The sequence below is a fragment of the Sphingomonas crusticola genome (genome assembly GCF_003391115.1).
Lineage (GTDB): Bacteria > Pseudomonadota > Alphaproteobacteria > Sphingomonadales > Sphingomonadaceae > Sphingomonas_I > Sphingomonas_I crusticola.
The window spans coordinates 506821-564491 of the sequence record NZ_QTJP01000001.1 but is presented as its reverse complement, the minus strand read 5'-3'; the positions used below and the strand labels follow the sequence as shown (position 1 = coordinate 564491).

47 protein-coding genes, 1 tRNA gene and 1 pseudogene (2 of these 49 only partly in view) are annotated in these 57671 nt (G+C 65.0%); 33 read left to right on the top strand and 16 right to left on the bottom strand.

The window, feature by feature from the left end:
* The 3 genes and pseudogenes from DX905_RS02685 to purM all read right to left on the bottom strand — a co-directional run.
* Window positions 1-219: the start of a hypothetical protein gene (locus DX905_RS02685; RefSeq protein ID WP_116089952.1), read on the bottom strand. 414 nt of this gene lie to the left of the window's left edge; only the first 219 of its 633 coding nucleotides appear in the window; its start codon is at window positions 217-219; its stop codon lies off the left edge, out of view.
* A pseudogene (gene purN / locus DX905_RS16205) lies at window positions 216-1165 on the bottom strand (phosphoribosylglycinamide formyltransferase). Before purN ends, DX905_RS02685 begins: the two are co-directional and overlap by 4 nt.
* Window positions 1158-2249: a phosphoribosylformylglycinamidine cyclo-ligase gene (gene purM, locus DX905_RS02670; protein ID WP_116089949.1), complete on the bottom strand. Its 1092-nt coding sequence runs from the start codon at window positions 2247-2249 to the stop codon at window positions 1158-1160. The pseudogene purN and the gene purM overlap by 8 nt, the downstream one beginning before the upstream one ends.
* A gap of 60 nt (window positions 2250-2309) precedes the next feature.
* Here purM and DX905_RS02665 point away from each other — a divergent pair, with 60 nt between their 5' ends.
* The 5 genes from DX905_RS02665 (at window position 2310) to DX905_RS02645 (ending at window position 9861) form a co-directional block, all read left to right on the top strand.
* Window positions 2310-3512, top strand: a complete 1203-nt coding sequence (locus tag DX905_RS02665; protein ID WP_240320690.1) for a heavy-metal-associated domain-containing protein — start codon at window positions 2310-2312, stop codon at window positions 3510-3512.
* Entirely contained in the window at window positions 3509-4129 is a 621-nt protein-coding gene (locus DX905_RS02660; protein ID WP_116089947.1) for an HdaA/DnaA family protein, read from the top strand. The genes DX905_RS02665 and DX905_RS02660 overlap by 4 nt, the downstream gene beginning before the upstream one ends.
* A gap of 9 nt (window positions 4130-4138) precedes the next feature.
* Window positions 4139-6307, top strand: a complete 2169-nt coding sequence (locus DX905_RS02655; protein WP_116089946.1) for an RNA degradosome polyphosphate kinase — start codon at window positions 4139-4141, stop codon at window positions 6305-6307.
* A gap of 185 nt (window positions 6308-6492) precedes the next feature.
* Entirely contained in the window at window positions 6493-8268 is a 1776-nt protein-coding gene (locus DX905_RS02650) for a DEAD/DEAH box helicase (RefSeq protein WP_116089945.1), read from the top strand.
* Window positions 8269-8373: 105 nt separating this feature from the next.
* Complete coding sequence (locus DX905_RS02645; RefSeq protein ID WP_116089944.1) at window positions 8374-9861, top strand: Ppx/GppA family phosphatase; 1488 nt, start codon at window positions 8374-8376, stop codon at window positions 9859-9861.
* A gap of 3 nt (window positions 9862-9864) precedes the next feature.
* Here the strand turns inward: DX905_RS02645 and DX905_RS02640 are convergent, their stop codons facing one another.
* The gene (locus DX905_RS02640; protein WP_116089943.1) at window positions 9865-10356 is read right to left on the bottom strand and encodes a hypothetical protein; all 492 of its coding nucleotides are present in this window, start codon (window positions 10354-10356) and stop codon (window positions 9865-9867) included.
* Entirely contained in the window at window positions 10353-11519 is a 1167-nt protein-coding gene (rnd, locus tag DX905_RS02635; protein WP_116089942.1) for a ribonuclease D, read from the bottom strand. The genes DX905_RS02640 and rnd overlap by 4 nt, the downstream gene beginning before the upstream one ends.
* A 173-nt stretch (window positions 11520-11692) precedes the next feature.
* Here rnd and aspS point away from each other — a divergent pair, with 173 nt between their 5' ends.
* Together aspS and DX905_RS02625 are read left to right on the top strand one after the other, a co-directional pair.
* Window positions 11693-13516: an aspartate--tRNA ligase gene (aspS, locus tag DX905_RS02630; RefSeq protein ID WP_116089941.1), complete on the top strand. Its 1824-nt coding sequence runs from the start codon at window positions 11693-11695 to the stop codon at window positions 13514-13516.
* Window positions 13517-13657: 141 nt separating this feature from the next.
* Complete coding sequence (locus tag DX905_RS02625; RefSeq protein WP_116089940.1) at window positions 13658-14347, top strand: EAL domain-containing protein; 690 nt, start codon at window positions 13658-13660, stop codon at window positions 14345-14347.
* Here DX905_RS02625 and DX905_RS02620 read toward each other — a convergent pair.
* The 3 genes from DX905_RS02620 to DX905_RS02610 all read right to left on the bottom strand — a co-directional run bounded on the left by DX905_RS02620 (window position 14344) and on the right by DX905_RS02610 (window position 19835).
* Window positions 14344-17202, bottom strand: a complete 2859-nt coding sequence (locus DX905_RS02620) for a M16 family metallopeptidase (RefSeq protein ID WP_116089939.1) — start codon at window positions 17200-17202, stop codon at window positions 14344-14346. The genes DX905_RS02625 and DX905_RS02620 overlap by 4 nt on opposite strands.
* Window positions 17203-17270: 68 nt before the next feature.
* On the bottom strand, window positions 17271-17747 hold the full coding sequence (locus tag DX905_RS02615) for a GreA/GreB family elongation factor (RefSeq protein ID WP_116089938.1): 477 nt from the start codon (window positions 17745-17747) through the stop codon (window positions 17271-17273).
* 18 nt (window positions 17748-17765) lie between these two features.
* A complete protein-coding gene (locus DX905_RS02610; protein WP_116089937.1) occupies window positions 17766-19835 on the bottom strand; it encodes a lytic transglycosylase domain-containing protein in 2070 nt (689 codons plus the stop codon).
* Window positions 19836-19880: 45 nt separating this feature from the next.
* Here DX905_RS02610 and dapA point away from each other — a divergent pair, with 45 nt between their 5' ends.
* The gene (gene dapA / locus DX905_RS02605; RefSeq protein ID WP_116092274.1) at window positions 19881-20756 is read left to right on the top strand and encodes a 4-hydroxy-tetrahydrodipicolinate synthase; all 876 of its coding nucleotides are present in this window, start codon (window positions 19881-19883) and stop codon (window positions 20754-20756) included.
* A 38-nt stretch (window positions 20757-20794) separates the two neighbouring features.
* On the opposite strand, the gene DX905_RS02600 is transcribed toward dapA, so the two are convergent.
* The gene (locus DX905_RS02600) at window positions 20795-22168 is read right to left on the bottom strand and encodes a cryptochrome/photolyase family protein (protein ID WP_116089936.1); all 1374 of its coding nucleotides are present in this window, start codon (window positions 22166-22168) and stop codon (window positions 20795-20797) included.
* 164 nt (window positions 22169-22332) lie between these two features.
* On the opposite strand from DX905_RS02600, the gene DX905_RS02595 reads away from it, so the two are divergent.
* From DX905_RS02595 to alaS, 15 genes are all read left to right on the top strand, one after another.
* The gene (locus DX905_RS02595; RefSeq protein ID WP_116089935.1) at window positions 22333-23199 is read left to right on the top strand and encodes an AraC family transcriptional regulator; all 867 of its coding nucleotides are present in this window, start codon (window positions 22333-22335) and stop codon (window positions 23197-23199) included.
* A 74-nt stretch (window positions 23200-23273) separates the two neighbouring features.
* Window positions 23274-25160 carry an amidohydrolase family protein gene (locus DX905_RS02590; RefSeq protein WP_116089934.1) on the top strand — a complete coding sequence of 629 codons (1887 nt, stop codon included), beginning with the start codon at window positions 23274-23276 and terminating at the stop codon, window positions 25158-25160.
* 67 nt (window positions 25161-25227) lie between these two features.
* Window positions 25228-26544: a hypothetical protein gene (locus DX905_RS02585; protein ID WP_116089933.1), complete on the top strand. Its 1317-nt coding sequence runs from the start codon at window positions 25228-25230 to the stop codon at window positions 26542-26544.
* Between the two features lie 48 nt (window positions 26545-26592).
* Window positions 26593-27681 carry a serine hydrolase domain-containing protein gene (locus tag DX905_RS02580; RefSeq protein WP_116089932.1) on the top strand — a complete coding sequence of 363 codons (1089 nt, stop codon included), beginning with the start codon at window positions 26593-26595 and terminating at the stop codon, window positions 27679-27681.
* 63 nt (window positions 27682-27744) lie between these two features.
* Window positions 27745-28962, top strand: a complete 1218-nt coding sequence (locus tag DX905_RS02575) for a hypothetical protein (RefSeq protein WP_116089931.1) — start codon at window positions 27745-27747, stop codon at window positions 28960-28962.
* A gap of 308 nt (window positions 28963-29270) precedes the next feature.
* A complete protein-coding gene (locus DX905_RS02570) occupies window positions 29271-30203 on the top strand; it encodes an ATP-grasp fold amidoligase family protein (RefSeq protein WP_240320689.1) in 933 nt (310 codons plus the stop codon).
* Window positions 30204-30359: 156 nt separating this feature from the next.
* Entirely contained in the window at window positions 30360-30842 is a 483-nt protein-coding gene (smpB, locus tag DX905_RS02565) for an SsrA-binding protein SmpB (protein ID WP_116089929.1), read from the top strand.
* A gap of 292 nt (window positions 30843-31134) precedes the next feature.
* Entirely contained in the window at window positions 31135-33222 is a 2088-nt protein-coding gene (locus DX905_RS02560; RefSeq protein WP_240320688.1) for a M13 family metallopeptidase, read from the top strand.
* 100 nt (window positions 33223-33322) lie between these two features.
* Window positions 33323-33685, top strand: coding sequence for a response regulator (locus DX905_RS02555; RefSeq protein ID WP_116092272.1), 363 nt, complete (start codon window positions 33323-33325; stop codon window positions 33683-33685).
* A 113-nt stretch (window positions 33686-33798) separates the two neighbouring features.
* Entirely contained in the window at window positions 33799-34869 is a 1071-nt protein-coding gene (recA, locus tag DX905_RS02550; protein WP_116089928.1) for a recombinase RecA, read from the top strand.
* A gap of 158 nt (window positions 34870-35027) precedes the next feature.
* Window positions 35028-35423, top strand: coding sequence for a hypothetical protein (locus tag DX905_RS02545; RefSeq protein ID WP_116089927.1), 396 nt, complete (start codon window positions 35028-35030; stop codon window positions 35421-35423).
* Complete coding sequence (locus tag DX905_RS02540; protein ID WP_116089926.1) at window positions 35420-35611, top strand: helix-turn-helix transcriptional regulator; 192 nt, start codon at window positions 35420-35422, stop codon at window positions 35609-35611. The genes DX905_RS02545 and DX905_RS02540 overlap by 4 nt, the downstream gene beginning before the upstream one ends.
* A gap of 15 nt (window positions 35612-35626) precedes the next feature.
* A complete protein-coding gene (locus DX905_RS02535; RefSeq protein ID WP_205412180.1) occupies window positions 35627-36556 on the top strand; it encodes an alpha/beta fold hydrolase in 930 nt (309 codons plus the stop codon).
* A 107-nt stretch (window positions 36557-36663) separates the two neighbouring features.
* The gene (locus DX905_RS02530) at window positions 36664-37890 is read left to right on the top strand and encodes a M24 family metallopeptidase (RefSeq protein WP_240320920.1); all 1227 of its coding nucleotides are present in this window, start codon (window positions 36664-36666) and stop codon (window positions 37888-37890) included.
* Window positions 37891-37970: 80 nt separating this feature from the next.
* On the top strand, window positions 37971-40637 hold the full coding sequence (gene alaS / locus DX905_RS02525) for an alanine--tRNA ligase (protein ID WP_116089925.1): 2667 nt from the start codon (window positions 37971-37973) through the stop codon (window positions 40635-40637).
* 11 nt (window positions 40638-40648) lie between these two features.
* Here the strand turns inward: alaS and DX905_RS02520 are convergent, their stop codons facing one another.
* Window positions 40649-41674 (bottom strand): hypothetical protein, encoded by a 1026-nt coding sequence (locus DX905_RS02520; RefSeq protein ID WP_116089924.1) that lies wholly within the window; start codon window positions 41672-41674, stop codon window positions 40649-40651.
* 87 nt (window positions 41675-41761) lie between these two features.
* Here DX905_RS02520 and DX905_RS02515 point away from each other — a divergent pair, with 87 nt between their 5' ends.
* From DX905_RS02515 to DX905_RS02505, 3 genes are all read left to right on the top strand, one after another.
* The gene (locus tag DX905_RS02515; protein ID WP_116089923.1) at window positions 41762-42493 is read left to right on the top strand and encodes a 2OG-Fe(II) oxygenase; all 732 of its coding nucleotides are present in this window, start codon (window positions 41762-41764) and stop codon (window positions 42491-42493) included.
* Window positions 42494-42567: 74 nt separating this feature from the next.
* Window positions 42568-43263 (top strand): serine O-acetyltransferase EpsC, encoded by a 696-nt coding sequence (gene epsC, locus DX905_RS02510; protein WP_116089922.1) that lies wholly within the window; start codon window positions 42568-42570, stop codon window positions 43261-43263.
* A complete protein-coding gene (locus DX905_RS02505) occupies window positions 43263-43601 on the top strand; it encodes a DUF2794 domain-containing protein (protein ID WP_116089921.1) in 339 nt (112 codons plus the stop codon). Before epsC ends, DX905_RS02505 begins: the two co-directional genes overlap by 1 nt.
* Window positions 43602-43639: 38 nt before the next feature.
* On the opposite strand, the gene DX905_RS02500 is transcribed toward DX905_RS02505, so the two are convergent.
* The 5 genes from DX905_RS02500 to gph form a co-directional block, all read right to left on the bottom strand.
* Window positions 43640-44752, bottom strand: coding sequence for a hypothetical protein (locus tag DX905_RS02500; RefSeq protein WP_116089920.1), 1113 nt, complete (start codon window positions 44750-44752; stop codon window positions 43640-43642).
* 63 nt (window positions 44753-44815) lie between these two features.
* On the bottom strand, window positions 44816-45514 hold the full coding sequence (phoB, locus tag DX905_RS02495) for a phosphate regulon transcriptional regulator PhoB (RefSeq protein WP_116089919.1): 699 nt from the start codon (window positions 45512-45514) through the stop codon (window positions 44816-44818).
* 4 nt (window positions 45515-45518) lie between these two features.
* Window positions 45519-46220 (bottom strand): phosphate signaling complex protein PhoU, encoded by a 702-nt coding sequence (phoU, locus tag DX905_RS02490; RefSeq protein ID WP_116089918.1) that lies wholly within the window; start codon window positions 46218-46220, stop codon window positions 45519-45521.
* A gap of 42 nt (window positions 46221-46262) precedes the next feature.
* Entirely contained in the window at window positions 46263-47321 is a 1059-nt protein-coding gene (locus DX905_RS02485) for a sensor histidine kinase (protein WP_116089917.1), read from the bottom strand.
* Window position 47322: 1 nt separating this feature from the next.
* A complete protein-coding gene (gph, locus tag DX905_RS02480; RefSeq protein WP_240320687.1) occupies window positions 47323-48006 on the bottom strand; it encodes a phosphoglycolate phosphatase in 684 nt (227 codons plus the stop codon).
* A gap of 42 nt (window positions 48007-48048) precedes the next feature.
* Here gph and glmU point away from each other — a divergent pair, with 42 nt between their 5' ends.
* The 7 genes from glmU to DX905_RS02445 all read left to right on the top strand — a co-directional run bounded on the left by glmU (window position 48049) and on the right by DX905_RS02445 (window position 56724).
* A complete protein-coding gene (gene glmU, locus DX905_RS02475; RefSeq protein ID WP_116092269.1) occupies window positions 48049-49389 on the top strand; it encodes a bifunctional UDP-N-acetylglucosamine diphosphorylase/glucosamine-1-phosphate N-acetyltransferase GlmU in 1341 nt (446 codons plus the stop codon).
* Window positions 49390-49461: 72 nt separating this feature from the next.
* Window positions 49462-51285, top strand: coding sequence for a glutamine--fructose-6-phosphate transaminase (isomerizing) (gene glmS, locus DX905_RS02470; RefSeq protein ID WP_116089915.1), 1824 nt, complete (start codon window positions 49462-49464; stop codon window positions 51283-51285).
* A gap of 215 nt (window positions 51286-51500) precedes the next feature.
* Window positions 51501-52481, top strand: coding sequence for a retropepsin-like aspartic protease (locus DX905_RS02465; protein ID WP_162875422.1), 981 nt, complete (start codon window positions 51501-51503; stop codon window positions 52479-52481).
* Window positions 52482-52546: 65 nt separating this feature from the next.
* Window positions 52547-54958, top strand: a complete 2412-nt coding sequence (gene lon, locus DX905_RS02460; RefSeq protein WP_116089913.1) for an endopeptidase La — start codon at window positions 52547-52549, stop codon at window positions 54956-54958.
* A 45-nt stretch (window positions 54959-55003) separates the two neighbouring features.
* Window positions 55004-55324 (top strand): HU family DNA-binding protein, encoded by a 321-nt coding sequence (locus DX905_RS02455; protein ID WP_162875421.1) that lies wholly within the window; start codon window positions 55004-55006, stop codon window positions 55322-55324.
* A gap of 55 nt (window positions 55325-55379) precedes the next feature.
* Window positions 55380-55454, top strand: a tRNA-Val gene (locus tag DX905_RS02450).
* Window positions 55455-55548: 94 nt separating this feature from the next.
* Entirely contained in the window at window positions 55549-56724 is a 1176-nt protein-coding gene (locus DX905_RS02445; RefSeq protein ID WP_116089911.1) for a CaiB/BaiF CoA transferase family protein, read from the top strand.
* A gap of 77 nt (window positions 56725-56801) precedes the next feature.
* Here the strand turns inward: DX905_RS02445 and xylA are convergent, their stop codons facing one another.
* A protein-coding gene (gene xylA / locus DX905_RS02440) for a xylose isomerase (RefSeq protein ID WP_116089910.1) crosses the window boundary here: on the bottom strand, window positions 56802-57671 show its 3' portion. It continues 450 nt past the right edge of the window; the window shows 870 of its 1320 coding nt (coding positions 451-1320); the start codon falls outside the window, past its right edge; it ends in the stop codon at window positions 56802-56804.

Genomic DNA, 57671 nt, shown 5'->3' with positions numbered 1-57671 from the left:
CTTATCGGGCGTCGCCTTGAGGATCATCAGCGTCGCTTTCTTAGCCGACTGCGCGGTTTCGGCCGCGTGCTGCGCCTCGGCGTTGGTGCGTTCGCGATAGCTGTTCCAGAAGGTCAGCCCCGAGATCGCGACCGCCAGGATCGCAATCACCTCGCCCAGGTTCAGCAGGCGGCGGCGGACGCGTGCGGCTTCCGCGCGTTCGGTCGGGGTCTCGGTCATGGTTTACGCTCCTCCAGCACTTTGCGCGGTGCGACCATCCGCCAGCTCGTCTCGACGCGGTCGGCGATATGGTCCCAGTCCACATCGGGCTTGTCCACCCGCACGCCGATCCAGCCGGCATGACCGAAATAAGCGGGACGGAAATAGGTTTCGGCATCGGCCTCGATCAGCATGTCCTGCTCTTCCGCCCCGCTCGTCTTGACCAAGACCGCGCTCGTGCCGTCGCCATGATGATCGTGCGTGTACCAGGCAAAGGTCTTGCCCTTGTCGATGAAGAAGCAGGGCATGCCGTGCGACAGCTTTTCCGCGGCGCGTGGCAGCGCGAATGCGATCGCCCGTAGGCGCGCAATATCGCCCTCGGGGTCGGGGCTCATCCACGCACCAGTTTCGCTAATGCCGCAGGGTAGAGCTTATGCTCCTCGACCAAGACACGCTGCGCGAGCGTTTCGGCGTCGTCGCCCTCGAGGATCGGCACCTCGGCCTGCGCCAGGATCGGCCCATCGTCGAGCTCGGCCGTCACCAGGTGCACGGTGCAGCCGTGCCTGACGTCGCCGGCATCGAGTGCGCGCTGATGCGTGTCGAGGCCTTTATAGGCCGGCAGCAGGGAAGGGTGGATGTTGACCATGCGGCCTGCCCATTTCTCGACGAAGCCTGGGGACAGCAGGCGCATATAGCCCGCGAGCGCGACATATTCGACGCCCGCGCCGCGCAATGCTCGATCGATTAGGGCGTCGAAGTCCGCCCGTTTCATGCCGACATGGCTGAGGGCGAACGTCGCGATGCCGTTGGCTCTGGCGTAATCGAGACCCGGCGCATCAGGCACGTTCGAGGCCACCAATGCTACTTCATAGGGACAATCCGGCGCGCGCGCGGCTTCGACCAGCGCTGCCATATTGGATCCTCGTCCTGAGATGAGCACACCGATCTTGGCGCGCCTCTCAGCCATTGTGCGTGGCCGACCAATCCGACCGCGCGCTCCAGCTTCCCGCCGAACCGTGGACGGTGCAGCCGCGCGGGCCGGTCGCGATCGCGCCGATCTCGAACACTGTCTCACCGGCAGCTTGAAGCGCGGCGGTAACCTCGCCGACGTCCGTCGCGCGCATGGCTGCGACCATGCCGATTCCGCAATTGAACGTCCGCGCCATTTCCTCGGGCTCGATCGCACCTTGCGCCTGCAGGAAAGCCATTAGCCGCGGCTGGGGCCAGCGATCGGCGTCAACGGTGGCGTGGAGGTCTTCGGGCAAGACGCGCGGGATATTCTCGAGCAGGCCGCCGCCGGTAATGTGCGCGAGTGCACTGATCTTGCCGGCACGGACCAGGGGCAGCAGCGAACGGACATAGATTCGCGTCGGCTCCATCAATATATCGATCAGCAGCCGGTCCTGGTCGAACAAAGCCGGGCGATCCAGCCTCCAGCCCTTGTCCGCCGCCAAGCGCCGCACCAGCGAATAGCCGTTCGAGTGAACCCCCGACGAAGCCAGGCCGAGCAGGACGTCTCCGGCTTCCACCCTCGTGCCGGTCAGCGCCTGCGCGCGCTCGACCGCACCGACCGAGAAGCCGGCGAGATCATAATCGCCCTCGGCATACATGCCCGGCATTTCCGCGGTTTCGCCGCCGATCAGTGCGCAACCGGCGATCTGGCAGCCCTTGGCGATGCCTGCGATTACCTGCTCCGCCACGCCGGTATCGAGCTTGCCGGTCGCAAAATAATCCAGGAAAAATAATGGTTCGGCGCCCTGTACGATGAGATCGTTGACGCACATCGCGACCAGATCGATCCCGACCGTGTCGTGACGGCCGCTGTCGATTGCGAGCTTGAGCTTGGTGCCGACGCCGTCATTCGCCGCCACCAGCAAGGGATCGTCATAGCCGGCGGCCTTGAGATCGAAGAAGCCACCGAAGCCGCCGATCTCGGCGTCGGCTCCGGGGCGCCTGGTGGCGCGCACCAATGGTTTGATCGCATTGACCAGCGCATTGCCCGCCGCGATCGAGACGCCGGCCTTGGCGTAGCTGTAGGATTCCCCGCTCATGGTCCGCGCCTATCCACATCGCGCTTGGAAATCCACGGGGCTTTCGCCACAAGGCCAACCGTGACGCCCGTTCGCCGCATTTCCCTGATCGTCGGAGCCATGGCCGTGCTGGGCCTGGGCGGGCTCGCGCTGGCGCAGATTGAGGGCAATGATCGCGGCGTCAGGCCGATCGACAATAGCGCCAATTATGAAATCGCCGACGTCGCGGTCGACGTCTCGGCCAAAACCGCACAGGAGGCGCGCAACTTCGGCTGGCGCCTCGCGCAGCGCCGTGCGTGGAAATTACTGTGGGCACGGGTCAACAACCAGCCGGTCGAGGCGGCTCCCAATCTCTCGGACGGTGCGCTCGATTCGATCGTCGCGGGCATTTCGGTCGGCGACGAGCAGATCGGCGCACACCGCTACATTGCCCGGCTCGGCGTATTGTTCGACCGCAGCCGCTCGGCCCAACTGCTCGGCCGGGCTGAAGCCGGCGCGCGCTCGCCGCCAATGCTCGTTATCCCGGTGATGTGGTCGGGCGGCGCGCCGCAAAGCTTCGAACACCGCACCGAATGGCAGAAGGCATGGGCACGCTTCCGTTCGGGCGGCAGTCCGATCGATTATGTGCGCCCGGTCGGCACCGGCCTCGATCCACTGCTGCTCAACGTGGCACAGACCGGTCGGCCGGGGCGCGCTCTGTGGCGCAACCTGCTCGATCAATATGGCGCGTCCGACATCGTCGTCCCGATTGTCCAACTCGTTCGTCATTATCCCGGTGGGCCGGTGTTGGCGCATTTCACGGCATTGCACGGGCCGGATGGCGAGGTGATCACGCGTTTCGATCTGACCGCCGCTGATGGAGATCAGCTCGCCCGGATGCTGGACGAGGGTGTGCGGCGGATCGACGAGGCTTATGGGCAAGCGTTACGCGAAGGGCGGCTGCAGACCGACAGCTCGCTGGTGATCGAGCCGGTGGCAGTGCCCGATCTGCCGGAAGAGGCGGCAGTGGAAAGCGAATCGGCGCTGGCGTTGCCGGGTGCAGCCTCGACCTTCCTCGTCCAGGTCGACACGCCTGACGATCCCGCTTTGGTCCAGGCGCAGGCAAGTTTGCGCGCGCTCCCCGGCGTCCGGTCGATAACGACCGACAGCGTCGCGCTCGGCGGCGTCTCGATCATACGCGTGGCCTATGACGGCGATCCGCAGGTCTTCCGCATCGCGCTCACCGGTGCCGGCTATACCGTGCAGGACACCGGCGGGGGCCTGCGGATCACCAGGCCGCGATGAGCCAGATCGCCCTGCCGCTCGATTGGCCGGCAGGCGACACCGAGCAGGATTATCTCGTGTCCGCGGCTAACCAGCCGCTGATCCGTCATTTCGAACATTGGTCGCTGTGGCCGGTCATGGCCACGATCCTGACTGGTCCGCGTAAGTCGGGACGCTCGCTGTTGGGGCGGATCTTCGCCGCCAAGAGCGGCGGCGAACTGATCGACAATGCCGAGGCCGCCAACGAGGAAGCGATCTTTCACGCCTGGAATCGCGCGCAGGAGCGGCGGCGCCCGCTTATCCTGATCGTGGACGCACCGCCGCCGACCTGGCGGGTGAAGCTGCCCGATCTGCGCTCCCGCCTGTCGGCGACACCGGTGGTCCGGATCGAGGAGCCCGACGATGTGCTCGCCGCTCAGCTGATCGAGAAACTGTGCCACGCGCGCGGTCTGGCCGCGCCGCCGGAGCTGATCCGCTATCTAGTCCCCCGTATCGAGCGCTCCTATCTCGGCGTCCACCGTGCGATCGACGCGCTCGACGAGCTTGCTTACGCCCAGCGTCAGCGCCTGACCGTCCCATTGGCCCGCCGTGCGCTCACGGCACTCGGAGTCATCGACGAGTCACAAATGGGGGCGTAAGCTTTCCCGATGGACCAACCGAGCCCAGCCCCCCAATCGGACGATGAACTCGTCGAAAGCACGGTCGAACGGATCGCGCCGGCCGATCGTTATTTCAATCGCGAGCTGAGCTGGATCGCCTTCAACCAGCGTGTGCTCGACGAAGCCTGCAATCCCGCGCACCCCTTGCTGGAGCGGGTCCGCTTCCTGTCCATCTCGGGCAACAACCTCGATGAATTCTTCATGGTGCGCGTCGCCGGCCTCAAGGGCCAGCAATTGCAGGCGATCGAGGATCGCTCGCCGGACGGGCTAACCACCGGCCAGCAACTCACCGCCATCGCCCAGCGCGCGGACGAGCTGACCGACGTCCAGCAAAAGGTGTGGTTGGTCCTGCGCGAGCAGCTCGCGAAAGCCGGCATCGCAATATTGGATGGCGACGAGATTCAGGGCGATGTCGCACAATGGTGCGAGGAGCATTTCCGTCAGCAGATCTTCCCGGTCCTGACTCCGCAGGCACTCGATCCCGCGCATCCCTTCCCGTTCATCCCGAACAAGGGCTTCACGCTCCTGTTCGATCTCAAGCGCCTGTCGGACGGCGAGCCGACGCAGGAGTTGGTGATGTTGCCGGCGACGCTCAAGCGGTTCGTGCGGCTGCCCGGTACGCGTGCACGCTACGTCTCGATCGAAACGCTGATCCGGCGTTTTACCGGCGTGTTGTTTCCAGGCTATGAGGTACTCAGCGATACCGCCTTTCGCGTTATCCGCGACAGCGACATTGAGATTGAGGAAGAGGCCGAGGATCTCGTCCGCTTCTTCCGCTCGGCGATCAAACGCCGCCGCAAGGGGCGCATCATCCGACTCGAGCCCACTCCCAACATGCCGAAGGCGCTCGCGCGCCTGGTCAAGGAGGAGATTGGCGGATCGGAAGATGTGATCGTCGACACGCAGGAATTCCTTGCGGTCAACGATCTCGCCGAACTGGTCGACGAGGACCGTCCCGATCTCAAGTTCACGCCCTTTACGGCACGCTTTCCGGAACGGATCCGCGAACATGGCGGCGATTGCTTCGCCGCCATCCGTTCCAAGGACATCGTCGTCCACCACCCGTATGAATCGTTCGACGTGGTGCTCGCCTTCCTCAAGCAGGCGGCGGCGGATCCCGATGTGGTCGCGATCAAGCAGACGCTCTATCGCGCCGGCAAGCAATCCGCCGTCATCCGTGCGCTGATCGACGCGGCCGACGCCGGCAAATCGGTCACCGCCGTGATCGAGCTCAAGGCGCGCTTCGACGAGGAGCAGAATATCAACTGGGCGGCCGAGCTCGAGCGCGCCGGCGTCCAGGTCGTCTACGGCTTCATCGACTGGAAGACCCACGCCAAGGTTTCGATGGTCGTGCGGCGCGAGGGCGATGCGTTTCGCAGCTACTGCCATTTCGGAACGGGCAATTATCACCCGATCACGGCGCGTATCTATACCGACCTCAGCTTCTTCACGGCCGATCCCCGCGCCGGGCGCGATGCCGCGAAATTGTTCAATTATATTACCGGCTATGTCGAACCGGCCGATTTGGAACTGCTGGCATTGTCGCCGCTCGGCCTGCGTGAGAAATTGGGCGACCTGATCGATGGCGAGATCGATCATGCCCGGGCCGGACGTCCCGCCTCGATCTGGGCCAAGGTCAACAGCCTCGTCGACCCCGCGATCATCGAGAAGCTTTATCGCGCCAGCGCCGCCGGCGTGGAGATCGATCTGGTGGTACGCGGCATCTGCTGCCTGCGGCCCGGCGTGGTAGGCCTGTCCGAAAACATCCGCGTGAAATCCATCGTCGGCCGCTTTCTCGAGCACAGCCGTATCATCGCGTTCGGCAATGGCGAGGAATTACCGGGCCCCAACGCGAAGGTCTTCATCTCCTCCGCCGACTGGATGACACGCAATTTCGATCGCCGCGTCGAATATCTCATGCCGATCGAAAATCCGACCGTGCACGCTCAGATCCTCAACCAGGTTATGGTCGCCAATCTGATCGACGACGAGCAGAGCTGGCGCCTGCTGCCGGACGGAAATTATGAGCGGCTGGCGCCCGGCAAACGCCCGTTCAATCTCCATCGTTACTTCATGACCAACCCGTCGCTGTCCGGCCGCGGCGCCGCGCTCAAGGGCGCCGGCTCGGTCCCACGGCTGACTTTCAAGCGCGGGTAACGGCCTGACCGCACGGGCCTGGATTGCTTCGCTACGCTCGCAATGACAGATAAGAGAAATGGGTCATTGCGAGGCGCGCAGCGGCGAAGCAATCCAGGCCGGTGCGGCGGTTCGCAGACGGTGATCGAGATGGCGTCCGGCTGTTTTTCGCTTGCGGTCAAGCGCGGAACGACCATTTAGGGTTCATGCCTTTTAGTAGATTACCCGCGCCCCTCGTCGAGGCGTTGACCGAGCGCGGCTATGCCACGCCCACCGCCGTCCAGGCCGCGATGCTGGAAGACAACGCCGACGGCCGCGACCTGATCGTCTCCGCCCAGACCGGATCGGGCAAGACGGTCGCCTTCGGCATGACGATGGCCCCGCAATTGTTCGAAGGCGATCGCCTGCCGCAGCCCGGGCTGCCCAAGGCGCTGGTGATCGCACCCACGCGCGAATTGGCGCTGCAGGTCGCACGCGAATTGCAATGGCTTTACGGCAAGGCCGGTGCGCGCGTGACGCCGTGCGTCGGCGGCATGGATCCATCGCGCGAACGCCGCGCCTTGTCCTATGGCACGCATATCGTCGTCGGCACGCCGGGGCGCTTGCGCGACCATCTCGAGCGCGGCGCGCTCGATCTCTCGGGCCTCGCGACGGTAGTCCTCGATGAAGCCGACGAGATGCTCGACATGGGCTTCCGCGAGGAGCTCGAGGAAATTCTCGATGCGACGCCGCAGGGCCGCCGTACCTTGTTGTTCTCGGCGACGATGCCGAAGCCGATCCTTGCGCTGGCCCGCCGCTATCAGCGCGATGCCTTTACCATCTCCACGCTAGGTGCCGATCGCGGCCATGGCGATATTTCTTATCAGGCATTGGCGGTCGCGCCGTCCGATATCGAAAATGCGACCGTCAACCTCCTGCGCCTGCACGAGCCCGACACGGCGATGCTATTCTGCGCGACGCGTGACGCCGTGCGCCGGCTTCACGCGAGCCTGGTCGAGCGCGGCTTCGCCGCCGTCGCTCTGTCCGGCGAGCATAGCCAGAGCGAGCGCAACCATGCGCTGCAGGCATTGCGCGACCGTCGTGCCCGCGTCTGCGTCGCCACCGACGTCGCCGCACGCGGCATCGATCTGCCATCGCTGTCGCTGGTGGTTCACGTCGAACTGCCGCGCGACGCGGAGGCGTTGCAGCATCGCTCTGGGCGTACCGGCCGCGCCGGCAAGAAGGGTGTCGCCGTCCTGATCGTGCCTTATCAACGCCGCCGCCGCGTCGAGGGCATGCTGCGCGACGCGCGCATCCAGGTCGAATGGATTCCGATGCCGACCGCAGCTGCGATCGCCACCGCCGATCGCGCGCGCCTGCTCGCGGTCCTGGCCGAGCCGACCGAGATCGATGACGAGGATCGCGCGATCGGGGCGGACCTGCTCGAAACCCGCGAGCCGCTCGAAATCGCCGCCATGCTGGTACGCGCGCACCGCGCCAAGCTTCCCGCCGCCGAGGAGCTGCTGGAAGGCGGCGCGTCCACCGGACCGCGCGAGCGGCTCGAAGGGCCGCGCGATCGCCAGGAAGGTCCGCGCCCCGGTTTCGAGGACACGATCTGGTTCCGCGTCAATATCGGTCGCCGCCACAATGCCGATCCGCGCTGGCTGCTGCCCTTGCTGTGCCGCCGTGGCCACATCACCAAGCAGGATGTCGGCGCGATCCGCATTCAGCAGGACGAGACCCGTTTTGAGATACCGCGCACCGCTGCCGGCAAGTTCATCGCCTCGATCAAGCGCACCTCCGCCGACGATGCCGACGGGGAAGTGCGGATCGAACAGGCTGACGGCCCGCCCCAGGGCGGCGGCGGCGCTCATCGCGGTCCCCCGCGTGGCCCCGGCGGTCCAGGTGGGCCGCGCGGCCCGCGCGGAGCCAATGGGCCGGGCGGCCCACGCGCCGGTGGGCCCCGCTTTCAGCCACGCCCGACCAACCGTCCGCAGCGATAATAAAGCAACAGGATCGACCCGACTGTCCGCGGTGAGCGCGGACGCGGGCAGCAGGCGTTAAGCGCCATTGGCGCGCGCCGACTTCCCCGCTAAACGCCTCCCTGCATGGGCGCGCTTCTCACTCCGAACCGCTCGTCGTCCGGCGTGCCGGTCGCCATTATCGATATCGGGTCTAACTCGATCCGCCTCGTCATCTACGAAGGCGAGGGGCGCATTCCTTCGATCCTGTTCAACGAAAAGATCATGGCCGGGCTCGGCAAGGGGCTCGGCAAGACCGGTCAGCTGGATAAGGAAGCGGTCGCGCGGACGATTTCCGCGCTCGCGCGCTTCCGCCGCCTCGCTCAGGACATGGGAGTAGCTAAACTGCGGACGGTCGCGACCGCCGCGGTGCGAGATGCCAGCAACGGTCCCGACTTCATCGCCCAGCTGGCCGCGATCGGCCTTCCCGTGGAATTGCTCCCCGGGAAAGCGGAAGCGTCGCTCGCCGGGCACGGTGTGCTCGCCGCGATTCCCGACGCCGATGGAATTGTGGGTGATCTCGGCGGCGGCAGCCTAGAACTGGTCGGTGTCGCGGCAGGCGAGGTGGGCGAGGGTGTCTCCGTCCCATTCGGCGTGTTGCGTGTCGCCCAGATGAAACTGGATTCCGCCCGCGCGCTCGATCGCGCATTGACCAAGGCGCTCACGAAGGCCGGATGGAGCGGGACCGCCGACGGCAAGCCCTTCTACATGGTTGGTGGATCCTGGCGTGCGCTCGCTCGCCTGCACCAGGCATTGACCTATTATCCGCTGCCGATCGTCCATCAATATCGGGTGGCGCCATCGGAGGCGCAGCGCCTGGTGCGCGCGCTCGGCCAGCTCGATGCCAAGCGGATCAAGAGCATTGCCGGCATCACGTCGTCGCGCATCGCATCCTTGGGCGAGGCGGCCATGCTGCTCGCGGCGCTGGTGCGGCTGCTCAAGCCGTCGGCGTTGATCGTGTCCGCCTATGGTCTGCGCGAAGGCCTGCTTCACAGCAGCTTGCCCGCCAACGTGCGTGCGATCGACCCGTTGATCGAGGCGGCCCGGGAGGAGGGCGTCCGGCAGGGGCGTTTCCCGGAGCATGGCGACCTGCTCGATCGCTGGATCGCGCCTTTATTCGCGAGCGAGCCGGCCCAACTGGCCCGGCTGCGTCACGCCGCCTGCCTGCTGGCCGATGTCGGCTGGCGAGCGCATCCCGAATTCCGCGCCGAACGCGGTCTCGATGTCGCGCTTCACGGCAATTGGGTAGGGATCGACGCGGCGGGTCGGGGCATGTTGGGGCAGGCTTTGTTCACCCATTTCGGCGGCGACGGGGTCTGTCCGATCGTCAACCGGCTGATCGGCTACGACGCTGCCGCCAAGGCGATGCAATGGGGGCTGGCAATGCGGCTGGGCCAGCGTTTGTCGGGCGGCGTGTCGGAGCCGCTGGAGTCGAGCGCTATGACCATCGACAATGGTGCACTCCTGATGACGTTGCGGGGCGAGGATCGCGCCCTCTACGGAGAAGCGGTCGAGCGACGCCACAAGCTGCTCGCAAGCGCGCTGGGATTGAAGGCGCTGGCGCGCACCGCCTGACGACTAGGGCTTGGGGGTGGGCGCTTCCACAAGCGGCTGCTGGCGCGCGAGATCCTGGTCCAGCGCCATCGCGGTCAGACGCGGCCGCCATGCCTCTTCCAGCATCCGCGTCATGCTGCGCGCCATCGCCACATCGACCACGACACGCCCATCCTGCGTGATCCGCATCAAGTGGGCGCGATAGTCGCGCTCGATATCGGCGCAGCGGCCGAACGCACCGTCGATCAACGTGCCCGGCCCCTGATGGAGGGGCGCCCATCGGGACAGCGCGTCGGTTACGCACAATTTCCAGTTGTTGAGCGCCAGATCGGCAGCCGCGCCTTCGACATTGCCGACCGCATCTTTCTGGCGCGCTGCCATATCCTCGGCCGAAAAAGGCGGGGCTTCCTGCAATTCGCTGAACAGCGCGACGGTGCGCGCCGTCTTCGCGTCCGGGGCCGCTGCCTCGGCGCATGCAGCGATGCCAAGCAACAGCCAGCGGGCGTAACGGATCACCCGAGTTCGCTCATCACCATCTTGCCGCCCTTGACGCTGAAGCCCATCCGCCCTTCGATCAGCGCGAGCGCGTCCTTGCCGAACACGTCGTAGCGCCATCCTTCGAGCATCTGCAGGCCGTCGCGGCGGCCGGCCGCGAGCGCGTCAATCTCGTCGGTCCGCGCGATCAGGCGCGGAGCGACGTCGGACTCTTTCGAACGAACCTTGAGCAATAGCTTGAGCAGGTCGGCCACCAACGCGCCGTCCTTGCCAAGGCCAGGGCGGCGATCGTCGCGCGCCGGCATTTCATCGTCTGGCAGCGACCCTGCGCTTTCCAGCGCGCCCATGAGCCGGGCGCCGATCTCGTTACCCGCCCAGCTCGCCGCCAGGCCGCGAACCTTGGCGAGATCGGCCTGCGAACGCGGCGGATGGACCGCAATGTCGGCAAGCGTCTCGTCCTTGACGAGCCGGCCGCGCGGGAGGTTCTTGCGCTGCGCCTCGCGCTCGCGGAACGCCGCGATCGCCTTGAGGCGGCCGAGGACTTCCGGCTTGCGGCTTGGCACCTTGATCCGTTGCCACGACAGTTCGGGATCGTTGACGTAATTGGCGGCGTCGGCGATCCGCTCCATCTCGTCGTCCAGCCACGCCCCCCGTCCGGTCGCGCGCAGCTTGTCCAGCATCCGCGGGAAAATCTGGATCAGATAGGTGACGTCACCGATCGCATAATCGATCTGGCGTTTGTCGAGCGGACGGCGGCTCCAGTCGGTGAAGCGGGCGCCCTTGTCCAGCTTCACGCCGGTCATGCTCTCTACCAGGTTCGAATAGCCGACCTGCTCGCCCATGCCGAGCGCCATCGCCGCGATCTGCGTATCGAACAAGGGATGGGGGGTGCGCTGCGTCAGATTATGGACGATTTCGATATCCTGCGCGCCGGCATGGACGACCTTGAGCACATCCTCATTGTCGACCAGCAGGTCGAGCAGGGGGGTCAGGTCGATATCGGGCGCGAGCGGGTCGATCGCCGCCGCTTCATGTGCGTCCGCGATCTGCACCAGGCACAATTCGGGCCAATAGGTATTCTCGCGCATGAACTCGGTATCGACCGCGACGTAGGGGCTCTTGGCGAGCCGGGCGCAGAGATCGGTAAGGGTGGCGGTGTCGGTGATCAGGGGATGAATAAGCATTGGGGGTGGCCATAGCCGCGCGCGGGCGGGTTGACAAAGAGGGTCGTGGAATCAATGCGCAGCCCTCGCGATTTAATCGTCACCCCGGCGAAAGCTGGGGTCTCCCGAGGCAAGGGACATTCCGCCTTACGAGATGCCAGCGTTCGCTGGCATGAGGATAGTTAGGAAAAGACATGCACGCCTATCGTACCCACACCTGCGCCGGCCTGTCGGCTGCGAATGTCGGCGAGACCGTCCGCCTGTCCGGCTGGGTCCATCGCCGGCGCGATCACGGCGGCGTGCTGTTCGTGGATCTGCGCGACCATTATGGCCTCACCCAGATCGTAGCCGACAGCGACAGCCCCGCGCTGCCGATTCTCGAGCGGCTGCGCGTCGAATCGGTCGTGACCATCGACGGCCTGGTCAAGGCGCGGGCCGAAGGCACCACCAACGCCAACCTCGCCACCGGCGAGATCGAGGTGTTCGCCCAGAACGTCACCGTCCAGTCCGAAGCGCAGGAGCTGCCGCTGCCGGTTGCGGGCGAGGCGGATTATCCGGAGGATATCCGGCTACGTTATCGCTTCCTCGATCTGCGGCGCGAGCGGCTCCACAAGAATATCATGCTGCGCTCCAACGTGATCGCGTCATTGCGTCGCCGCATGATCGGCCAGGGCTTTGCCGAATTCCAGACGCCCATCCTGACCGCCTCCTCGCCCGAAGGCGCGCGCGACTTCCTTGTGCCGTCGCGCATCCATCCAGGCAAATTCTACGCGCTCCCGCAGGCGCCGCAAATGTTCAAGCAGCTGCTGATGGTCGCGGGCTTTGATCGCTACTTCCAGATCGCGCCCTGCTTCCGCGACGAGGATGCGCGCGCCGACCGTAGCCCGGGCGAATTCTACCAGCTCGATTTCGAGATGAGCTTCGTCACGCAGGAGGACGTGTTCGCCGCGATCGAACCGGTGCTGCACGGCGTGTTCGAGGAATTCGCCAATGGCCGCACCGTCAGCCCGTGTCCATTCCCGCGCATCGCCTACAAGGATGCGATGCTGAAATATGGTTCGGACAAGCCCGATCTGCGCAACCCGATCGAGATCGTGGACGTCACCGATCATTTCCACGGCTCCGGCTTCGGCCTGTTCGCGCGCATGGTTGAAGGCGGCAATGTCGTGCGCGCCATTCCCGCGCCGGGGGCAGGCGCCAGGAGCCGCAAATTCTTCGACGACATGAACGAATGGGCGCGCGCGCAGGGTTATGCGGGCCTCGGTTACATCAATATCAAGGATGGCGAGCCCGGCGGCCCGATCGCCAAAAATCACGGCGAGGAAGGCACCGCCAAGCTTATCGAGGCGCTCGGCCTCGGCCCCAATGACGGCGTCTTCTTCGCCGCCGGCAAGGAAGGGCAGGCGGCCAAGCTCGCCGGTCTGGCGCGTACCCGCACCGCCGAGGAGCTTGGTCTGATCGAGCAGGGCGTCTTCCAGTTTTGCTGGATCGTCGATTTCCCGATGTTCGAATATGACGAAGAGGCCAAGAAGGTCGACTTCAGCCACAACCCCTTCTCGATGCCGCAGGGCGAGCTGGAAGCGCTGGAGACGAAGGATCCGCTCGATATCCTGGCCTACCAATATGACATCGTGTGCAACGGCATCGAATTGTCGTCGGGCGCGATCCGCAATCACAAGCTCGACGTGATGTACAAGGCGTTCGCGATTGCCGGCTATACGCAGGAGGAGGTCGACGCCAATTTCCCCGGCATGGTCGGTGCGTTCAAGTTCGGCGCGCCGCCCCACGGTGGCTCCGCGCCGGGCGTCGATCGCATCGTCATGCTGCTGGCCGACGAGCCCAATATCCGCGAGGTCGTGCTCTTTCCGATGAACCAGAAGGCGGAGGACCTGATGATGAACGCGCCGTCGCCCGTGACGTCGAAGCAGCTGCGCGAGCTCAACATCCGCGTGGTCGAGCAGCCCGGCGCCAAACCGGCGCAGCCGGTCGCGGCAGCGGTGGCGCCCGACGCTGGCTAATTATGGGCGGCCATTGTTTCGATCTAAGTGGATGGAGACGGTGGACATTTGTCGCGCCGAGATCATTGTCTCGGTGTGAACGTACCCGCAAATCCTTGTTCAGGCTGTCGTGACGGGGAAACGTTCGGAATTCCGTTTTCGATGGCCTTCCAGCCTATCGTCGACATGCAGTCCGGCCGCCCCTTTGCCTATGAGGCGCTCGTGCGAGGCCCCAATGGCGAGGGAGCGGCCACGATCCTGAGCCGCGTCACGCCCGAAAATCGTTACGCATTTGATCAGGCGTGCCGGGTGAAGGCGATCGAAACCGCGATGGCAGCAGGCATCATTGCGACTGGCGCCAGGCTTTCTATCAATTTCCTGCCCAATGCCGTCTATTCGCCCATGGCCTGCATCCAGCTGACGTTACGCACCGCGGAACGATCCGGTTTTCCGCTCGACCGGCTGATCTTCGAATTCACTGAAAATGAGCATATGGCATCGCCCGATCACGTAGGCTCGATCATCGATACTTACCGCCGTATCGGTTTCGCGGTCGCGATCGACGATTTCGGCGCCGGCCACGCCGGGCTCGATCTGTTCGCCCGTTTCACACCAGACATGGTCAAACTCGACATGGAGTTGGTGCGCGACATCGACGCCGATCCGCGCCGTCGGGCGATCGTGCGCGCCATGGTCATGCTCTGCGCCGAGCTGGATACGATCCTGATCGCCGAAGGGATCGAAACGGAGGGTGAGGCAGCGGCGCTGCGTGCTCTGGGCGTTCGCTACTTCCAGGGCTATCTGCTCGCCCGCGCGGAATTCGAGCGGCTTCCGGAAATTTGTCTCGCCTAAGGCGCGCGCGGGGGAGCACCTTTGACGATGACGCGAAGTGCGGGGTCACGTGCCAGCCAGCGTTGCGCCGCCGTCCGCACCGCTTCAGCAGTGACCTGCTGATAGCCGGTCACCCCGGTGCGGATCAGCTCGACATAGCGGGGATCGTCGAGGTCGCCCTGCAGCATCTGGGCCCAATACATGTTCAGCTTGCGTTGGCGGTCGTTACCGCTCGCGATTGGCGCGATGGCGCGGGCAAGCTCGTCTGCACTCGGGCCGTCCTTGGCCAAAGCCTGGGTAATCTCGCGCGTCGCACGCTCGAAATCAGCCTGGCGCTCGGCCTTGATCTGGCTGTTGACGATCAACACGCCATAATCGGGAAAGGTCTCCGATTGGTTGCTGCCGACGCCCGGCGTGTAGGTGCCGCCCTCGCTCTCGCGGAAGCGGTCATACAGCCGGGTCTGGATGATTTGCGCGGCCACGTTGAGCGCGCGCATCTGCGGCAGGTCCTTGAGCGATCCGGTTGTCGGCCAGACATTGGCGATCAGCAGCTGGTCGGGATCGCCGCGGTGCGTGAAGCTGATCGGCGTTGCCAGCCGCGCCGGCGGCTTAAGTGCGAGATGCGAAGGGGGTTGCCTGAGCGCAGGCTTGGTCACCGCCGCGCCGAACGTCTGTCGCGCCGCTTCGATCGCGGCGCTCTTGTCGATATCGCCGATGATCAGGACCTTGCGCGCCCCGCTCGCGAACAAGGGCTGCCAGAAGGCGCGGTAGGCGTCGGGCGTCACGGCCGCCACTTGGGCACGGGTCGGCATGGCGAACCGCGGATCGCCATTATGGATCGGCTGGCTGGCGAAGGCATTGAACACCGATCCCGGATTATTGAAGATCGTGTCGTAATTCTGCACGAAGCCGTCGCGCACCCGCTGGAAGGCGTTGCTGTCGAAGCGCGGCTCGCGGATCGCCGCGTCGAGCAGGCGAAGCTGCTCGACCAGCTGGGCGGCGGTCGTGCCGCCCGACCAGGAGAAACTGCGCTCGCTGGCGCCGAATTGCAGACCGATCCGCTTGCCCGCCGTCGCTCGCTCCAGGCCTCCGAAGTCGAGCGGCCCTACGCCGCCTTGTACGATTGCCGGCGCCGTCCACAGCAGGGAGGGTTTCGTGGGATCGAGCGCGGTCAGGCCGTCGCCCGCTTGTGCCACAACGATGACGCCGGCCTGCTCGAAGCCGGTGCGCTTGAGGTCGAGCTCGACGCCATTGTCGAACTTGACGCGCGTCACGTCCAGATCGGGGATCACCTTGGTCCACAGGATCTTGCCGGGTGCGCCGGGCCGGCCGAGATCGTCGAGACTGACGCGCTTCTCTTCGGCACGTGCCGCCGCCTTGGTCGCGCGTGCCTCCACCAGGGCGGCGGCGAACGCCGCATTGCCGCCCTCGACCGGTCGCGGGCTCAGCAATAGCGCGCGGGCGTTGGACTGGATCAGCGTCCGCATCGCCGCGCCGACATTTTCCGGCGTCAGATTCTTGCGCTGGCTGTCGAACAATTTCAGCATGAAGCTGGGTTCGGCGACGACTTCGCCGGTATCGACCGCGCCGACGAGTTGGTTGGCGAGGGGGGCCGATTGGACGGTTGCTCCGCCGGCGGCCGCGGCCTGGAGACCGGCTTCGATCGTGGCGGCAACCTGGTCGATCTCGTCCGGGCTGGGTAAGGTGGCGACCGCATCGGCAAGAATGCCATAGGTTTCGGAGAGCGCCTGCCGCCATTGGCCGGCCTTCGGTGCGGTCACGACGAGCATATTGTCGGAGACGTGGCGCTGTTCGGAATAACCCGCGCCGCCCGACAAGAAGCTCCCGCCGTCGCGTGCCTTGCGCGCGATCCGCTGCGACAGCACCTGTACCGCAACCAGGCGCGTCAGGTCGGATGCCTCGTCCGCCAGCGTGTCGGGCCGCTCGTCATGCTGCGATACCCAGTTCAGCATGAGCTGGCTGGGTGCTTGCGGGTCCGCGATCACGGCGGAGGTGGCCTTGGGCGTTTCGGGCTTGCCGTAATTGGGCTCGGTCGGCGCCGGGCCGCGCCCGACCCAATCGCCGAAATGGCGTCGGATCGCGGCTTCCAGCGTCGCAGGGTCGGCATCGCCGACGATCACCACCGTTGCGCGTTCCGGACGGTACCAAAGGTTGTAGAAAGCACGCAGCCGCTCGGCACTCGCGGCATTGAGCGTCGCGTCGGTGCCGGCAATGTCCGCCGCAGCGGCACGCGTGCCGGCGAGCAGCACCGCCTTCGAAACGTCCTGCACGCGCTTGGCGAACGGCGTCTGGCGCAGCGCGCGTTCCGCCGTGACGACCTGGCGCTCGATCTCTACCAGCTTGGGATCGAGATTGGCGCTGGTCACCATTTCCGACAGCAAAGTCAGCGCGGTGTCCAGCGAGGCGGGATCGTTCTTGGGAAGATCGAGCTGGTAGAGTGTCTGGCTGAGCGTGGTAAAGGCGTTGGTGTCGGTCCCGAATTGCGCTCCTAGCCGCTGCCAGGTGCGGATGCCTTCGCCGTCGGGCACGCTCTTGGTCCCGCGGAAGGTCATATGTTCGATCAGATGGGCATAGCCTTTTTCGTCTTCGCGCTCCATCAGCGCGCCCGCATCGATCCGCACGCGGATCGCCAATGTGCCCGCCGGATATTTGTTCTGCCGCACCGCATAGCGTAAACCGCTGGCCAGCGTGCCGAACCGCCACGCGGTGTTGACCGGAATATCGCTGCCCACGAACAGCCACGGCAGCGCCGCGGCAGACGGGGCTGTCGGCGCCGTCGGCGCCTGCGCAACCGCGGGTACGATCAAAGCGGACATGGCGACGGCAGACAGGAAACGCGTAACGGCTTGCTTCATCTGGAAATCCTTCGTGGCGCTCCTAGCGCGCCGATCTTGTGCTGGCGACGCGATTTCCGCGCGTCGGATCAACCGCCATATTCGATCGCGATGATCTCATAATCGCGCGTGCCGCCGGGCAGCTCCACGGTGCGCATGTCGCCGACGGACGCGCCGCGCAGCGCGCGGGCAAAGGGCGAGCGCCAGCTGATCCGGCCTGCGCCCGCATCCGCCTCGTCCTCGCCGACCAACGTGACCACCCGTTCCAGCTCGGCATCGTCGGTCACGGTGATGGTGGCGCCGAACCAGGCGCGTGCCCGGTCGGGCTGCGCGGCCGGATCGATCACCTTCACCGCTTTCATCCGCCGTGAGAGGTGCGACAGCTCGCGATCGATCTCGCGCAGCCGCTTGCGCCCGTAAATATAATCGCCATTCTCCGAACGGTCGCCATTGCCTGCGGCCCACGAGATCGTCTCGACCAGTTTCGGCCGTTCCTGAAACAATTCCTCGTAGCGGACGCGGAGCGCGGCAAATCCTGCCGGAGTGATCGGCTGCTCGTCAGCCATGATTGTTTTTATTGCCCCTCAACCCGCGCTCTTCTTGCCGAGGTAATAAGACAGGCGGTCTTTCTCCGGGGTGCGCGCACGCGCCGGGTTGAACAAGTCGTACACCACCGCGTTCTCCAGCACCTTCTGCACATAGGAGCGCGTCTCGGTGAGCGGGATCGCCTCGACCCAGTCGACCACGTCGACGCCGGGCTGGCGTGGGTCGCCATTGGCGCGGATGAATTTGTTCACATTGCCGGGCCCGGCATTGTAGCTCGCCACCGCCAGCACATAGCTGCCGGAATAATAAGTCAGCATGCGATCGAAGAAGCTCGATCCGATCATGACATTATAGCCGATATCCTTGGTCAGCCGGCTCGGGTCCCACGGCAGGCCGAGCTTGCCGGCCTGCTCGCGCGCCGTGGCCGGCATCAGCTGGGTCAGCCCGCGCGCACCCGCCGGGCTCAGCGCCTCGCGGTCAAACTGGCTTTCCTGGCGCGCGATGGCGTGGATCATCGTCCAGTGCGATTCCATCGTCGGCGGCACCGGCACGGTGGGGAAGCCGATCCGGATCGGATCGCGCGCGCCGGATTTGCGCGCGTTGCGCGACACGATCACGCCCAGGTCCGGCCGCTGGATCGACCGCGCCAGTTCGGCGGCGAGCGCATGATCGCTATCCGTCTCGGCATCTGCCGCGATCTTGCGGACGAAGGCCGTCTGCGTCTGCCAGTCACGTTGCTCGCCGAGCAGACGCACCGCGCGCACGACCTCGCGATTGGCAAAGGCGGTCCGCACCTCGGGCGCGATTGCCAGCGGCGGCGGATCGGCCGGAACGGCGATGGTCCGCCCCAGCCGTTCGGTCGCCAGCTGCCCGTAATATTGGTCGACATTCGCCGCCGCCGCCGCGAAATGGAGGTTCGCCGCAGGTACATCGCCGGCAGCCTGCGCCGCGCGGCCTGCCCAATAATCGCCCTTGGCCTGGCTGCCCGGCGTCTGCGAGGCCTGGCGGTAGCGGGCGAACATCGCCTCGGCGTCGCGCGGCCGGTTAAGCTGCTTGAGCGCCGCGGTCCCCGCCAGCCAGGCCAGGCTGGTATAGGGATCGCGCTCGGTCAGGTCGCGCGCGCGGATGTCGGCGCCATTCGGGAAGGCATGGTCCAGATTGGCAGCGATGCCGTAGGCAAGGCTCCATTGCTTGTCGTGCGCGGCGGCGCTGGCGAAGGTCAGCAATGTCGCGAGATAGGCCTGGGGATCAAACGCCGGCGCCGCCAGCGTCTCTGCCCGCGCCAGATAGGTGCGCGCATCGATCTCGCGCGCGCTGTTGCGCAGCCACAAAGCGCGGTCGATGATATAGCCCGCGTCATGCTCGGCATCGGGGCCGAGCGCCACGCCTTGGGCATCCGCATCCGGCGCCTGCGTCTGATAAGCCAGCCGCGCGGCATAGATCGGGCGTCGCTGCGCCGAGACCAATGCCAGCTGGCGCCGGGCCGAACCGCTCGCGCGGTCCCACAGCAACACTTCCATCCGCTGATCCTGTTCGGATGGGGTGAATTGGCCACCGAACCGGGCGATCAGCCGCGCCTCGTCGTCGGCCGACACCGCGCTCATCGTCCAGGCGGCGGCGGCGGCATCGCGCGCCTTGGCGGTCTGGCCGGTCGCCGCCAGCGCCTCGGCGTAGCGCACGCGTCCGGCGCCCGTCAGCGGGGGGTAGAGCGTGAAATATTGCACGACCAAGGCCGCATCGCTCTGGTCCGGCGCGATCTGCCGTTCGGCGGCGCGGCGCATGGCGGGCTCGCCAGGCCATGCGCGGTGCGCGATCAGGAAGCGCGCATAGTCGGCGAACGGCAGCCGGTCGCTCTGGCGGAGCCGCGTCCATTCGTCGATTACCGGCCACAGCGCATCGGTCCGCGCCGGACGCCAGTTCGCGTCGGCCGATGCCGCCCTGTCGCTCTGTATCCCGGCCGGCTGCTCCGTCTGGATCGTCAGGACGGCTGCGCCCGCTGCGACCGAGACCAGCAGCAAAGCTGCCGGTCCGAAGCGCGCGATGCTGGACAGGCGGGCAGGGGCATCACTATCAGACGCGCGACGCTTACGATTACCGATTGGCTTCATACGCCCGATATGGCGCCGCGGACGCGGAAATTGAAGGGACTATGGATGTTTAGCGGGTCGATTCCTGCCCTGGTTACGCCGATCCGCAACGGCGCCATCGACGAAGCCGCCTTCCGCGCGCTGGTCGACTGGCAGATCGAATCCGGCTCGTCCGCGCTCGTGCCGTGCGGCACCACCGGCGAAAGCGCGACCATGACGATCGAGGAGCATGACCGCGTCGTGCGGGTCTGCGTCGAGCAGGCCGCCGGCCGGGTGCCGGTCATCGCCGGCTGCGGCTCGAACGATACCGGGGTCGCGCTTCACCACATGCAATCGGCCAAGGCCGCCGGCGCCGACGCCGCTCTGCTGGTGCCGCCTTATTATAACCGTCCCAATCAGGAAGGCGTGCTCGCTCATTTCCGCGCGCTCGCCGCCGGCTGCGACCTGCCGATCATGCTCTATAATGTCCCGGCGCGCACCGTCGTCGACATCGCGGTCGAGACCATGGCCGAACTCGCCCGATTGCCGACCGTGATCGGGGTGAAGGACGCCACCGGCAACGCCGCCCGCGTTTCCGCCCAACGGCTCGCCTGCGGCACCGACTTCTGCCAGCTGTCGGGCAATGACGACATGGCGCTCGGCTTCATGGCCATGGGCGGGGCAGGGTGCATCTCGGTGACCGCCAACGTCGCGCCAAAAGAGTGCGCGGCATTTCAGCGGGCGTGCCGGGAGGGACGGTGGGCCGATGCCTTGGCCTTGCAGGACCGGCTCTATCCGCTCCACGCCGCCTTGTTCACGGATGCATCCCCCGGGCCGGTGAAATATGCCCTCGGCAAGGTCCGGCAGGACTTCCCCACCGAACTGCGCCTGCCGATGACGCCGCCCGGCGCCGCCAGCCGCGCCGCGGTGGATGCCGCGTTGGAGCGTGCGCGCCTTAGCTGAGCAGCAACTTGCGAGACCGACCGGTCTGAAGTGCGTTTCTAATCGTCGCTTGTGCCGGTTGGCGTGCGCAGCCTGCGCGCCGCCTCCAGCGCACGTTCCCGCCCCTCGCGATGGCCGATGATCTTGGCAGGATAGCCATTCACCGGCCCGGGATCGTGGATCTTCCCATCCGCAATGTCGGCCAATTCCGGCACCCAGCGGCGAATATAGTCGCCCGCGCCGAACTTCTCGCTCTGGACCAGCGGCGCCATGATGCGGCTGAACATGTTGGCGCCGACGCCCGTGCCCGCAATCCATTGCCAGTTGACGCTGTTATTGCCGTAATCGGCGTCGACCAACGTGTCCCAATACCAGTCCCAGCCACGCCGCCAGTCGATCAGCAAATGTTTCACGAGAAACGATGCGGTGATCATCCGCACGCGGCTGTGCATCCATCCGGTGGCCCACAATTGGCGCATGCCGGCATCGACGATCGGATAGCCGGTGCGCCCTTTCTGCCATGCGCGCAGATCCGCTTCGGCGGCCTTGCCCGTGCGCCACGGCAGCCGATCATATTTGCGATTGCCGTTGACCGCCGCATAGTCCGGCAGGGCGAGGATCACCCCTTGGGTGAAGTCGCGCCAGGCCAGCTCCTTGCGGAATTTCTCCGATGCGGCATGGCCGGCCACTCCATGCCACACCATCGCCGGCGAGATTTCACCGAAATGCAGGTGCGGCGACAGGCGCGACGTGCCCTCCTCGGCAGGCAGATTGCGGGCAGTCTCATAATCGTCGACCCGATCTGCGAAATCGGCCAGCTGTCGCGCGGCTTCGGCTTCCCCCGGCGTCATGTCGAAGCTCGCCGCCCAATCGGGCCGCGTCGGCAGCAATTTCCAGTCGCTCAATCGGTCAGAGGCCGGCCAGCATTCGGGCGGCGGCAATATTTTCGGGGCAGGCAGCGGGGCGGGAGGGGGCAAGTGGGTCTGCAGGGCCCGCCAGAAGGCGGAATAGATGCGGAACGGCTGGCCGCCGCCGGTCAGGACCTCGCGTGACGGCACCAGCACATTGCCGTCGTGCAGGACCAGCCGATCGCCCAGCTCGGCCTCGGCCTTGCGCCACCACGGCTCGGCGTGGCGCAGCGCGTGGATTTGCGTGGCGCCGGTTTCCGCGAGCAGCCGCCCTAACACCACGTCGGACCGTCCTCGCCGCAGCACCAGCCGCGATCCTGCCGCCTCGAGGTCGGCCGCCAGCCGCGTCAGCGACCCATGCAGCCACCAGCGCTGCGCCGCGCCGATCCGATAGCGCGGTTCCGGAATCTCGTCGTCGAGCACATAGACGGGAATTATCGCGCCGGCGGCCGCGGCCGCGATGATGGCGGGCTGATCGGTCAGGCGAAGGTCCTGGCGCAGCCAGACAAGGGCGACTTGGGTCAAGGGCGGTTCCTGTTACGCACGGGTGCGCTGCACAACGCATGAATCCCGATGTGGCACCGAGGGGGAGGAAGCTGCTCAGGCGAGCCGCCGAACATCATGCCCCGGCCGCCGCCACTTGATAACGCGGCGTCTCCTTCTACACCTCGCATCGTGGGGGAAGGCCGATGAAGGTAGCCTATGCGGAGTTGAGCGGGGAACTTAGCGGGCGCTCCATCGAAGACGACGCGACGCAACGCGCCTGGGTCATCCGTTCCAATATTCTGCATGGACATGCGGTCGGCCCGCAATGGCATGGCCTGACATTGCGCTACGTCGGGCGCGGGACCGAGCATTACCGGATCGGCGGGCGCCATTATCGGGTCGGTGACGATCAGTTCATGATCGCCCCGCAGCAGATGGGATCCGAGGCCGAGATCCGCAGGAGCGAGTTGAAGGGTACGCTTGGCCTTTGCATCTTCCTGCCCACCGGGGATGGCGCGGCCGACCTACTTGTCGATGCGCCCGTAATATTGCCGGCGAGCTGCATGCTCGGCACCGCGCTCAGAAATGCACTTCAGCGGTTGAGCCTGCCCGCGCCGGCGATCGACGAACCCTGGCGGGTAGCGGCGGAGGCGAAGAGGCTGGCGGCGGAAACGCTGCTCGCGCTCGACGATCAGGTCGAGGCGGTCGCGGGGCTGAAACGGCGGACACGTTTCGAGGCCGTCCGGCGGATGAATTCTGCTCGCGCCTATCTGCATTCGGTAACGAGCCGGCCGGTCCCGCTCGACGAACTTGCACTGGAGGTCGCGGTCTCACCCTTCCAACTGCTGCGCAGCTTCCGCGACTGCTTTGGGGAAACGCCCGCATCCTATCATCGGCGCCTGCGCCTCAATCTGGCGCGTCACGCGGTGGAAGGAGACGGTCATTCCTATGCGTTCGTCGCCGATCGCTTCGGCTTCGCCGACGGGAGCAGCTTCAGCCATGCTTATAAGAGGACATTTGGCGAGCCGCCGGTTCGCCGGTTGCGGCCGGGCGAGGCCGCCCACGCCTGAACCGCTCAATTCGCAACTTCCGTCAACTCGCCTGCCTCACCGCCCGCTAGGCTCGCGCGGTCGAGAGGGGGGCTATGGTCAAGCGGCTGCTGATGGCATCGATCGTCCCCGCGCTGCTGGGTTCGGCTGTCGCGGCGGCACCGCCCGTATCGGCGCCGCCGGTCGCGCACGGGCTCGCGGTCACCGGGGCCGATATTGTGACCCTGTCCGGCGGGGCGATCCTTCGCAATTTCACAATACTCGTCGCAGATGGGCGGATCGTGCGCGTCGGGCCGGCCAGCCGGATCCGGCCACCCGCGGGATATAGGATCATCGACGCCCGGGGCGAGACGCTGCTGCCCGGGCTGGTCTACATGCATGTTCATCTCGCCAACACGGCCGGCGCCGACGGCGATGCGGCGCAACGCGCGCTCGCGGTGATGCTGTCTTACGGGGTCACCACCGTCCGCAGCATGGCGGGCGGCGTCAACCACATCGCGTTGCGCGACGCGGTCGAGCGGGGGCGGATCCCGGGGCCGCGCATCTATGCCGCCTCGCCGGCGCTGCATGATGGCAACACCACCACCCCGCAACAGGCGATAGCCGCCGTCGATCGCGCGCGGACCGCCGGCTTCGACCTGATCAAATCGCATAACCTCCCCGATCTCGTCGTCTGGCAGGCCGTCCAGGACGAGGCCCGCAAGGTCGGGCTGCCGGTTGCCGGTCACGTCACCAACGAAGTCGGATTGTCCCGGGCGCTGGCGGCCGGTGAGGAGGTGGAGCATCTTGATAGCGCGCTGGCGGAGCTTCTGCCGCCGGGCTCGCGCGTGGGCTACGAGCAGGTGCCGCCGCCCGCCATTCTCCAGCAATTGGACCAGATCGGCGATGCGGCACTCACCGCCCTTGCCGCGCGCGTGAAGGCCGCCGGCAGCGTGCAGGACCCGACGCTCGCCATCTTCGAGCGGCTGGCCGACATGGACACGCCGGTCGGCGTACTGAGCGCTCGGCCGACCATGCGCTACGTTCCGCCGGCGGTGCTCCGGCAATGGGCGGACCAGCATCGCCAATTCGCCGCAGAAGGCGGCCTGAGCGGGGTCGATGCCGACCGGCTGGTCCGCATCCGGCGGCGGATCGTGGCTGCCTATCACAAGGCCGGCGTGCCGATCATGGCAGGCTCGGATACCGCCCAGTCGTTCCAGGTCTGGGGCGACGGAATGATTGCGGAGATCGAGGCGCTGGCCCGCGCCGGGCTCGGCGCCGAAGCCGCGTTGCGCGCCGCGACGATCGTGCCACGCAATTACCTGCGCGGGTTGGTCAATGGAGGATCGAGCTTGCACTGGAAGGCCGATTTCGGAGCGATCGAGGTCGGCGCGCGCGCGGACCTCATCCTCGTCAAGGGAAGTCCGCTCGAAAATCTGGCGGTGCTGCGGGAGCCGGATTGGGTCATCGCCGGGGGGCGACCCTATGACCGCGCCACGCTTGTCGCGCTGCGCGACCGGGCGGCCGCCGACGCTGCGGCGAGCGCGCCGGCGGCGCCGCCGCCGGACCCCGCTGTCCCGGCGGCGCAGGCACCGGCGGCTAATGGCGATGTGGCGTCCGCGGAGGCCATCATAGCCGCGCTCTATGCCGTGATTTCGGGCAAGGCGGGCGAGAAACGGAACTGGGACCGGTTTCGCAGCCTGTTCTATCCGGGTGCGAGGATGATCGCGATCCATCGCGATGCCCAGGGCCAGGCCCGCGCCAGGATAATGACCCCCGACGACTATATCGCGCGGAGCCAGCCGCTGCTCTACAAAATGGGTTTCTTCGAGCGCGAGACGCGGTCGCGTCGCGAAACCTTCGGGGATCTCATATTCGTTCAGTCGGACTATGAATCGAGGCATCAGCCGAACGACGCCCTTGCCTTTTCGTCGGGCACGAACAGCATCCACCTCCTGTTCGACGGCACGCGCTGGTGGATTATCACGGTCGCATGGTCGTGAGCGCGTGCATGTCGGGCAGGGGGCGCGCCCGCGAGCCATTGGCCGATATTATCGGCTCGGGGGCCCCATGAGTCTCTCGACGTTGCTGATCGCCGGCCTTGTCGCCGCCCAGCCGCCTGCCGCTGTCGACCGCTGGCGTCAGGATGTGGCGGTCGCCCGCACGGACTTCCTGCGGCAGGACCGAAGCTTCACGCCCGAACGGCGGGCGCTGGCCGATGAACGCCTTGCCCGCCTGGCGGAGGCGATCCCGGCACTGACCGGCCAGCAGATCGTCGCCGAGCTGGCGCGCGTCGCCGCCCTTGCCGATAACGGCCACACGCGCGCTTATCTGCTGCGCAACCGTGGCTGGTGGCGGCGCTATCCGATCCGCATCTGGAAGTTCAGCGACGGGTGGCGGATCATCGCTACGCGGCCGGAACAGCAGGCCCTGCTGGGTGCGCGGATAACCGGCATTGCGGGCAAATCCATGCATCGTGCCGAAGCCGCCGTGCGCCCGCTTTATGCGGGGCCACCGACCTGGGCCGGCTATATGGCCACCTATTCGCTGACCAGTCCCGACGCGCTCCTGGGGACGGGCGTGATCCGGGGGGATGGCCGCGTGCGGCTGGGACTGGAGAAGGACGGCCGGCGCTTCGCGGCGAGCGTGGCTCCCAGCGACGAGCCGCGGCGTACGGTTCCGGAGGAGAGCTGGTGGTTCCTGTCGCCCGCGCATCCCGCCGCGCGGGGCTGGGTGCAAGTGCTCGCCGGCCGCGCGCTGCCGGCTTACCTCGAGCAGCCGGGAACATGGTACGATCTCAGGCGGTGCGGCGCGGGCCTGCTCTATTTCGCCTTCAATCGCGCCGAGGATCAGCCGGGCCGCCCCACGCTTGCGGAATTCGGCGAGCGCGTGCTGGCGGAGATTGCGCGCGCCCCCCGGGCACGCCTGATCGTTGACCTGCGCTTCAATACCGGCGGCAATCTCCAGAAGACTCAAGGCTTGTTCGAACAGATCGCGCACAGCCCGCTGGCGCAGGAGCGGGGGCGGCTGTTCGTCATCCTCGGACCGAGTACTTTTTCCGCCGGTATCACTCCGGCCGCCATCCTCGCACAGGACGGCAAGCCCGTGTTCGTCGGCAGCGCGCCCGGCGACCGGCTGTTCTTCTGGGCAGAGGGCGGCAACGTCCTCCTGCCCAATTCGGGCATCAACCTTCATTATGCCGATCGCGCCCACATCTATGCGCCCGGCGGCCCGGCTGTTCCCGCCGACCTGGTCTATCTTCGGCTCAACGCGCGAAGCCTGACGCCCAGCCTGCCCGCGTCCTTGAGCTTTGCCGATTATGTGCGCGGGCGCGATCCCGCCGCCGAGCGTATCGCGCCCACGGGACTACGATGCGATGCCGATTGACGCCGGGCGCGCGGCGGAAGCCCAGCACGAAGCGAGGAGACGGCCATCATGGTCGAATTGAGCCGACGCGCCTTTGCGGTGCTTCCTTTGATTGCCGCACTGGCGGGCCGGGCAAAGGCCGCCCCCTCCGCGACCGGCGATGCGGTTCGCGCGGCTTTAAGCGGCAAGGCGACCGGTGCCGCTTTGGTCGCCAAAGGGGGGCGCATCCTCTGGCGCGGAGCGGTCGCGGACGAGGCGGGCGCCATAGCCACGCCGGCGCCCGATGCGGTCTTCGACGTGCTGTCGATCGGCAAGACATTCACCGCCATAACCGCGCTCAGGCTGGCGGAGACGGGCGCGTTGGATCTCGACAAGCCGATCCGGCATTATCTGCCTGAGCTGGGACAACCCCTGGCGGACATCAAGATCCGCCATGCCTTGAACAACGATACCGGCCTTCCCGACTATCTCGAGGGAGGCGACCTCGACCCGAGGACGAACATCCAGGCCTTCGCCGAAATCGCGACGATGGTCCCATCCCGCAAAGGCGGCTCGGGCTTCCATTATTCCAACGTCAATTTTCAGCTCCTGGCATTGCTGATCGAGCGCGTCTCGGGGCAATCGTTCCAGGCTGTCGTCCGCCGGCTGATCTTCGAGCCCGCAAGGCTGCGAAACACCAACTTCTTCGGGATGGGCGGATTTGGGACAGCGGCGGTCGCGAACGGATATATCGACGGCAAAGCGATCGGATTTCCGTCGAGGTGGCCGAATACATGGTCCCTTCTGGGCGCAGCCGGCATCGGCAGCACTGTCGACGACCTCTATCGGCTCAACCGCTATTTCCTGGCCGGCCCCGGCTTGCAGCCCGTCACCCGCGCCAGATTGCTGCTCAGCGGCGCGCCGACCTACGGGCGGGGGCCTTATGTCGGCCCCGACAATATCGATATCAGTTACGGAGCAGGGCTGTTCCATTGGCTCGACCGCAAGGGGCGGCATGTCGCCTTCCATGGCGGCGATGGCGATTTCGGTTACAACGCGGTCATGTTCTGGCGGCAGGAAGACGATGTCTTCGTCGCGGTTTTGATGAACAGCCGCAACAGCGCCACACCGCTCGATCGCGGCGCGATGATGGGCACGATACTGGCCGCGGTCGGATAGAGAGATGACATCGAGCGAAGAGGAACGCCATTGAGGATTGTCGCGGCAGCACTGATCGCCTGTATGGCCGTGCCCCTCGCCTGCACGCCGGCGCGGGCTGAGAAGGTGTCGTTCGCCACGCGGCTCGCGCGGGCGCGGACCACGTTGGTCGTCGATGGCGGCGGATTGCACGGACCTGGGGCCGCGATACTGGCCACAGCGGTGGCGGATGCGCGTTACGTCCTTATTGGTGAGGATCATCTTTCGCGCGAAATCCCGCGATTCACCACCGGCCTGTGCCGCTTGATGGCGCCTGGCGGGCTCGACGCGCTGGCTGTCGAGATCGGGCCGGAGGCTGCGCGCGTGGTGAACGACGTCCTGCGTCGTCCCGACCGCATCGCACGCCTCGCCGCCTTCATGCAGGCGCATCCCGATGCGTTCGCCTTCCAGAACGGTTTGGACGAAAGCGACATGGCCGCCCAATGCGCCCGGCTGGCGGGGCCGCATTTTCAGGTCTGGGGGCTCGACCAGGAATTCTTCGGCGCATCGGGCCACCTCTTCGAGCTGATGCTGGCGGCCCGTCCCGGGCCGGTCGCCCGCGCCGCGATCGAGACATTGGCAGCGGCGGACCTGACCGCGACTGCGAAGGCACGCGCGTCCGGCTCTCCGAGCGATCTATTCCTTTTCAGCGTCACCGATCCGCAATTGGCGCAGGCCCGGGCGGCGATCGCCCGCGACGGGGGCGACCGGGTTCGCAGCCTGTTCCAAGCGCTGGTGGAAACGCGCGCCATCTATCTCGGTCAGAATAGCGAGGCCTTTGCCTCCAACGGGCAGCGCGCCCGGCTGATGAAGCGTACCTTGGTCAAACATCTTGAGGCAGGCCCGAAAGCGCCCCGCATCTTGTTCAAATTCGGTGACGTGCACATGGCGAAAGGCGTGAATGCACTGGGCCAAAGGGACGTCGGCAATTTCGTCGCGGAACGCGCGGAAGGGCAGGGGACGGGCTCGCTCCACATCGCCGTTTATGGTGCGAGGGGCGTTCACGCTTTATATGCCGGCGTCGGCCGGCCCGTCCGTCACGAGCCGTTCGTGATGACGCAGGACCCGGATTATGCCTGGCTCAAGGATGCGTTGCCGGACAGCGCCACTGGCGCACGCGACTGGATCCTGATCGATCTGCGGCCCTTACGGGAGCGGTCGCCCGCGGACATGAGCACCGCCTGGCGCCGGATGGTCGAAGGCTATGACATGGTCGTGGTCGCGCCCGATCTTACGCCTTCCACGCTCATCGGCGCGAACTGACCTGCAATACCGCTTCCATGCGGCTCGGCATCTTGACCCTCGTGTCCGATCCCGCTGTCCGGCCTCGACATGAAACGCCATCGGTCCATGCGCGCCCGTCCGCGGCGGGGCGGTCCCGAAGTTTACGGAACCGCACGTCGCAACGTTGCAAGCGCCTCGCTTGTCTCGCGGTCATGAATAGTTTCCGACGCCGCGGTCGTGGCGCACCCGCATCCTCGTTCGATTATATTTTTGATGTCGGAACATCCCCCGAATGCAACACTTTCTAGCGCATGCCGCACCAAAGCCGTCTTTCTCCTAAAGACGCCGTGGCGGCCCGCGAGCGGCCATTGCCGACGGCCAGCTTCTCGGCCGCCACCGCGCAGACCGCTTCCCGGCAAATCGCATTGCGGCTGCCTCTGCCTTCGGCCTTGCGGTTTGCCGACCGGCGAGACGAGGGAAACTCCATTGCCACATGGCTGCGGCTGCACCTGACTTATCTCTGGCGACACCGGCGACCGCTGGCGCTCGCCGCGCCGCTTCTGTTCACCGAACTCGTCCAGCGGCGCAAGCTGATCGACCGGGATTGCCGCATCCCCCGCTGGATCGACAAGCTCGCTGCCAAACACGCCGTCGCCAACATCCTTGGCGGTGCGTGGGTCACGCCGACTTTATGGTCCGGCAACGCGCTGCCTGATCGTCCGCCCTGCGCGCCACCCTTCGTGCTGAAGTCGCGCCATGGTTGCGGGCAGATATGCTTCGTCCGCGATGAAGGAGAGGATTGGGCGAAAGTGCGTCGCATGGCAGCGTCGTGGATGCGGCGGCCGTATGGGCGCTGGCTAGACGAATGGGGCTATCGCGACGTGCCGCGCGGATTGCTGATCGAACCTTTTCTTTGCAGCAGCCTTAACTTGCCGATCGATTACAAATTGTTCGTCTTCCATGGACGGGTGCGCGCAATCCAGGTCCATCTCGATCGCGCTACGCGGCATCGTTGGGTTCTGTTCGATCCGGCATGGCGTCCCTTCTCGCGGCGGGATGGCGATCGCGACATCCGCCCGCCCGCTTCGCTGACGCAGATGATCGCCGGTGCGGAGGCACTCGGGCGCGGATTCGATTTCGTCCGGATCGATCTATACGAAGTCGATGGCCATGCTCGTTTCGGGGAAGCGTCATTCTATCCCGGTTCGGGGCTGGAGCCGATCGATCCGCCCGAACTGGACCGGCAATTCGGCCGCCACTGGCTCGGATCCGCAGGATAGGTGGCTGCTCGATGAGAATTTGGTGCGCGCTCGCGGCGTGATGATCGACTTCGTGACGGGATCCTGTGCCTTCTCGCACGGCCTGACACGGGGCGGCGGGGCAGCTGACCCGCGAACCCTAGCAACTTTCCCGAACATTCCCTACGTCGCCCCGGCATGGCCCGTCCGCGTCCCCCCGAATTCGACAAGAAGAAGGTCGTCGCCGAGAACCGGCGCGCGCGCTTCGAATATTTCCTCGAGGATTTCTTCGAGGCGGGCATTGCCCTGACCGGGACTGAGGTGAAGGCGCTACGCTTCGGCGAGGGCTCGATCGCGGAGGCCTATGCCGAGGTCAAGAATGGTCAGGTCAGCCTGATCAACGCCAACATCCCGGAATATAGTCACGGGAATCGCCTCAATCACGAGCCCAAGCGCCCGCGCAAATTGCTGCTGCACGAACGCGAGATCGAGAAGATGCACACGGGCGTCAGCCGCGAGGGCATGACGCTCATTCCGATGGCGGTCTATTTCAACAGCCGCGGCCGCGCCAAGGTCGAGCTCGCGCTCGCCAAGGGCAAGAAGCTGCACGACAAGCGCGAGACGATGAAGGATCGCGACTGGAAGCGCGACCAGGCCCGCCTGATGCGCGACCGCGGCTGAGCCTTCGTGCCTACGCACGCCGGGTCTTTACCGACATAAACCGACCTGGCCCGCAGCCTTGACAAATGTACGCAAATAGCGTACGACACGGCGCGACCAGGTCTGCATGCGATATATCGCATGCATGCCACTCCCTAATGTGCCATCAAGTTCGAATCTGGTGTTTTTTTTAAAACGACCGCTAAGCGGCACGCAGATCCAGCCCCTCGAATCTTTGGGAAAGGGGCTTTGCGCGCGGCGGCAGAGGCGTTAACCCGCTGGCAATAGGCCGATTTTATAAGGTTTGTCCCGAATGGTTTCCAAGTCTCTCTTCCTGCTTGCCGCCAGCATGTTCGCTTTGTCCGCCGCCGTCGCAGCGCCGCCTGCCGAAAATGCCAAGAAGCCGGTCGGCGCCGCAGTAGGCCCGGTCGCGAGCCAGCAGGCTGCGCTTGGCGCGGACAAGCCGCAGATCGGCACGTTCGGCTTCGATGAGGCAGGGATGGATCGCAGCGTCGCGCCTGGGGACGATTTCTACGCCTTCGCCAACGGCACCTGGACCAAGGTTACCGAGATCCCGGCCGACCGCTCCAATTATGGTGCGTTCGCGGTGCTGGACGATCTGTCGGTATCGCGCACGCGCGGCATCCTCGATGCGGCTGCCAAGGATCCCAATTCCAAGATCGGCGCGCTTTATACGAGCTTCATGGATGAAGACGCGATCGAGGCGAAGGGCTTCGATCCGATCAAGAGCGATATCGCCGCGATCAAGGGGATCGGCTCCAAGTCGGATTATGCCCGTGCGCTCGGCCTTGCCCTGCGCAACGGCGTGCGCGGTCCGATCGCGGCCTATGTGTCGCTCGACGACAAGGATCCGGATCGTCCGACCATCCAGGTCGCGCAGTCCGGCCTGGGTCTGCCCGACCGCGATTATTATCTGAAGACCGACGCCCCGATCGTCGCCGCCCGCAAGGCCTATGTCGATTATCTTACCCAATTGTTCAGCCTGACGGGCGAGCCCAATGGCGCCGCCCGCGCTCAGGCGATCGTCGATTTCGAGGGCAGGCTCGCGCAGATCCACTGGACCCGCGTGGAAAGCCGCGATTCCGACAAGACCTACAACGTCTGGACGCGCGCCGACTTCGACAAGAACGCCCCCGGTTTCGATTGGGCGGCCTATCTCGGTGCCGCCGGCCTCAACGGCGACAATCATTATCTCGTCGCGCAGCCCAGTGCGGTCATCGCTTCGGCCAAGTTGATCGCTGACGCACCGCTGCCGTTGCTCAAGGATTATCTGCTCGCACACACGATCGACGAGGCGGCGCCGTGGCTGTCGCGGCGCTTCGTCGACGCCAATTTCGGGTTCGAAGGCACGACGCTTTCGGGCACGCCTCAGAACCAGGCGCGCTGGAAGCGCGGCGTTGACCTGGTCAAGAATGCGATGGGCGAGGATGTCGGCCAGGCCTATGTCGCCAAATATTTCCCGCCTGAAACCAAGGCAGCGGCCGACCGGCTCGTCAAGAATATCATCGCCGCGATGGATCGCCGCCTGCAGACGCTCGCCTGGATGGACCCGGCGACCCGCCAGCAGGCGCGCGCCAAGCTCGCCGCCTTCACGCCCAAGATCGGCTATCCGGATCATTGGCGGGACTATTCGGGCCTGACGGTCGCCCGCGACGACCTCTACGGCAACGTTAAGCGCTCAAACGAATTCGACTGGCAATATGGCTTGAGCAAGCTCGGCAAGCCCGCCGACCGGCGTGAGTGGGGCATGACCCCGATGGAGATCAACGCCTACGCCAACCCGGTGTGGAACGAGATCGTCTTCCCGGCCGCGATCCTGCAACCGCCTTTCTTCGATCCGCACGCCGATCCGGCGGTCAATTACGGCGGTATCGGTGCGGTGATCGGCCATGAGCTGAGCCACCATTTCGACGATCAGGGCCGTAAATATGACAAGACCGGGCGCCTGACCGATTGGTGGACGCCGCAGGACGTAACGCGCTTCACGGCGCTCACCGACAAGCTCGTCAAGGAATATGACGCATACGAACCGCTGCCGGGCATGCATGTCCAGGGCGCGCTGACGCTGGGCGAGAATATGGCCGACCTGGCCGGCCTGACGGTCGCGCTCGACGCCTATCATGCCTCGCTTAACGGCAAGCCAGCTCCGGTGATCGACGGGATGACCGGCGACCAGCGTTTCTATCTCGGCTGGGCGCAGGTGTGGCGCCGCTCCTATCGCGAGGCCAATTTGCGCCAGCGCCTGCTGACCGACCCGCATTCGCCTTCGGTCCAGCGTACGTGGATCGTGCGTAACCTCCAGCCCTGGTACGACGCATACAAGCCGGTGCCGACCGCCAAGATGTACCTGACGCCGGAGCAGCGGGTGCTCGTCTGGTAAGCATGGTCGCGGGCGCGGCGGCCGGCCGCGCCCGTCCCATCTCGTTTCGGACGGCGAATCCATCTAGGCGTGCGCCTTCGGGCTCATTATGGGGCGCGGAATGACCGAACCCTTGTCCGTCCTCGTCATTGAGGATGAACCGCTCATCGCGATGATGATCGAGGATTTTATCGATATGCTGGGCCACAGGCTCGCCGGCGCCTGCGACAGCGTGGCCGGCGCCCTGGTCAAGGTGGAGGAGGGCGGCTTCGACGTCGCGATCCTCGACGTCAATCTGCGTGACGGCGCCTGCTGGCCGGTCGCGGACGCGCTGAAGGCGCGCGACATACCGTTCGTGCTGGCAAGCGGCGGTCATGTCGAGCCGCCGCCGGCGGCCCATGCCGATGCGCTGCAGCTCGCCAAACCCTTCACACTTGATGGCGTGCAGAACGTCCTGGCCACCATTCCGGCGCGCGCCTCCTGACGGCGCTCGCCGACGAACGAAGTTCTCCTCTTGTTCTAGCGGAACATTCCGTGTACAAAGCCTTCACGCGTTGAACGTGCGAAAGACTTCCTCTAGCGACAAGGGCTTGGGACATGGCGGCTTCTCTGAAGGTGATCAACGGCGATATGGCTAGCACGAGCGAACGGCAAAAGGCGCTCGACGCCGCACTGGCGCAGATCGACCGCGCCTTCGGCAAAGGCTCGGCAATGAAGCTGGGCAGCCGCGAGAAGATCGAGATCGAGGCGATCTCGACCGGTAGTCTCGGACTCGACATCGCACTCGGCATCGGCGGCTTGCCGCGTGGCCGCGTGGTGGAAATTTACGGTCCGGAAAGCTCGGGCAAGACCACGCTAGCGCTCCATGCCATCGCCGAAGCGCAGAAGGCGGGGGGCACCGCCGCGTTCATCGATGCGGAACATGCGCTCGACCCGGGCTATGCCAAGAAGCTTGGCGTCGACATCGACAATCTGATCGTGTCGCAGCCGGACACGGGCGAACAGGCGCTGGAGATCACCGATACGTTGGTGCGCTCGAATGCGATCGACGTGCTGGTGATCGATTCGGTCGCTGCGCTCGTTCCCCGTGCGGAAATCGAGGGCGAGATGGGCGACAGCCACGTCGGCTTGCAGGCGCGCCTGATGAGCCAGGCGCTGCGCAAGATCACCGGGTCGATCTCCCGCTCGCGCACTTTGGTCATTTTCATCAATCAGATCCGCATGAAGATCGGTGTGATGTACGGCAATCCGGAGACCACCACCGGCGGTAATGCGCTCAAATTCTATGCCTCGGTCCGGCTCGACATCCGCCGCACAGGGCAGATCAAGGATCGTGACGATATTGTCGGCAACACCACCCGCGTGAAGGTGGTCAAAAACAAGGTCGCGCCGCCGTTCAAGCAGGTCGAGTTCGACATCATGTATGGCGAAGGCGTGTCCAAGGTTGGCGAAATCCTCGATCTCGGCGTCAAGGCCGGGCTGGTCGAGAAATCGGGCGCCTGGTTCAGCTATGACAGCATCCGCATCGGCCAGGGCCGCGAGAATGCGAAAGTCTATCTGCGCGAGAATGCCGAAGTCTGCGCCCGCCTCGAAAAGGCGATCCGCGCCAACGTGGCCGAGGTCGCCGAGAAGATGATCACCGGCCCGGAGGCGGACGACGACGCGTAAATATCATCGTCTTTGTTGGAGTTTGAAGGCGCGGAACCCACCGGTTCCGCGCCTTCATTAGCATTAGGCAAGCAGCAACGACATTTTGACAAGCACACTTGACAGGCTGCCGCCCTGCGTGAGACAAGCTACCTTGTCATAAGGACAAGGAAACTTTCATGCGCCAACATTCCAGCAACCCCGCCCAACGCCGCTATCACCTGCGCATCGGAGCAGCGATGGGGCTCTACATCATCATGATAGCATTCGAACATCGGCTGTTCGACGCGGCAGCGCCCTCCACACGCTATTTGCTTGCAGCATTGCCCGCGCTGCCGGTCATGGCCTGTTTCGCCATCATGGGACGCTATCTCGTCGAGGAGAAAGACGAATATATCCGGATGCAGGTCGCGGTTCAGTCGCTGTGGGCGACAGGCATCATGCTCTCGGTCGCGACCTTGTGGGGCTTCCTGGAGGATGCGGGCGTACCGCATGTGCCGATGTTCTACGTCGCGGTTGGTTGGTTTGCCGCGCTCGGCCTCGTCGCCTGTGTCCAGAGGGTAAGGGGCGCATGAAGAACCGTCTCAAAGTCCTCCGCGCTGAGCGCGACTGGAACCAGGCGGACCTCGCCGATCGGCTCGAAGTATCGCGCCAAAGCGTCAACGCGATCGAGACAGGCAAATATGACCCGTCGCTTCCGCTCGCTTTCCGCATCGCCCGCCTGTTCGATCTGCCAATCGAGCACATCTTTTCAGACGTCTAACAAGGGAGAAACATCATGCCCTTTCGCTTCAAAATCTACCTGGCGGCGTTGCTCAGCGTGCAACTGATCCATCCCGGCATCATGGGGAAATTCACTCGCGATTTTGCCGCGTCGGCGGCGGTGCCGTTTACGGCGCCCGGCTCCGATCGGATCACCGTGTCCGTTACAGGCAAGGGGCCCGACATCATTCTCATTCCGGGGCTTGCCGGTTCGGCGCATGTCTGGGACGCCGCCGTCAGCCATCTCGCGCCGACGCATCGGGTCCATGTCGTGCAGGTCGCGGGCTTTGGCGGCACACCCGCCGGCGGCAATGCGAGCGGACCGGTGTTGGAGCCGACCGTCGCCGCAATCCACGCTTATATCGCGGCCAACCATCTGCAGGGCGCAGCCGTGATCGGTCACTCGCTCGGCGGGCTCATGGCGATGAAACTCGCTATCGATCACCCGGGCGATGCCAGCCGGATCATGATCGTGGATTCGCTGCCCTTCATCGGCATGATGTTCGGGCCCCAGGCGAATGTCGCCATGGTCGCCCCGCAAGCTGCGGCGCTGCGCGACCAGATCATCGCAGGCACGCAACAGGCTTATGCCGCGGCCGAGCCGCAGCAAATGGCTCGGCTGATCAAAAGTCACAATGCCGAGGCTGATGCCGCGATCGCCGCTGCTTCTGCCTCCGATTACAAGGTAGTGGCAGCGGCGCTGTACGACGACATGACGACCGACGTCCGGCCGGACCTCCCCAAGATAACGGTGCCGGTGACGATCCTTTATCCGTGGGACCCGACGAGCGGAATGCCGCAGCAAATGTTCGACACGCTCTATACGGGGGCGTTCGCGCCCTTGCCGCGCGGCAAGGCGGAGAGGATCGAAGGATCCTATCACTTCATCATGATCGATCAGCCGGCGATCTTTCTGCAAAAGGTTGACACATTCCTGGGCGGCTGATGCTTGCCATAGGTGCCGCCGCTTCGCACTTGTCCCGCGCGCGCGGCGGCGCCTATCCTTTGACGATGCATATCACCCACTCGTTCGGTCCAAGCCGCCGGTCCTTGATGGGCGCCGCCGCGGCTCTGCCGCTTCTGCCCCTCTCTTCGATCGTTCGCGCTGCCGAGCCCGATTTGTCGACACTGCGGCCCATGACCGTCGGCGTGAAGCCGATCGGCCGCGCCGAGCGGGCGGAGCGGCTTTCGCGCGCCCAATCCCTCATGCGGGCGAACGGCATCGGCGCTGTCCTGATCGAGCCGGGATCGTCGCTGGTATATTTCACGGGAATACGGTGGGGCCGCAGCGAGCGCGCACTGCTTGCGGTGCTTCCGGTCGAGGGCGAACCGTGCATCGTTTCACCCTTCTTCGAAGAACCCCGGATGCGCGAAACGCTCGGCATCCCGGCCGACGTGCGTGTCTGGCAGGAAGATGAAGACCCGCTCGCGGTGGTTGCGGGCTTCCTGCGCGACCGCAAGCTTGCGGGCAGGCCGATTGCGATTGAGGAGAGCGTTCGCTTCTTCATTCCGGATGCGCTGGCGCGGGCAATGCCGGGCGCCTCGATCGTCTCGGGCAATTCGATCGTGCGCCGTTGCCGCATGATCAAGACCGCGCCCGAACTTGCGCTGATGCAGCGGGCGACCGACATTACCATCGCTGCCTATCGCTGGGTCCACCCCCGCGTCGAGAAAGGCATGACCGGGCGCGATATCGGCGCACTGATGGACGCCGCCACCGTCAAGCTCGGCGGTGCGCCCGAATTCAGCATGGCTCTGATTGGCGAGGCGGCAGCCTACCCGCATGGCACACAGGCGGTGCATCGCGTGGACCGCGGCGAAATTGTGCTGATGGATTGTGGGTGCACGGTCGAGGATTACCAATCCGACGTATCGCGCACCTTCGTCTTCGGCGCCGCCACGAAGGAACAGCGGACGGTATGGGATCAGGTTCATCAGGGTCAGCAGACGGCGATTGCCGCTGCACGCATCGGCGTTCCGGCTGGAAGCGTCGATGACGCGGTTCGGAAACTATACCAGGGGTTCGGCTATGGACCTGGCTACAAATTGCCCGGTTTGTCGCACCGGACCGGCCACGGCATTGGCCTCGACGGACATGAGCCGGTGAATCTGGTTCGTGGCGAGGCGACTTTGCTGGCGCCGGGCATGTGCTTTTCCAATGAGCCCGGCATCTACATTCCAGGGAAGTTCGGCGTCCGGCTCGAGGATTGCTTTCACATGACGGAGGCGGGGCCGAAATGGTTCAGCCAACCGCCGGGATCGATCGACCAGCCGGTATAGCGTCCGCCCGCAACGCCGGCTTGGAGCTCCCCACCGACCTGCCGCTTGAGAAGGGCGGCACCCTCCACTAAGTCGCGTCCATGACATCGACCAACGACATCCGCCGTTCCTTCCTCGATTATTTCGGGGGCGAAGGCCATCGCATCGTACCTTCGGCGCCGTTGGTGCCGCATAACGATCCGACCCTGATGTTCGTCAATGCCGGCATGGTGCCGTTCAAGAACGTCTTCACCGGCCTCGAAACGCGCCCTTACTCGACGGCAACGTCGAGCCAGAAATGCGTCCGCGCCGGCGGCAAACATAACGATCTCGACAATGTCGGCTATACCGCCCGCCACCATACTTTTTTCGAGATGCTCGGCAATTTCTCGTTCGGCGATTATTTCAAAGAACAGGCGATCACACACGCCTGGACCCTGCTGACGCGGGACTGGGCTATTCCTGCCGATAAGCTGACCGCCACGGTCTATCATACTGACGATCAGGCGTTCGATCTTTGGAAGAAGATCGCCGGCCTGCCCGATCACCGGATCATTCGCATCGCGACCAAGGACAATTTCTGGGCGATGGGGTCCGACGGTCCGTGTGGGCCCTGCTCGGAAATCTTTTACGACCATGGCGATCATATTCCCGGCGGCCCTCCCGGCAGCCCGGATGAGGATGGCGATCGGTTCGTTGAGATCTGGAACCTAGTCTTCATGCAATATGTGCAGGAAGCGGATGTCATCGTCGGCGATCTGCCCAAGCCCAGCATCGACACCGGCATGGGACTGGAGCGGGTCGCCGCGGTCCTTCAGGGCGTGCATGACAATTACGATACCGATACTTTCAAAGCACTGATCGCCGCCTCGGGCGAGTTTACCAAGAGCGCGACCGACGGCGCCAACAAGGCTTCGCACCGCGTCATTGCCGATCATCTGCGCGCTTCGGGTTTCTTGGTCGCCGACGGCGTGCTGCCGGCCAATGAAGGCCGCGGCTATGTACTGCGCCGGATCATGCGCCGCGCGATGCGCCACGCGCATCTGCTCGGCGCGGCCGATCCGTTGATGCACCGCCTGGTGCCCGCGCTGGTGGCCGAAATGGGCGCCGCTTACCCCGAACTGGTGCGCGCCCAGCCCCTGATCGAGGAGACGCTGCGGCTGGAGGAAACGCGCTTCCGCCAGACGCTCGCCAACGGTCTGCGCCTGCTCGACGAGGCGACCGCCACGATGGGGCAGGGCGACACCTTGCCGGGTGCCGTCGCCTTCAAGCTCTACGACACGTTCGGCTTTCCCTACGACCTGACCGAGGATGCGCTGCGCGCTCAGGGCCTGCAGGTTGATCGGGCCGGATTCGACGCTGCCATGGCCGAGCAGAAGGCTGCAGCGCGGGCAGCGTGGAAGGGCTCGGGTGACAAGGCGTCGGATGATGTCTGGTTCGACATTGCCGAAGAACAGGGCGGCACCGAATTCATCGGTTATTCCAGCCACGAGGGCGATGCGCAAGTTGTTGCGCTCGTAAAGGACGGGGCGCGCGTCGAGCAGGCGGCGGCAGGCGACGAAGTGACCATCCTCACCAATCAGACGCCCTTTTATGGCGAGAGCGGCGGCCAAATGGGCGATGCCGGTACGGCCAGCAATGACAATGGCTTCAACGCGGTTGTTAGCGATACGTCGAAGCCGCTGGGGCGCCTTCATGCTCACAAGGCGACGGTCACGCACGGTTCCATCAAGGTCGGCGACGCGATCCATCTGTCGGTCGATGTCGCGCGCCGCAGTCAATTGCGCGCCAACCATTCCGCCACGCACTTGCTGCATGCCGCCCTACGCCATCGGCTCGGCGGCCATGTCACGCAAAAGGGCAGCCTGGTTGCGCCCGAGCGGCTGCGGTTCGACTTTTCGCACCCCAAGGCGCTGACGCAGGAAGATATCGCTGCAGTCGAAGTCGAGGTGAACCGCCATATCCGCGAGAATGACGAGGTCACGACCCGCCTGATGACGCCGGAGGACGCCATCTCTGCAGGCGCAATGGCCCTGTTCGGTGAGAAATATGGCGACGAGGTTCGCGTGCTGTCGATGGGGCAGGGCGACGATGCGCCCTGGTCGGTGGAACTGTGCGGCGGCACGCATGTCGGCGCGCTGGGCGACATCGGCGTCTTCAAGATCGTCGGCGAAAGCGCGGTCTCCTCCGGGATACGCCGCATTGAAGCACTTACCGGCGAAGCGGCGCGGTTGTGGCTGACGGGACGCGAGGAGCGGCTGCGCGAAACTGCGGCTGCGCTCAAATCGTCCCCGGAGGAAGTGCCAGCGCGCGTGGCGGCCCTGATCGAAGAGCGCCGCAAGCTCGAGCGGGAGCTTGCCGAGGCGAAGAAAGCGCTCGCGCTCGGCGGTGGCGGTGCAGCCAAGACCGAAGCTGCCGGGCTGGAGCAAGTGGCGGGCGTGGGCTTTATCGGGCAGGTGATCGATGGCCTCGATCCCAAGGGCCTGCGCGGGCTGGTCGATGAGGCCAAGGGCCGGCTCGGCTCGGGCGTCGCCGTTCTCGTCGCCGTCAATGACGGACGTGCGAGTGTCGCGGTAGGCGTTACCGACGATCTGACGGCGCGCTGGTCAGCGGTAGAACTGGTCAAGCAGGCGGTTGCGTCGCTCGGCGGGCAGGGCGGTGGCGGCCGCCCGGATATGGCTCAGGGCGGTGGTCCGGATGCCGCCAAGGCGGCCGACGCTGTCGCGGCGGTGCGCACCGCATTGGAGCAGATTGCCGTCGTCGCCTAACCGCTGACCCGCTAACGGATTAGCGGCGCGCTCAACTGCATCGGGATGCCGACGTGGTTCGCCACGGCCTCCGCCCAGCGCACGACCATCGTGATCTCCTCGCCATAGGCATTTGCTGCCTGGGCATGCTGCTCGGCGCGTAACGACGCATCGAGCGGCTGATCATGGCGCTTCGAATTGCGCGTGAAGATAGGTCCTGTGGCAATCTCGTCCAATGCCAGGCCAGGCACGTCCAACTGGAACAATGCGGCCAATGCAGTCAGCGCGCGCAACGGGTCGGCAAGCAGGGTCTCGCTGTCGAGCGTTGCTACGCGACCGGCCGGTTGACTGCGGGCAAGTCGTGCGAATTGAGCCTGTTGCTGCAGCCAGGCGAGTGCCGCGACCTGCAGATCGCTATGCTCCCACCGCTCGGCCGCACTGTAGCCCGGATCGAATTCAGGCCGGCGCGCGAGCGATGCGGCGCTGCGTCGCGCCCAGATCCTCCCGAAGAGGCCTTTTTGCGCCACCGAGCGCAGGAAAGCGGGGAGAGGGCTGTAGAGTAACAGCGCATGGGCATCGCCACGTTGCGCGAGGAGCGCGTCGATCAGCGGGTTGACCACATTGGTCGGCTTGATCACGACCGCCTCGCTTGGGCTCAGCGGACGGGAGAGCAGGTCAAGCACCGGACCAAGGATTCTGCCGATCTGAACGCCACTCAACGCCGCTTCGCTGAGGTCCATCAGCGCCGTCGGTTCCTTCAGGCCCATCGCGCTGCCGGGAATGTCGAAGGCGCGCGCTAGCAGGGTTGAACAGCAGAATGCGGAATGGAAGATGAAATGGCAGCGCCCCGGGATCGCGCTACGGGCCGCCACGTCCAAGGCCGCGATCGGCAACGTGCGGCGCGGTGTGTCGACACCGATATATTCGTCGGTGAGAAATGTCGCGCGGCGGTGCGCTTCGCGGTCGAGCCGCAGGAACGAGACCTCCCCTTTGCGAACGTCCACCCGGTGGGGCAGCCAGCATGGATCGGTGCCAAGTTTGGAGGCGTGCTCGGTCATGCTCTCTCGGATGGGTGCAAGCGGGAAACATGCAGGCTATAGCCTCAGCCTGTCCACGCCTCCAGCCTATCAGGATGCAAGCCCGGCATGCGGCTCAACCCCGATCACGATCTGCCCGCTCTGGCGCGCGCTTATGCCGAACGAGGTCGGCTCCAGGTTCGCGATCTGATGGCGGTTGAAGATGCCGAGCGGGCATATGCGATGCTCGCCGAGACGCCCTGGTCGATCGCGTTCAATGAGGGCAAGACCGTGCACCGCCTGTCACCGGACCAGATCGCGGCACTGTCGCAACAACAGACCGGTCAGTTGATGGCCGGTATCGCCGAGCGCGCACGAAATCAGTTTCAGTTTCTATACAATTACGATCCGACCTCGGTGCGCTATTTCGCGCCCGCGCATCCGCGGCTGCAGCTGTTCGAGCTATACGAGTTCCTCAACAGCCCGCTCATGCTGAATTTCTTCCGCACGCTGACCGGGCAGCCCGATATACTTTGGGCCGACGCTCAGGCGACACTCTATCGACCGGGCCATTTCCTGAAATGCCACGACGACATCAACCACCAGGAAAAGCGGGTTGCGGCCTATGTGCTGAGCCTGACCAAGGGTTGGGAAAAGGATTGGGGCGGATACCTCCAGTTCTTTGACGCCGACGGCGACGTGGTGCAGGCCATCAGGCCCGCGTTCAACGCGGTCAGCGTCTTTACCGTGCCGGTTCCGCATTCTGTGGAGATGGTGGCGCATTATGCACCGGGCCTGCGTCTTTCGCTTACCGGCTGGTTGCGCGCGGACGATCCCCCGGGGCCGATACCCCGCGGCTGAGCTGCACGGATGCGTTCTCGACTCTGGCAATTCCGCAGATGCGCTCCTAAATCGTGCCTTCAGGGAGTCACACGATGAAGCGCGAACTCATCGCTTACCTCGATTCGATCAAGGCACGCGATCCGGCACCGCGCTCGCGGTGGGAAATCTTGTTGTATCCAGGCGTGCTTGCCGTCGGCTTGCATCGCGTCGCTCACTGGTTGTTCAACGGTGAGCTCTATTTCCTCGCGCGTCTGATCAACCATCTTTCGCGCTTCCTGACCGCGATCGACATTCATCCGGGCGCGAAGATCGGTGAGAACCTGTTCATCGATCACGGCTTCATTGTGATCGGCGAGACGGCGCGGATCGGCGACAATGTGACGATCTATCAGAATGTGACGCTTGGCGGGACCAATCCCACCGACGGCATCGGCGGCAAGCGCCACCCGACGATCGACGATGACGTCATCATCGGCTCGGGCGCGCAGGTGTTAGGGCCGATCACCGTCGCGCGGGGTGCGCGAATTGGTGCCAACGCGGTGGTGACGCGGGACGTACCCGAAGGCGCGACCATGGTCGGAATACCGGCGCGGCCGACGCTGGTGGACGCGGGGAGCTATAATAGCTTCGTCCCCTACGGAACGCCTTGCAGCGAGCGGTACGACCCGCAAACCCAGCAGCTCGAACTGCTGCGCTGTGAAGTTGAAACCTTACGTGGCAAGCTCGCCAAGCTGATCGATGAGCGCGACGCCGGCTCTCCCAACAAGACGGGCCGCCAGTCCGCCTGATGGGCATCGTCACGCCCTTCCCCGCCCGTGCGCCGCTCCAGGTGGCGTTCGACCGGATGGAATTGCAGCGTATCCTCGATCTTTATGGAAGGATGGTCACTGCCGGCCATTGGCGCGATTACGCCATCCAGTTCGGCAAGGAGGCCGCGATCTTCGCCTGCTTCCGGCGTGCCGCCGAGCGCCCCGAATATCGCATCGAGAAGCGTCCGTCCCTGCGCCAGCGCCAGGGCGAGTGGGCGCTGATCGCAGAGAATGGCGTGGTCCTTAAGCGCGGCCACGAACTCGGACCGGTGCTGGCGCCGGTCGAGCGCAAGCTGCTCAAGCTAGTCGAGAAATAGCGCCGACCCGAACAGGGGCGAAGTCGGAGCCCGGGGGTTCATATTGCCGCGCGCGGCGTGACCACCACGGCCCGGTCGAGCGCTGGCAGTCTTGCCTGCAAATCCTCCGGCAGTGCCGTCACCACCATCCGCCGCACATTGTGCCAGAAAGCCGATAGCAGCAGCAGTGCAGAGCCGATGACCAGCGCGGTGAGCGCGATATTGAGGCTGACCGCTCCCGCTTGCCGGAACAGCTCCGCAAGCGCGCTGAGAACGTAGATCAGCGACGATACCAGAAGCGCACGACGGTCAACCGCGAGCGCGATTATGCCGAATGCGACATAAAGTATCAGAACCACAAACGCCTTCGCCGCGCCGATCTGTCCGTCGAACACACCGAGCAGGTTGAACACCGGGTGGGCGATCATCGGAGCAGCTGAGAGATGCAGCCAGAAGGCGACGTCGGAACGCCGCGTCTGGCGCTGGCGGTCGGACATGTCCCACCACATCGCGAAGGCGAAGACGGACAAGCCACCGAGCAGCATGATCCACAGCCAATAATCGCGCGCGGCGGGGAAGGCGGCCATGAAGAGGCTCACGAGCGCGAATACCAGGGCGCCGGTGAGCGCCGCGATCGTGATCGGCACGTGGAAGCGACGCCAATGCAGCCAGGCCGCGCCCGCCGTCAGCAGCCCTATCGCCGCGAAAACGACAGAGCCGACGCGATCATTGTTCGCCAACGAAAAGACGGAACCGAGCGCGCCGCCCAAAGCGGCCGCGGTCGCGTAGACGAACGTACCGAGCAGGATGATGCTGGGAAGCGCCATGCGACGCTTCCTCGTAAAATATTCGGCAAGCCCCCAGCTCGCCGCCGCGACCAGTGCGCCGGCCACCAGTAATCCATGTGCCAGACGACGCGCGCTCTCCTCGTCGCTGCCGCTCCACTCTTGCGGCACGGCGACCGTGAATCCGATCCATCCGATCGCGACCAACAGCAGGATCGCCGCTATCGTGACGAAGATGTCGTTGAAGCCCGTGATCAGGCGAAAGCTCTCCTCATCAACCGACGAGGTCGAACTCGCCTGGGCAACGCTTTCGCGGAGCGCGGCCGCGGCTGCAGGCGTGATCGCGCCGCTCGCCACCGCCGCTTCGATATCGGATTCGCTGTACATTTGTCTCTCCCTGCGACGGGAGAATAGCAGAGCCGTGTTGCTGTCGCAATACACCTCTGACGATCAGGCGGTGCTCTCGGAATCGAGCGCGTAGCCTGCGGAGCGCACGGTGCGGATCAGATCGGGCTGGTTGCCGAGGTTGATCGCCTTGCGCAGCCTGCGGATATGGACGTCCACCGTGCGCGGCTCGATATCGCTGTCGCGGCCCCACACCGAATCGAGCAACCGCTCGCGCGAGAAAACCCGGCCGGGATGCTCCATAAAGTGGCGCAGCAACCGAAATTCCGTCGGCCCGAGAGCGAGCGCGATGCCGTCGCGGCGCACCTTATGGTCGGCGATATCCATCTCGATGCCCGAATAAGCCAGCCGTTCGCCTGCCAGGGCCGGGCGCACCCGCCGCAGCACGGCGGCAACGCGCGCCACCAGTTCGCGCGGGCTGAACGGCTTGGTCACATAATCGTCCGCGCCGGTTTCCAGCCCGCGGATGCGGTCTTCTTCCTCGCCACGCGCGGTCAGCATGATGATCGGTACGTTCGCCGTATCACCCGCGCGGCGCAGCCGGCGGCAGACCTCGATCCCGGACAGGCCCTCGATCATCCAGTCGAGCAGCACGATGTCCGGCGGCCCTTCTGCGGCGAGCAGCAAGGCTTCCTCGCCATCGCCGGTATGCTCGACCACATGCCCCTCGCGCCGGAGATGCCATGTCAGCAATTCGGCGAGGGCCTCGTCGTCCTCGACAAGGAGAATGCGGGCGCCGGCCATGGCTTCAGACAGCGGGAGCCAACGCATCGGCACCCCGCGCACGTTCGGGCATCTGCTCGCCGGTTGCGGCATAATAGATCATCTCGGCAGCGTTGGTGGCGTGATCGCCGATCCGTTCGATATTCTTGGCGATGAACAACAGGTGCGTGGACGCACCGATGTTGCTCGGATTTTCCATCATGTAGGTCAGCAGGGCCCGGAACAGGCTGTCATAGAGATCATCGACTTCGCGATCGCGTACGCTGACCTCGCGCGCCGCTTCGGCGTCCCGCGCCGCGAAGGCGTTGAGGACGTCATGAACCATCTCTGAGGCGGCGCGGGCCATGGCCGGGAGGATCGCCAGTGGCTCGATGCCCCGCATGTCCTGAAGCAGCGGAACACGCTTGGCGATATTCTTGGCATAATCGCCGATCCGCTCAATCACGCCGGCAATCTTCAAGGCGGCGATCACTTCGCGCAGATCATCCGCGAGCGGCGCGCGCAGCGCGATAAGGCGGACAACGCGGCGCTCAACCTCATGCTCGATCGCATCGATCCGCTTGTCCGCTTGCACGATGCGTGCGGCAGCTTCCAGATCGCGCCTGGTGAGTGCCTGAACGGCGCCGTCGATGGCTGCTTCGGCCAGGCCGCCCATTTCGGCGACGAGCGCGCGCAATTCGCCGAGATCCTCGTCGAATGCCTTAACCGTGTGCCCGCTGGTCGCCATATTCACTCCTCGGGCCCGCCATGCGACACCTTGGCGTCACTTTTATGACATTGAAGGCGGGGCGATGGGAAGCTCGACCGAAACGGTCGTTCCCACGCCGACGATGCTCGCGATATCGAGCTTGCCGCGATGGCGCTCGATGATGTGCTTGACGATGGCGAGGCCGAGGCCGGTTCCGCCGATCGCACGGCTGCGCCCCGGATCGGCGCGGTAGAAGCGTTCGGTCAGCCGCGGCAGATGCTCGGGCCCGATACCTTCACCTTCGTCGCGTACGCTCAGCCGTGCAATGCCCGAGCTGACACTCAGCATCGCCCGCACCGGGGTTCCGGCGCGGCCATATTTGAAAGCATTGCTGATGATGTTGTGGATCAGTTGGCGAAGTTGGCCGCGGTCGCCGATCACAACCGTCTTCTTCGGCGCCTCGACCGACAGACGGTCGCCATCGCGCCGGGGCACATATTCCTCGGCGACCTCGCGCAGCAGCGCCGCCACATTGACCCTGTCCTTCGGCGGATAATAACGATCGGCCTCGATCCGCGACAAGGACATGAGGTCGTCGATGAGGCGCTGCATGCGGCGCGCCTCTCCCTCCATAATCGACAGGAAGCGGAGCCGCGTGTCCGCATCTTCCGGGCCGTTCGCCTCCTCCAACGTCTCGATGAAACCGATCAAGGACGCCAGCGGCGTCCGTAATTCGTGGCTGGCATTGGCGACGAAATCGACGCGCATCTGCTCGGCCGCGCGCTGAGCGCTGCGATCGGTCAGGCGCAGCAGGCGCCTGCCGGGGCGGATCTCGCCCGCGCTCAATTCCCACAGCCGGTCATGCCCGCCGAGCCCGTTAAGCGTTACCGGTCCATCCTCGTCGCCGCTCAGCACGGGCGCGGCCGCGGGATGGCGCAAGGCGAGTCGAACATAATCGCCAACAATATGCTCGCCCAACAGCGCGCGCGCCGCTGCATTGGCGTGGCTGATGTGAAAGCCGTCCAGCAGCAGCAGCGGCTCGGTGATGGCCTCGATCAAGCTGTTGGACGGATCCACGATCGCCGGCTTGCTTTCGGCGATCGGCCCAGCGCCGAACCGAGTGAAGCGCGGCAGCGCCATCTCAGCCCAGCCGTTCCAGCGTCGGAACGAGCGTATCGAAATGGTCGATCAGCGTCGTGGCGCCGAGTTGCTCAGGCGCGCAGTCGGAGAAGCCAAACGTCACGGCGACGCACGCTATTCCGGCTGCGCGTGCTGCATCGGTGTCGCTGATCGAATCGCCCACGAAGGCGGCGCGTCCACCGCCGGCCCGTGCGATCGCTTCGCGCACCGGCGCGGGATCGGGCTTGCGTTGGGGCAGGGTATCGCCGCCGACGATTGCGGCGAACCTGCCTGCCCAGCCGAGCGCGGCAATCAGCTTACGGGTCAAGTCTTCGAGCTTGTTGGTGCAAATGGCCAGCTTGATGCCTTCGCTTTCGAGCGCACTCAGTGCCGCTTCGACACCGGCGAACGGGCGGCTTCGGTCGGCGATATGCGCCTGGTAATAAGCAAGGAAGATCGGGAAACCCTCGTCTACCAGCGCCTCGCTCGCTTCGCCGGTCGCGGCCAGGCCATTATGTATCAGCGCCCGCACCCCATGCCCGACCATGCTGCGCACCTGCGCTTCAGGGATGGACGGCCGGCCGAGTGCGCCAAGCGCATGATTGAGCGCGGCGGCAAGATCGGACGCGGTGTCAACGAGCGTCCCGTCGAGGTCGAACACGACAATATCGAACGCAATTCGCCCCATGGCGGCGCCCTTACCCATGGATATGGCCTGCGCAAGCGGAACATGGCAAAGCGCCGCCTCATGACCGACACGCCGCTCGCCGCGATCATCCTTGCCGCCGGCACAGGCACGCGCATGAAATCCGATCTTCATAAGGTGCTTCATCCGCTGGCGGGCAAGCCGATGCTTGGCCATCTGGTGGATGCGGTCGCAGCGCTTGGGGCGACGCACACGGTGATCATAACCGGTGCCGGACGCGCGCAGGTCGAGGCTTTCGCCACCCCGCGCGGTCTCGCGGTGGCGGTGCAGGCGGAGCAGCTCGGCACGGCCCATGCGGTGCGGCAAGCGGAAACCGCGCTTGCGGGCTTCGAGGGGGACGTGCTGGTCCTTTATGGAGACGTGCCGCTGGTCTCGAGCGAGACGATGGCGCGCATGGTGCAGCGGCTTCACGAGGAGGATGCGCCGACCGTGGTCGTGCTCGGCTTCCGGCCTGCGGAGACCTTAACCTATGGCCGCATCGTTGCGGAGCACGGCCGCATCCTCAAGATGGTCGAGCATAAGGATGCGAGTATCGAGGAGCGCGCAATAGACCTCTGCAATTCCGGCCTGATGGCGGTGCGCGCGGCCGATCTGTGGCGGCTGCTCGCGAAGGTTGGGAACGCCAATGCCGCCGGCGAATATTATCTGCCCGACATTGTCATGCTGGCTGCGGGGGAGGGCCTGCATTCCGCAGTGATCGAAACCGCTGCGGACGAGGTCGCCGGCGTCAACAGCCGCGCCGAGCTGGCCGAGCTCGAAGCGATCTGGCAAAAGCGGCGACGCGGGCGAGCAATGGCGGACGGTGCCAGCCTGACGGCGCCGGAGACCGTCTGGTTCGCCGCCGACACCGTTATCGGCCGCGACGTAACTATCGGCCCCAACGTCGTATTCGGTCCAGGCGTGACCATCGCCGACAATGTCGTCATCCATGCCTTCTGCCACATCGAAGGCGCGACCGTCGCCAGCGGCGCGATCGTCGGTCCCTATGCCCGGCTTCGTCCCGGCGCCGAGATCGGCGCGGGCGCGCATGTCGGGAATTTCGTGGAGATCAAGAAGGCGCGGCTGGGGCAGGGCGCCAAGGCGAACCATCTCACCTATATCGGCGATGCGGAGGTCGGGGCGGGGACCAATATCGGCGCCGGTACCATCACCTGCAATTATGACGGCTTCGGCAAATATCCGACCCGGATCGGCGCGGGCGCGTTCATCGGCTCGAATAGCGCTTTGGTGGCCCCCGTCACGATCGGTGACGGGGCGATCGTTGCCGCCGGATCGGTCGTAACCAGCGACGTGCCTGCCGACGCACTGGCGGTGGCCCGGGGTACGCAGCAGAATCGCGAAGGCTGGGCGGCGCGCTTCCGCGCGCGCAGCAAGAAGGACTGACGCAGTCTGTTCAGCTTCGTGCAACCGCGTTAGGCGCTTGGGCCCGGCGATTGGTTGAAGGAGCGCTGAAACGTGTGCGGCATCATCGGAATCGTCGGTAAGGAAGAGGTCTGCGGACGACTGTTAAGCGGGCTGCGGCGGCTGGAATATCGCGGCTATGATTCCGCTGGGATCGCCACCGATCATGATGGCGTGATCGATCGCCGTCGGGCGCCCGGAAAGCTCGACAATCTTGCCGCCGTGCTGCGTGACGCGCCGCTGCCGGGCACTACCGGTATCGCCCATACCCGCTGGGCGACGCATGGCGCGCCGACCGAAGACAATGCCCACCCCCACGCTACGGAAGAGGTTGCCGTCGTCCACAACGGCATCATCGAGAACTTCAAGGTGCTGCGCGAGGAGCTGCAGGCTCGCGGGCGCATCTTTACCAGCCAGACCGATACTGAAGTTGTCGCCCACCTCGTGTCCGAGCAGGTGGAGCAGGGTGCGGAACCCGCCGCTGCCGTCGCTGCCGTGCTCAAGCGGTTACATGGTGCCTTCGCGCTCGCCATCTTGTTTCGCCAGCATCCGGATCTGCTGATCGGCGCACGGCTCGGCTCGCCGCTGGTCGTGGGGTTTGGCGACGGCGAAACCTATCTCGGTTCCGATGCGCTCGCGCTCGCGCCGTTGACGCAACACATCTGCTATCTCGAAGAAGGTGATTGGGTCGTCATCACCCGCGACGGCGCGCAGATCTTCGATGCGCATGATGCACCGGTCGAGCGGCCAATCGTCGAATCGGGGGCGACCGACATCGAACTGACGAAGGGCAATCATCGCCACTTCATGCTCAAGGAGATTTACGAGCAGCCGATCGTGGTCGCGCAGACGCTGCGCTCGTACCTCCGCCGGCTGGAGGAATCGGTTTCGATGCCGACCGAGGATTTCGATCTCGCTTCGGTCAAGCGGATCACGATCGTCGCTTGCGGCACCAGCTTCTACGCCGGCATGGTCGCCAAATATTGGTTCGAACAGTTTGCGCGCGTGCCCGTCGACGTCGATGTGGCGAGTGAGTTCCGCTATCGCGCGCCGGTGCTGGAGCCCGGCGGGCTCGCCCTGTTCATCAGCCAGTCGGGCGAAACCGCCGACACACTGGCGGCGCTGCGCCACGCGCGCGCCGAAGGCCAAAAGATCGCGGTGGTGGTTAATGTCCCTACCTCGACGATGGCGCGTGAGGCCGATCTCCTATTGTCGACCCATGCCGGGCCGGAAATCGGCGTCGCCTCGACCAAGGCCTTCACGTGCCAACTCGCGGTCCTGGCCGCACTTGCGGTCAATCTCGCGCGCGCCAAGGGACGCCTGAGCCGGGACGAGGAACGCGGGATCGTGCGCCATCTTGCAGAGGCGCCGGCCGCGCTCAATGGCGCACTGGCTTATGACGAGGCGATCCAGGCGATGGCGCACCATGTCGCCGCCGCGCGCGACGTTCTCTATCTCGGCCGCGGACCGGATTATCCGCTGGCGCTGGAAGGCGCGCTCAAGCTCAAGGAGATCAGCTATATCCACGCCGAAGGCTATGCCGCCGGCGAGATGAAGCATGGGCCGATCGCCCTAATCGACGAGGCTGTCCCGATCATCGTCATCGCGCCTTCGGGACCGCTGTTCGACAAGACCGTATCGAACATGCAGGAAGTGCAGGCGCGCGGCGGCAAGGTCGTGCTAATCTCGGACTATGACGGAGTTGCTGCGGCAGGGGACGGATGCCTGGCGACAATCACGATGCCCAAGGTCCATCCGCTGATCGCGCCGCTGGTCTACGCAATTCCGGTGCAGCTGCTCGCTTACCATGTGGCGGTACTCAAGGGCACCGATGTCGATCAGCCGCGCAATCTGGCTAAGAGCGTCACGGTCGAGTGAGGATGGATCGGCAGTAGTGCCAGCCCAACACGGGAGCGCTTACCGGACAGCCAAAGCGCCCGGCGATGGCCAGCGCGTTAGTACCGCTTTGGCCCTGTTCGGCAATGCTGCTAAGTGAAAAACGCAACGCGAAGATAATCGCGTGAGGCACGAACCATAAGGGACGGCCGCGGGGAGAATGATATGGCCAGGTTGGCGCTGCAGGAGATACGTCCGTGATACGGAATGCTCTCGTTGCCCTGATCTGCTTCGCCACAGCCGGTGCGTCGGCGCAGACGCCTGCACCGTCGCCAGCAACGCCCCCTGCCGCGGCAGCCGTGTCGCCCGAACAACCCTTCATCAAACCCGCCACGATCGACGACTCACTGGAGGTGACCGGCGACAGTGTCGCGGCCATGCAGATCAACACGCGCATGCTGATCGACGTGGAGGTGAACAGGAAAGGCCCATTCGGTTTCTTCGTCGACAGCGGGGCAGACCGCACCGTGATCGGTGAAGCGTTGGCGCAAAGGCTCGGGCTTCCGCTGGGACCGCCGGTGATGCTCAACAGCATGAGCGGGGCGAAACTGACACCCACCGTGCGAATCGACAGCCTGCGGGTCGGCAGCAGCGAGGTCCACGATATTGCCGCCCCGCCGCTGCCGGAGCGCTTTCTTGCCGCGCAGGGTTTGCTGGGGATTGATGCACTTGCCGATCAGCGGCTCAACATCGATTTCGAGCATAAACGGATCACGGTTCAGGACACGCATCGCTCCGAGCTCGCTGCGGGGCCGGACGAGGTGGTGGTGGTCGCGCGGCGCCGCAAAGGGCAGCTGATCCTGACACAGGCGGTTGTAGGCGGCGCCGCGGTTGCCGCGGTAATCGATACCGGGACCGAAATCACGGTCGGCAATAGCGCTTTGCGCGCCAGGCTGCTGCGGGGCAGCCGGGTCGCTTTTCGCACCGCCAGCCTGATGAGCGTAACCGGGGAATCGATCATTGCCGATCTGGTGCAGGTGCCTGAAATCCGCATCGGATCACTCCTGTTTCAGCGCGTGACGATCGCGTTCGTCGACGTACCCCCCTTCAAATTGTTCGGGCTGGAGAAGGAGCCGGCAATCATGCTGGGCACCGACATACTCGAAGGGTTCAGACGCGTTTCACTGGATTTTCGGCGGCGGCGCGTGCGTTTCACGCTGCGTCCCGGCAGCCGTTGATCACCCGGCCAAACTCACCATATGGTGGGTGACTGCCGCATATCGATCGCGGCGCCGGAGTGTTCATGACCGAAGCTTTCCCCGTATTGCCGCTGCGCGACATCGTCGTCTTCCCGCAAATGATCGTTCCTCTGTTCGTCGGCCGCGATAAGTCGGTGGCCGCGCTGGAAAGCGCGATGGCAGCGGACAAGACCATATTCCTGTTGTCCCAGATGGATCCGGCCGAAGACGATCCCGATGCGAACTCGCTGTTCGACATCGGCGTTACAGCCACTGTGCTGCAGCTGCTCAAGCTGCCCGACGGCACCGTGCGAGTGCTGGTGGAAGGCAAGCAGCGGGCGCGCATGACGAGTCTGGAGGCGGGTGCCACGCATCTTACGGCTGAGATCGAGCTGCTCGGCGACGGCGAAGCCGATCCCGCATCGGATGAGGTCAAGGCGCTGATGCGCTCGGTCGCCGACCAGTTCGAACGCTATGCCCAGCTCAACCGCAAATTGCCCGATGAACTACCGGGGCAACTGGCGGAAATCGAGGATCCGGCGCGGCTGGCCGATGCGGTCGCGGGTAATATTTCCGTCAAGGTCTCCGACAAGCAGGCAATGCTGGTCGAGAACGATCCCGCCAAGCGGCTGGAGATGGCCTTTGCCTTCATGGAGGGCGAGCTTGGGGCGCTGCAGGTCGAGAAGAAAATCCGTAGTCGTGTGAAGCGGCAGATGGAAAAGACCCAGCGCGAATATTACCTCAACGAGCAGTTGAAGGCGATCCAGCGCGAGCTCGGCACGACCGAGGGTGACGAGGGCGGCGACGAGATCGCCGAACTCACCCAGAAGATCGCGAACCTCAAGCTGTCCAAGGAGGCGCGCGCCAAGGCAACCGCCGAGGTGAAGAAGCTGCGGACGATGGCGCCGATGTCGGCCGAAGCCACGGTCGTGCGCAATTATCTCGACGTGCTGCTCGGCCTGCCATGGGGCAAGAAGTCCAAGATCAAGAAGGACATCGCCGCCGCGCAGGCGGTGCTGGACGAGGACCATTACGCGCTTGAGAAGGTCAAGGACCGGATCATCGAATATCTCGCGGTGCAGGCGCGCACCAACAAGCTGAAGGGTCCGATCCTGTGCCTGGTCGGGCCGCCCGGCGTCGGCAAGACCTCGCTCGGACGCTCGATCGCCAAGGCGACGGGTCGCGAATTCGTGCGCCAGTCGCTCGGCGGGGTGCGCGACGAAGCTGAGATCCGCGGACATCGCCGCACCTATATCGGCTCGCTGCCGGGCAAGATCGTAACCAACCTGAAGAAGGCGGGCACGTCTAACCCGTTGTTCCTGCTCGATGAGATCGACAAGCTCGGCCAGGATTATCGTGGCGACCCGGCCTCGGCTTTGCTGGAGGTGCTCGACCCGGAACAGAATAACAAGTTCCAGGACCATTATCTGGAAATCGATGTCGATCTTTCGGATGTGATGTTCGTCACGACCGCAAACTCGTTGAACCTGCCGCAGCCGTTGCTCGACCGCATGGAGATCATCCGGCTCGAGGGGTATACCGAGGACGAGAAGGTCGAGATCGCCAAGAAGCATCTGCTTCAGAAGCAGATCGACGCGCATGGCCTGAAGCCGGAAGAGTTTGTCCTGACCGACGAGGCGCTGCGCGACCTGATCCGCTATTATACGCGGGAGGCGGGCGTGCGCACGCTGGAGCGCGAGATCGCCAAGCTCGCGCGCAAGGCGCTGCGCAAGATCCTCGAGAAGAAGGAAACCGCGGTCACGATCACGCCCGAGAATCTCGGCGACTATGCCGGCGTGCGCAAGCATCGCTACGGTGTATCGGAAGAAGAGGATCAGATCGGCGCGGTCACCGGGCTCGCATGGACCGAGGTCGGCGGAGAATTGCTGACGATCGAGGCGGTCACCGTGCCGGGCAAGGGTCAGGTCAAGACGACCGGTAAGTTGGGCGAAGTGATGCAGGAATCGATCCAGGCAGCCTGGTCGTTCCTGCGCGCGCGCGCTCCCATATACGGTATCAAGCCCAGCGTCTTCGCGAAGAAGGACGTCCATATCCATCTGCCCGAAGGCGCGGTGCCAAAGGACGGGCCGTCGGCGGGCATTGGTATGGTGACCGCGTTGATCTCGACGCTTACGGGGATCGCCGTGCGCCGCGACGTTGCGATGACTGGCGAGGTCACCTTGCGGGGCCGCGTCCTGCCGATCGGCGGCCTGAAGGAGAAGCTCCTGGCCGCGCTGCGCGGTGGCATCACCACCGTTTTGATCCCGGCAGAAAACGAAAAGGATCTGGCGGATATTCCGGCCAACATCCTCGAAGGTCTCGAGATCGTGCCCGTCAGCCATGTCGACGAGGTGCTGGTGCGCGCGCTCGCCCAGCCCATCGTCCCGATCGAGTGGACCGAAGCCGACGAACTCGCGACCGAGCCGCCGCTCGGGCAGGTTGCAGCCGATCCGGGCGCGAGCGTCGCCCGGCATTAATCAGCATCAGCTTTTCTTTGACTCCCCCCGCCGGCTTGGCATTAGATGGGCGCTCGCGCGCGTATCCGACCAGGCTGGCGGGAAAGGGGATTCATGAACAAGCAGGAGCTGATCGCGGCCGTCGCCGAGCAAACCGGGCTCGCACGTAACGACGCCGCCAAGGCGATCGAGTCGCTGCTCGATACGATCATCGCGCAGCTCAAGAAGGGCGGGGAGGTCCGCATGGTGGGCTTCGGCAATTTCTCCGTGAGCCGGCGCAAGGCCTCCACCGGCCGCAACCCGCGCACCGGCGAACCGATGAACATCAAAGCCACCAGTCAGCCGAAGTTTCGGCCGGGCAAGGTGCTCAAGGATTCGGTCAACTGAGTATGCGGGGTTGGGCTGGACAGGGAATGCCATGCCCGGTAACCGCGCTCCCCACGGGCGCATAGCTCAGCGGTAGAGCACTGCCTTCACACGGCAGGGGTCGCAGGTTCAATCCCTGCTGCGCCCACCAGATCAAGCCCCGGAAGGTCGTATGGCTTTCCGGGGCTTTTTCGTTCCGGGGTGGACAAAAGGCCCATCCGGAACGCTTGGGAACGGAGAAGTCGATGCCGGGTCCGCTCGAAGGTCTGAAGGTGCTGGAATTGGCGCGCATCCTCGCGGGGCCGTGGGCAGGCCAGACCTTGGCCGATCTCGGTGCGGACGTGATCAAGGTCGAGAGCCCGGAGGGCGACGATACGCGCCGCTGGGGGCCGCCATTCGTTGCCGCTGCCGAGGGGGGCGATCTCTCCGCGGCTTATTTCCATGCCTGCAATCGCGGTAAAAGGTCGATCGTCGCCGATTTCACGACGGAGGACGGCAGAGCCCTGGTCGAGCGGCTTGCAGCGTCCGCCGACGTGCTGATCGAGAATTTCAAGGTTGGCGGGCTCGCGAAATACGGCCTCGATCATGCCAGCTTGTCGAAGCTCAATCCGCGCCTGATTTACGCCTCGATCACTGGCTTTGGTCAGGATGGGCCTTATGCGGCGCGCGCGGGCTATGATTTCCTGATCCAGGGCATGGCGGGTGCGATGTCGATCACCGGCGACGCTGACGGTCCGCCGACCAAGACCGGCTTCGCCATGGCTGACATCTTTTCCGGCCTCTACGCCACGATCGGCATTCTGGCGGCGTTGCGCCGGCGGGAAGAGACGGGGCAGGGGGCGTGGATCGACTGCGCGCTCATGGACAGCCAGGTGGGCGTACTGGCCAATCAGGCGCTCAATTATCTGGTCTCCGGCATCGCACCGTCGCGGCTCGGCAACGCCCATCCCAGCATCGTCCCCTATGAGGTGTTCCCGGTGCGTGACGGCCATGTCGTCATCGCCGTGGGCAACGACGGCCAGTTCGGGCGATTGTGCGAGGTGCTGAAGGATCCGGATCTTGGCCGCGATCCTGCTTTCGGTACCAATCCGCTCCGGGTCGAAAACCGAGCCGTGCTGATCGGGCGGTTAACGGCACTGACATTGCAGTTCGATCGTCGTGCGCTGCTGACCGCGCTGGAAAGGGCGTCGGTCCCTGCCGGTCCGATCAACACGATCGCGGAGGCGTTCGACGATCCGCAAGTTCAGCATCGGGGAATGCGTCTCGATCTGCCGGCCGCCGATGCGGCGAGTGGCGCCATACCGGGCGTGCGGACGCCGCTAATGATCGATGGAATCGCTGCCGCGCACCCACGTCCCTCACCGTGTATCGGCGAGCATGATGCTGAAATATTGGCCGATCGGGCGTGGCTTCGCCCGTGAAAATGCCGAGCCACGCGCCTGAACATGGCAGCGCCGCCCGGCACAAGGCCGACCGACGTGCAATGTCTATCGCTTGCTCAGTAGCAGAAGCGGTTGATCAGATTTTCGAGCCGTTCCTGGCCGCCCGACTTGGGCTGCGGATTGAGGTTCTTCGCAATGGCCAGATCGGCGACATCGGCGAGCGAGCCCGTCGCAGCGGCCTGGCCGATTTCGCCATCCCAGCCCGCGTAACGCGCTTTCTTGAACGTATCGAGCCGCCCATCCTCGATCAGAGCCGCGGCGTTGAGCAGGCCCTTGGCGATGACGTCGATCGCGCCGACATGACCGTAGAACAGATCGGCGGGATCGACACTCTGGCGACGGACCTTCGAATCGAAATTGAAGCCCCCGTCGGTGAAGCCACCGGCGCGGAACACTTCAAGCATCGCCAATGTCATTTCCTCGACCGAATTGGGGAATTGATCGGTATCCCAACCATTCTGGTGATCGCCGCGATTGGCGTCGATCGAGCCGAAGATGCCGAGCGCGTTGGCCATCGCCAGTTCGTGCTCGAAGGTATGGCCGGCGAGCGTGGCGTGGTTCGCCTCGATATTGACCTTGACCTCATTCTCCAGGCCGTAGCGCTTCAGGAAGCCGTACACGGTGGCCGTGTCGAAATCATATTGATGCTTGGTCGGCTCGTGCGGCTTCGGCTCGATCAGGATCGTACCATTGAAGCCGATCTTGTGCTTGTGCTCGACCACGAGCGTAAGGAAGCGGCCGAGCTGGTCGAGCTCCTTCTTGAGATCGGTGTTGAGCGCGGTTTCATAACCTTCGCGGCCGCCCCACAGAACGTAGTTCGCGCCGCCGAGCCGATGCGTCGCCTCGAGCGCGCCACGCACCTGCATGGCGCCGAATGCGAACACTTCGGGATCGGGGTTGGTGGCGCCGCCCGACGCGAAGCGCGG

What these genes read in the sequence shown, in the direction of transcription:
- purM (WP_116089949.1), bottom strand. Translation starts at nt 2,249, where the DNA reads ATGAGCGGGGAATCCTACAGCTACGCCAAGGCCGGCGTCTCGATCGCG.
- DX905_RS02660 (WP_116089947.1), top strand. Translation starts at nt 3,509, where the DNA reads ATGAGCCAGATCGCCCTGCCGCTCGATTGGCCGGCAGGCGACACCGAG.
- DX905_RS02655 (WP_116089946.1), top strand. Translation starts at nt 4,139, where the DNA reads ATGGACCAACCGAGCCCAGCCCCCCAATCGGACGATGAACTCGTCGAA.
- DX905_RS02650 (WP_116089945.1), top strand. Translation starts at nt 6,493, where the DNA reads ATGCCTTTTAGTAGATTACCCGCGCCCCTCGTCGAGGCGTTGACCGAG.
- DX905_RS02645 (WP_116089944.1), top strand. Translation starts at nt 8,374, where the DNA reads ATGGGCGCGCTTCTCACTCCGAACCGCTCGTCGTCCGGCGTGCCGGTC.
- rnd (WP_116089942.1), bottom strand. Translation starts at nt 11,519, where the DNA reads ATGCTTATTCATCCCCTGATCACCGACACCGCCACCCTTACCGATCTC.
- aspS (WP_116089941.1), top strand. Translation starts at nt 11,693, where the DNA reads ATGCACGCCTATCGTACCCACACCTGCGCCGGCCTGTCGGCTGCGAAT.
- DX905_RS02625 (WP_116089940.1), top strand. Translation starts at nt 13,658, where the DNA reads ATGGCCTTCCAGCCTATCGTCGACATGCAGTCCGGCCGCCCCTTTGCC.
- DX905_RS02620 (WP_116089939.1), bottom strand. Translation starts at nt 17,202, where the DNA reads ATGAAGCAAGCCGTTACGCGTTTCCTGTCTGCCGTCGCCATGTCCGCT.
- DX905_RS02615 (WP_116089938.1), bottom strand. Translation starts at nt 17,747, where the DNA reads ATGGCTGACGAGCAGCCGATCACTCCGGCAGGATTTGCCGCGCTCCGC.
- DX905_RS02610 (WP_116089937.1), bottom strand. Translation starts at nt 19,835, where the DNA reads ATGAAGCCAATCGGTAATCGTAAGCGTCGCGCGTCTGATAGTGATGCC.
- dapA (WP_116092274.1), top strand. Translation starts at nt 19,881, where the DNA reads ATGTTTAGCGGGTCGATTCCTGCCCTGGTTACGCCGATCCGCAACGGC.
- DX905_RS02595 (WP_116089935.1), top strand. Translation starts at nt 22,333, where the DNA reads ATGAAGGTAGCCTATGCGGAGTTGAGCGGGGAACTTAGCGGGCGCTCC.
- DX905_RS02590 (WP_116089934.1), top strand. Translation starts at nt 23,274, where the DNA reads ATGGTCAAGCGGCTGCTGATGGCATCGATCGTCCCCGCGCTGCTGGGT.
- DX905_RS02585 (WP_116089933.1), top strand. Translation starts at nt 25,228, where the DNA reads ATGAGTCTCTCGACGTTGCTGATCGCCGGCCTTGTCGCCGCCCAGCCG.
- DX905_RS02580 (WP_116089932.1), top strand. Translation starts at nt 26,593, where the DNA reads ATGGTCGAATTGAGCCGACGCGCCTTTGCGGTGCTTCCTTTGATTGCC.
- DX905_RS02575 (WP_116089931.1), top strand. Translation starts at nt 27,745, where the DNA reads ATGGCCGTGCCCCTCGCCTGCACGCCGGCGCGGGCTGAGAAGGTGTCG.
- smpB (WP_116089929.1), top strand. Translation starts at nt 30,360, where the DNA reads ATGGCCCGTCCGCGTCCCCCCGAATTCGACAAGAAGAAGGTCGTCGCC.
- DX905_RS02560 (WP_240320688.1), top strand. Translation starts at nt 31,135, where the DNA reads ATGGTTTCCAAGTCTCTCTTCCTGCTTGCCGCCAGCATGTTCGCTTTG.
- DX905_RS02555 (WP_116092272.1), top strand. Translation starts at nt 33,323, where the DNA reads ATGACCGAACCCTTGTCCGTCCTCGTCATTGAGGATGAACCGCTCATC.
- recA (WP_116089928.1), top strand. Translation starts at nt 33,799, where the DNA reads ATGGCGGCTTCTCTGAAGGTGATCAACGGCGATATGGCTAGCACGAGC.
- DX905_RS02545 (WP_116089927.1), top strand. Translation starts at nt 35,028, where the DNA reads ATGCGCCAACATTCCAGCAACCCCGCCCAACGCCGCTATCACCTGCGC.
- DX905_RS02540 (WP_116089926.1), top strand. Translation starts at nt 35,420, where the DNA reads ATGAAGAACCGTCTCAAAGTCCTCCGCGCTGAGCGCGACTGGAACCAG.
- DX905_RS02535 (WP_205412180.1), top strand. Translation starts at nt 35,627, where the DNA reads ATGCCCTTTCGCTTCAAAATCTACCTGGCGGCGTTGCTCAGCGTGCAA.
- DX905_RS02530 (WP_240320920.1), top strand. Translation starts at nt 36,664, where the DNA reads ATGGGCGCCGCCGCGGCTCTGCCGCTTCTGCCCCTCTCTTCGATCGTT.
- alaS (WP_116089925.1), top strand. Translation starts at nt 37,971, where the DNA reads ATGACATCGACCAACGACATCCGCCGTTCCTTCCTCGATTATTTCGGG.
- DX905_RS02520 (WP_116089924.1), bottom strand. Translation starts at nt 41,674, where the DNA reads ATGACCGAGCACGCCTCCAAACTTGGCACCGATCCATGCTGGCTGCCC.
- DX905_RS02515 (WP_116089923.1), top strand. Translation starts at nt 41,762, where the DNA reads ATGCGGCTCAACCCCGATCACGATCTGCCCGCTCTGGCGCGCGCTTAT.
- epsC (WP_116089922.1), top strand. Translation starts at nt 42,568, where the DNA reads ATGAAGCGCGAACTCATCGCTTACCTCGATTCGATCAAGGCACGCGAT.
- DX905_RS02505 (WP_116089921.1), top strand. Translation starts at nt 43,263, where the DNA reads ATGGGCATCGTCACGCCCTTCCCCGCCCGTGCGCCGCTCCAGGTGGCG.
- DX905_RS02500 (WP_116089920.1), bottom strand. Translation starts at nt 44,752, where the DNA reads ATGTACAGCGAATCCGATATCGAAGCGGCGGTGGCGAGCGGCGCGATC.
- phoB (WP_116089919.1), bottom strand. Translation starts at nt 45,514, where the DNA reads ATGGCCGGCGCCCGCATTCTCCTTGTCGAGGACGACGAGGCCCTCGCC.
- phoU (WP_116089918.1), bottom strand. Translation starts at nt 46,220, where the DNA reads ATGGCGACCAGCGGGCACACGGTTAAGGCATTCGACGAGGATCTCGGC.
- DX905_RS02485 (WP_116089917.1), bottom strand. Translation starts at nt 47,321, where the DNA reads ATGGCGCTGCCGCGCTTCACTCGGTTCGGCGCTGGGCCGATCGCCGAA.
- gph (WP_240320687.1), bottom strand. Translation starts at nt 48,006, where the DNA reads ATGGGTAAGGGCGCCGCCATGGGGCGAATTGCGTTCGATATTGTCGTG.
- glmU (WP_116092269.1), top strand. Translation starts at nt 48,049, where the DNA reads ATGACCGACACGCCGCTCGCCGCGATCATCCTTGCCGCCGGCACAGGC.
- lon (WP_116089913.1), top strand. Translation starts at nt 52,547, where the DNA reads ATGACCGAAGCTTTCCCCGTATTGCCGCTGCGCGACATCGTCGTCTTC.
- DX905_RS02455 (WP_162875421.1), top strand. Translation starts at nt 55,004, where the DNA reads ATGGGCGCTCGCGCGCGTATCCGACCAGGCTGGCGGGAAAGGGGATTC.
- DX905_RS02445 (WP_116089911.1), top strand. Translation starts at nt 55,549, where the DNA reads ATGCCGGGTCCGCTCGAAGGTCTGAAGGTGCTGGAATTGGCGCGCATC.